The 51,523-nt window shown below is 69.5% G+C and carries 70 protein-coding genes (1 of these 70 cut by a window edge); 22 read left to right on the forward strand and 48 right to left on the reverse strand.

All coding sequences use genetic code 11. The annotated features are described in order from the left end of the window. Positions 1 to 96: 96 nt before the first annotated feature. Genes ACZ3UD_RS32740 through ACZ3UD_RS32755 form a run of 4 tightly spaced genes read right to left on the reverse strand, consistent with a single transcriptional unit; the run spans position 97 to position 3,967 of the window. Positions 97 to 405 (reverse strand): hypothetical protein, encoded by a 309-nt coding sequence (locus ACZ3UD_RS32740; RefSeq protein ID WP_465595967.1) that lies wholly within the window; start codon positions 403 to 405, stop codon positions 97 to 99. Positions 406 to 428: 23 nt separating this feature from the next. Beyond that, positions 429 to 1,631 carry a nucleoside phosphorylase-I family protein gene (locus ACZ3UD_RS32745; RefSeq protein WP_465595970.1) on the reverse strand — a complete coding sequence of 401 codons (1,203 nt, stop codon included), beginning with the start codon at positions 1,629 to 1,631 and terminating at the stop codon, positions 429 to 431. Further along, the gene (locus tag ACZ3UD_RS32750; RefSeq protein ID WP_465595973.1) at positions 1,628 to 2,710 is read right to left on the reverse strand and encodes a hypothetical protein; all 1,083 of its coding nucleotides are present in this window, start codon (positions 2,708 to 2,710) and stop codon (positions 1,628 to 1,630) included. Before ACZ3UD_RS32750 ends, ACZ3UD_RS32745 begins: the two co-directional genes overlap by 4 nt. 9 nt (positions 2,711 to 2,719) lie before the next feature. Beyond that, positions 2,720 to 3,967, reverse strand: a complete 1,248-nt coding sequence (locus tag ACZ3UD_RS32755; protein ID WP_465595976.1) for a phage tail family protein — start codon at positions 3,965 to 3,967, stop codon at positions 2,720 to 2,722. A gap of 304 nt (positions 3,968 to 4,271) precedes the next feature. Here ACZ3UD_RS32755 and ACZ3UD_RS32760 point away from each other — a divergent pair, with 304 nt between their 5' ends. Continuing rightward, positions 4,272 to 4,697, forward strand: coding sequence for a hypothetical protein (locus ACZ3UD_RS32760; RefSeq protein WP_465595979.1), 426 nt, complete (start codon positions 4,272 to 4,274; stop codon positions 4,695 to 4,697). A 36-nt stretch (positions 4,698 to 4,733) separates the two neighbouring features. Here the strand turns inward: ACZ3UD_RS32760 and ACZ3UD_RS32765 are convergent, their stop codons facing one another. The 36 genes from ACZ3UD_RS32765 to ACZ3UD_RS32940 all read right to left on the reverse strand — a co-directional run bounded on the left by ACZ3UD_RS32765 (position 4,734) and on the right by ACZ3UD_RS32940 (position 30,771). Further along, positions 4,734 to 8,861 carry a hypothetical protein gene (locus ACZ3UD_RS32765; RefSeq protein ID WP_465595982.1) on the reverse strand — a complete coding sequence of 1,376 codons (4,128 nt, stop codon included), beginning with the start codon at positions 8,859 to 8,861 and terminating at the stop codon, positions 4,734 to 4,736. A gap of 3 nt (positions 8,862 to 8,864) precedes the next feature. Beyond that, positions 8,865 to 9,182 carry a hypothetical protein gene (locus ACZ3UD_RS32770; RefSeq protein WP_465595985.1) on the reverse strand — a complete coding sequence of 106 codons (318 nt, stop codon included), beginning with the start codon at positions 9,180 to 9,182 and terminating at the stop codon, positions 8,865 to 8,867. Next, positions 9,182 to 9,571 carry a hypothetical protein gene (locus ACZ3UD_RS32775; protein WP_465595988.1) on the reverse strand — a complete coding sequence of 130 codons (390 nt, stop codon included), beginning with the start codon at positions 9,569 to 9,571 and terminating at the stop codon, positions 9,182 to 9,184. The genes ACZ3UD_RS32770 and ACZ3UD_RS32775 overlap by 1 nt, the downstream gene beginning before the upstream one ends. Before the next feature lie 39 nt (positions 9,572 to 9,610). After that, complete coding sequence (locus tag ACZ3UD_RS32780) at positions 9,611 to 10,195, reverse strand: hypothetical protein (RefSeq protein ID WP_465595991.1); 585 nt, start codon at positions 10,193 to 10,195, stop codon at positions 9,611 to 9,613. A gap of 88 nt (positions 10,196 to 10,283) precedes the next feature. Continuing rightward, positions 10,284 to 10,997: a hypothetical protein gene (locus ACZ3UD_RS32785; protein WP_465595994.1), complete on the reverse strand. Its 714-nt coding sequence runs from the start codon at positions 10,995 to 10,997 to the stop codon at positions 10,284 to 10,286. Then, positions 10,994 to 11,161: a hypothetical protein gene (locus ACZ3UD_RS32790; RefSeq protein ID WP_465595997.1), complete on the reverse strand. Its 168-nt coding sequence runs from the start codon at positions 11,159 to 11,161 to the stop codon at positions 10,994 to 10,996. Before ACZ3UD_RS32790 ends, ACZ3UD_RS32785 begins: the two co-directional genes overlap by 4 nt. A gap of 11 nt (positions 11,162 to 11,172) precedes the next feature. Beyond that, complete coding sequence (locus ACZ3UD_RS32795) at positions 11,173 to 11,673, reverse strand: hypothetical protein (protein ID WP_465596000.1); 501 nt, start codon at positions 11,671 to 11,673, stop codon at positions 11,173 to 11,175. Positions 11,674 to 11,685: 12 nt separating this feature from the next. Continuing rightward, the gene (locus tag ACZ3UD_RS32800) at positions 11,686 to 12,063 is read right to left on the reverse strand and encodes an HK97 gp10 family phage protein (protein ID WP_465596003.1); all 378 of its coding nucleotides are present in this window, start codon (positions 12,061 to 12,063) and stop codon (positions 11,686 to 11,688) included. Positions 12,064 to 12,073: 10 nt separating this feature from the next. Next, entirely contained in the window at positions 12,074 to 12,394 is a 321-nt protein-coding gene (locus ACZ3UD_RS32805) for a hypothetical protein (protein ID WP_465596006.1), read from the reverse strand. Positions 12,395 to 12,480: 86 nt separating this feature from the next. Continuing rightward, a complete protein-coding gene (locus tag ACZ3UD_RS32810) occupies positions 12,481 to 13,410 on the reverse strand; it encodes a hypothetical protein (protein ID WP_465596009.1) in 930 nt (309 codons plus the stop codon). A 54-nt stretch (positions 13,411 to 13,464) separates the two neighbouring features. Then, positions 13,465 to 13,824, reverse strand: coding sequence for a hypothetical protein (locus ACZ3UD_RS32815; RefSeq protein ID WP_465596012.1), 360 nt, complete (start codon positions 13,822 to 13,824; stop codon positions 13,465 to 13,467). A gap of 230 nt (positions 13,825 to 14,054) precedes the next feature. Then, entirely contained in the window at positions 14,055 to 14,312 is a 258-nt protein-coding gene (locus ACZ3UD_RS32820) for a hypothetical protein (RefSeq protein ID WP_465596015.1), read from the reverse strand. Between the two features lie 97 nt (positions 14,313 to 14,409). Continuing rightward, positions 14,410 to 15,909: a hypothetical protein gene (locus tag ACZ3UD_RS32825; protein WP_465596018.1), complete on the reverse strand. Its 1,500-nt coding sequence runs from the start codon at positions 15,907 to 15,909 to the stop codon at positions 14,410 to 14,412. Positions 15,910 to 15,991: 82 nt separating this feature from the next. After that, the gene (locus ACZ3UD_RS32830; RefSeq protein ID WP_465596021.1) at positions 15,992 to 17,608 is read right to left on the reverse strand and encodes a hypothetical protein; all 1,617 of its coding nucleotides are present in this window, start codon (positions 17,606 to 17,608) and stop codon (positions 15,992 to 15,994) included. Then, positions 17,608 to 17,982: an XkdF-like putative serine protease domain-containing protein gene (locus ACZ3UD_RS32835; protein WP_465596024.1), complete on the reverse strand. Its 375-nt coding sequence runs from the start codon at positions 17,980 to 17,982 to the stop codon at positions 17,608 to 17,610. The genes ACZ3UD_RS32830 and ACZ3UD_RS32835 overlap by 1 nt, the downstream gene beginning before the upstream one ends. A gap of 9 nt (positions 17,983 to 17,991) precedes the next feature. Further along, the gene (locus ACZ3UD_RS32840; protein WP_465596027.1) at positions 17,992 to 18,396 is read right to left on the reverse strand and encodes a phage minor head protein; all 405 of its coding nucleotides are present in this window, start codon (positions 18,394 to 18,396) and stop codon (positions 17,992 to 17,994) included. A 311-nt stretch (positions 18,397 to 18,707) separates the two neighbouring features. Beyond that, positions 18,708 to 21,047, reverse strand: coding sequence for a phage portal protein (locus tag ACZ3UD_RS32845; RefSeq protein ID WP_465596030.1), 2,340 nt, complete (start codon positions 21,045 to 21,047; stop codon positions 18,708 to 18,710). 18 nt (positions 21,048 to 21,065) lie between these two features. Further along, a complete protein-coding gene (locus tag ACZ3UD_RS32850) occupies positions 21,066 to 22,664 on the reverse strand; it encodes a hypothetical protein (RefSeq protein WP_465596033.1) in 1,599 nt (532 codons plus the stop codon). 18 nt (positions 22,665 to 22,682) lie between these two features. Beyond that, a complete protein-coding gene (locus tag ACZ3UD_RS32855; protein WP_465596036.1) occupies positions 22,683 to 23,252 on the reverse strand; it encodes a hypothetical protein in 570 nt (189 codons plus the stop codon). Between the two features lie 2 nt (positions 23,253 to 23,254). Continuing rightward, entirely contained in the window at positions 23,255 to 23,560 is a 306-nt protein-coding gene (locus tag ACZ3UD_RS32860; protein ID WP_465596038.1) for a hypothetical protein, read from the reverse strand. A gap of 32 nt (positions 23,561 to 23,592) precedes the next feature. Beyond that, the gene (locus ACZ3UD_RS32865) at positions 23,593 to 23,799 is read right to left on the reverse strand and encodes a hypothetical protein (RefSeq protein ID WP_465596041.1); all 207 of its coding nucleotides are present in this window, start codon (positions 23,797 to 23,799) and stop codon (positions 23,593 to 23,595) included. Continuing rightward, the gene (locus ACZ3UD_RS32870) at positions 23,796 to 23,981 is read right to left on the reverse strand and encodes a hypothetical protein (RefSeq protein WP_465596044.1); all 186 of its coding nucleotides are present in this window, start codon (positions 23,979 to 23,981) and stop codon (positions 23,796 to 23,798) included. The genes ACZ3UD_RS32865 and ACZ3UD_RS32870 overlap by 4 nt, the downstream gene beginning before the upstream one ends. Positions 23,982 to 24,123: 142 nt before the next feature. Then, positions 24,124 to 24,336, reverse strand: a complete 213-nt coding sequence (locus ACZ3UD_RS32875) for a MerR family transcriptional regulator (protein ID WP_465596047.1) — start codon at positions 24,334 to 24,336, stop codon at positions 24,124 to 24,126. Between the two features lie 106 nt (positions 24,337 to 24,442). Beyond that, positions 24,443 to 25,147 (reverse strand): hypothetical protein, encoded by a 705-nt coding sequence (locus ACZ3UD_RS32880; RefSeq protein WP_465596050.1) that lies wholly within the window; start codon positions 25,145 to 25,147, stop codon positions 24,443 to 24,445. 92 nt (positions 25,148 to 25,239) lie between these two features. After that, complete coding sequence (locus ACZ3UD_RS32885; RefSeq protein ID WP_465596053.1) at positions 25,240 to 26,019, reverse strand: GIY-YIG nuclease family protein; 780 nt, start codon at positions 26,017 to 26,019, stop codon at positions 25,240 to 25,242. Between the two features lie 56 nt (positions 26,020 to 26,075). Beyond that, positions 26,076 to 26,225 carry a hypothetical protein gene (locus ACZ3UD_RS32890; RefSeq protein ID WP_465596056.1) on the reverse strand — a complete coding sequence of 50 codons (150 nt, stop codon included), beginning with the start codon at positions 26,223 to 26,225 and terminating at the stop codon, positions 26,076 to 26,078. A gap of 88 nt (positions 26,226 to 26,313) precedes the next feature. Next, the gene (locus ACZ3UD_RS32895; RefSeq protein WP_465596059.1) at positions 26,314 to 26,481 is read right to left on the reverse strand and encodes a hypothetical protein; all 168 of its coding nucleotides are present in this window, start codon (positions 26,479 to 26,481) and stop codon (positions 26,314 to 26,316) included. Then, positions 26,481 to 26,657 carry a hypothetical protein gene (locus tag ACZ3UD_RS32900; RefSeq protein WP_465596062.1) on the reverse strand — a complete coding sequence of 59 codons (177 nt, stop codon included), beginning with the start codon at positions 26,655 to 26,657 and terminating at the stop codon, positions 26,481 to 26,483. The genes ACZ3UD_RS32895 and ACZ3UD_RS32900 overlap by 1 nt, the downstream gene beginning before the upstream one ends. A gap of 144 nt (positions 26,658 to 26,801) precedes the next feature. Continuing rightward, complete coding sequence (locus ACZ3UD_RS32905; RefSeq protein WP_465596065.1) at positions 26,802 to 27,533, reverse strand: hypothetical protein; 732 nt, start codon at positions 27,531 to 27,533, stop codon at positions 26,802 to 26,804. Beyond that, entirely contained in the window at positions 27,533 to 27,955 is a 423-nt protein-coding gene (locus tag ACZ3UD_RS32910; protein ID WP_465596068.1) for a hypothetical protein, read from the reverse strand. Before ACZ3UD_RS32910 ends, ACZ3UD_RS32905 begins: the two co-directional genes overlap by 1 nt. Positions 27,956 to 27,975: 20 nt before the next feature. Continuing rightward, positions 27,976 to 28,710 (reverse strand): hypothetical protein, encoded by a 735-nt coding sequence (locus ACZ3UD_RS32915; RefSeq protein ID WP_465596071.1) that lies wholly within the window; start codon positions 28,708 to 28,710, stop codon positions 27,976 to 27,978. Between the two features lie 135 nt (positions 28,711 to 28,845). Further along, complete coding sequence (locus ACZ3UD_RS32920; RefSeq protein ID WP_465596074.1) at positions 28,846 to 29,037, reverse strand: hypothetical protein; 192 nt, start codon at positions 29,035 to 29,037, stop codon at positions 28,846 to 28,848. Positions 29,038 to 29,121: 84 nt separating this feature from the next. Beyond that, positions 29,122 to 30,201, reverse strand: a complete 1,080-nt coding sequence (locus tag ACZ3UD_RS32925) for a hypothetical protein (RefSeq protein ID WP_465596077.1) — start codon at positions 30,199 to 30,201, stop codon at positions 29,122 to 29,124. A gap of 80 nt (positions 30,202 to 30,281) precedes the next feature. Continuing rightward, on the reverse strand, positions 30,282 to 30,446 hold the full coding sequence (locus tag ACZ3UD_RS32930) for a hypothetical protein (RefSeq protein ID WP_465596080.1): 165 nt from the start codon (positions 30,444 to 30,446) through the stop codon (positions 30,282 to 30,284). Further along, on the reverse strand, positions 30,443 to 30,622 hold the full coding sequence (locus tag ACZ3UD_RS32935; RefSeq protein ID WP_465596083.1) for a hypothetical protein: 180 nt from the start codon (positions 30,620 to 30,622) through the stop codon (positions 30,443 to 30,445). The genes ACZ3UD_RS32930 and ACZ3UD_RS32935 overlap by 4 nt, the downstream gene beginning before the upstream one ends. Next, a complete protein-coding gene (locus ACZ3UD_RS32940) occupies positions 30,619 to 30,771 on the reverse strand; it encodes a hypothetical protein (RefSeq protein ID WP_465596086.1) in 153 nt (50 codons plus the stop codon). The genes ACZ3UD_RS32935 and ACZ3UD_RS32940 overlap by 4 nt, the downstream gene beginning before the upstream one ends. A gap of 168 nt (positions 30,772 to 30,939) precedes the next feature. On the opposite strand from ACZ3UD_RS32940, the gene ACZ3UD_RS32945 reads away from it, so the two are divergent. Next, complete coding sequence (locus tag ACZ3UD_RS32945) at positions 30,940 to 31,245, forward strand: helix-turn-helix domain-containing protein (protein ID WP_465596089.1); 306 nt, start codon at positions 30,940 to 30,942, stop codon at positions 31,243 to 31,245. A gap of 451 nt (positions 31,246 to 31,696) precedes the next feature. After that, positions 31,697 to 31,843 (forward strand): hypothetical protein, encoded by a 147-nt coding sequence (locus tag ACZ3UD_RS32950; protein ID WP_465596092.1) that lies wholly within the window; start codon positions 31,697 to 31,699, stop codon positions 31,841 to 31,843. A gap of 57 nt (positions 31,844 to 31,900) precedes the next feature. Here ACZ3UD_RS32950 and ACZ3UD_RS32955 read toward each other — a convergent pair whose 3' ends face one another. The 3 genes from ACZ3UD_RS32955 to ACZ3UD_RS32965 form a co-directional block, all read right to left on the reverse strand. Continuing rightward, positions 31,901 to 32,146 (reverse strand): hypothetical protein, encoded by a 246-nt coding sequence (locus tag ACZ3UD_RS32955; RefSeq protein ID WP_465596095.1) that lies wholly within the window; start codon positions 32,144 to 32,146, stop codon positions 31,901 to 31,903. A 127-nt stretch (positions 32,147 to 32,273) separates the two neighbouring features. After that, on the reverse strand, positions 32,274 to 32,558 hold the full coding sequence (locus tag ACZ3UD_RS32960) for a hypothetical protein (RefSeq protein WP_465596098.1): 285 nt from the start codon (positions 32,556 to 32,558) through the stop codon (positions 32,274 to 32,276). Between the two features lie 395 nt (positions 32,559 to 32,953). Continuing rightward, positions 32,954 to 33,583, reverse strand: coding sequence for a hypothetical protein (locus tag ACZ3UD_RS32965; protein ID WP_465596101.1), 630 nt, complete (start codon positions 33,581 to 33,583; stop codon positions 32,954 to 32,956). A gap of 131 nt (positions 33,584 to 33,714) precedes the next feature. On the opposite strand from ACZ3UD_RS32965, the gene ACZ3UD_RS32970 reads away from it, so the two are divergent. The 13 genes from ACZ3UD_RS32970 (at position 33,715) to ACZ3UD_RS33030 (ending at position 41,292) form a co-directional block, all read left to right on the forward strand. Then, on the forward strand, positions 33,715 to 33,954 hold the full coding sequence (locus ACZ3UD_RS32970) for a helix-turn-helix domain-containing protein (protein ID WP_465596104.1): 240 nt from the start codon (positions 33,715 to 33,717) through the stop codon (positions 33,952 to 33,954). A gap of 102 nt (positions 33,955 to 34,056) precedes the next feature. Next, entirely contained in the window at positions 34,057 to 34,269 is a 213-nt protein-coding gene (locus tag ACZ3UD_RS32975) for a hypothetical protein (protein ID WP_465596107.1), read from the forward strand. Continuing rightward, complete coding sequence (locus ACZ3UD_RS32980; RefSeq protein WP_465596111.1) at positions 34,266 to 34,466, forward strand: hypothetical protein; 201 nt, start codon at positions 34,266 to 34,268, stop codon at positions 34,464 to 34,466. Before ACZ3UD_RS32975 ends, ACZ3UD_RS32980 begins: the two co-directional genes overlap by 4 nt. Next, positions 34,466 to 34,645 carry a hypothetical protein gene (locus tag ACZ3UD_RS32985; RefSeq protein ID WP_465596114.1) on the forward strand — a complete coding sequence of 60 codons (180 nt, stop codon included), beginning with the start codon at positions 34,466 to 34,468 and terminating at the stop codon, positions 34,643 to 34,645. The genes ACZ3UD_RS32980 and ACZ3UD_RS32985 overlap by 1 nt, the downstream gene beginning before the upstream one ends. A gap of 446 nt (positions 34,646 to 35,091) precedes the next feature. After that, positions 35,092 to 36,036, forward strand: coding sequence for a hypothetical protein (locus tag ACZ3UD_RS32990; protein WP_465596117.1), 945 nt, complete (start codon positions 35,092 to 35,094; stop codon positions 36,034 to 36,036). Positions 36,037 to 36,058: 22 nt separating this feature from the next. Further along, entirely contained in the window at positions 36,059 to 37,441 is a 1,383-nt protein-coding gene (gene dnaB, locus ACZ3UD_RS32995; protein WP_465596255.1) for a replicative DNA helicase, read from the forward strand. Between the two features lie 120 nt (positions 37,442 to 37,561). Continuing rightward, the gene (locus ACZ3UD_RS33000) at positions 37,562 to 37,960 is read left to right on the forward strand and encodes a DUF4326 domain-containing protein (RefSeq protein WP_465596119.1); all 399 of its coding nucleotides are present in this window, start codon (positions 37,562 to 37,564) and stop codon (positions 37,958 to 37,960) included. Positions 37,961 to 37,963: 3 nt separating this feature from the next. Next, positions 37,964 to 38,131, forward strand: coding sequence for a hypothetical protein (locus ACZ3UD_RS33005; RefSeq protein WP_465596122.1), 168 nt, complete (start codon positions 37,964 to 37,966; stop codon positions 38,129 to 38,131). Then, entirely contained in the window at positions 38,128 to 38,622 is a 495-nt protein-coding gene (locus ACZ3UD_RS33010) for a hypothetical protein (RefSeq protein WP_465596124.1), read from the forward strand. The genes ACZ3UD_RS33005 and ACZ3UD_RS33010 overlap by 4 nt, the downstream gene beginning before the upstream one ends. Positions 38,623 to 38,626: 4 nt before the next feature. After that, positions 38,627 to 38,884, forward strand: coding sequence for a hypothetical protein (locus ACZ3UD_RS33015; protein WP_465596127.1), 258 nt, complete (start codon positions 38,627 to 38,629; stop codon positions 38,882 to 38,884). 3 nt (positions 38,885 to 38,887) lie between these two features. After that, positions 38,888 to 39,010: a hypothetical protein gene (locus tag ACZ3UD_RS33020; protein ID WP_465596132.1), complete on the forward strand. Its 123-nt coding sequence runs from the start codon at positions 38,888 to 38,890 to the stop codon at positions 39,008 to 39,010. Continuing rightward, positions 39,007 to 39,897, forward strand: a complete 891-nt coding sequence (locus ACZ3UD_RS33025) for a hypothetical protein (protein ID WP_465596137.1) — start codon at positions 39,007 to 39,009, stop codon at positions 39,895 to 39,897. Before ACZ3UD_RS33020 ends, ACZ3UD_RS33025 begins: the two co-directional genes overlap by 4 nt. 204 nt (positions 39,898 to 40,101) lie before the next feature. Next, entirely contained in the window at positions 40,102 to 41,292 is a 1,191-nt protein-coding gene (locus ACZ3UD_RS33030; protein WP_465596140.1) for a UDP-N-acetylglucosamine--N-acetylmuramyl-(pentapeptide) pyrophosphoryl-undecaprenol N-acetylglucosamine transferase, read from the forward strand. Positions 41,293 to 41,302: 10 nt separating this feature from the next. Here the strand turns inward: ACZ3UD_RS33030 and ACZ3UD_RS33035 are convergent, their stop codons facing one another. From ACZ3UD_RS33035 to rfbB, 3 genes are read right to left on the reverse strand one after another with little or no spacing between them, the layout of a single operon-like run. Further along, positions 41,303 to 42,439 (reverse strand): DegT/DnrJ/EryC1/StrS family aminotransferase, encoded by a 1,137-nt coding sequence (locus ACZ3UD_RS33035; RefSeq protein ID WP_465596143.1) that lies wholly within the window; start codon positions 42,437 to 42,439, stop codon positions 41,303 to 41,305. Then, positions 42,436 to 43,662, reverse strand: coding sequence for an ATP-grasp domain-containing protein (locus tag ACZ3UD_RS33040; RefSeq protein ID WP_465596146.1), 1,227 nt, complete (start codon positions 43,660 to 43,662; stop codon positions 42,436 to 42,438). The genes ACZ3UD_RS33035 and ACZ3UD_RS33040 overlap by 4 nt, the downstream gene beginning before the upstream one ends. A 10-nt stretch (positions 43,663 to 43,672) precedes the next feature. After that, complete coding sequence (rfbB, locus tag ACZ3UD_RS33045; protein WP_465596148.1) at positions 43,673 to 44,677, reverse strand: dTDP-glucose 4,6-dehydratase; 1,005 nt, start codon at positions 44,675 to 44,677, stop codon at positions 43,673 to 43,675. A gap of 528 nt (positions 44,678 to 45,205) precedes the next feature. On the opposite strand from rfbB, the gene ACZ3UD_RS33050 reads away from it, so the two are divergent. The 4 genes from ACZ3UD_RS33050 to ACZ3UD_RS33065 all read left to right on the forward strand — a co-directional run bounded on the left by ACZ3UD_RS33050 (position 45,206) and on the right by ACZ3UD_RS33065 (position 49,020). Next, entirely contained in the window at positions 45,206 to 46,264 is a 1,059-nt protein-coding gene (locus ACZ3UD_RS33050) for a sporulation protein (protein WP_465596151.1), read from the forward strand. A gap of 140 nt (positions 46,265 to 46,404) precedes the next feature. Beyond that, positions 46,405 to 46,584, forward strand: coding sequence for a hypothetical protein (locus ACZ3UD_RS33055; RefSeq protein WP_465596154.1), 180 nt, complete (start codon positions 46,405 to 46,407; stop codon positions 46,582 to 46,584). Positions 46,585 to 47,028: 444 nt separating this feature from the next. After that, entirely contained in the window at positions 47,029 to 48,612 is a 1,584-nt protein-coding gene (locus tag ACZ3UD_RS33060; RefSeq protein WP_465596157.1) for a restriction endonuclease fold toxin-2 domain-containing protein, read from the forward strand. 18 nt (positions 48,613 to 48,630) lie between these two features. Further along, positions 48,631 to 49,020 (forward strand): hypothetical protein, encoded by a 390-nt coding sequence (locus tag ACZ3UD_RS33065; RefSeq protein ID WP_465596160.1) that lies wholly within the window; start codon positions 48,631 to 48,633, stop codon positions 49,018 to 49,020. A gap of 279 nt (positions 49,021 to 49,299) precedes the next feature. Here the strand turns inward: ACZ3UD_RS33065 and ACZ3UD_RS33070 are convergent, their stop codons facing one another. Then, positions 49,300 to 49,857, reverse strand: a complete 558-nt coding sequence (locus tag ACZ3UD_RS33070; RefSeq protein ID WP_465596163.1) for a GIY-YIG nuclease family protein — start codon at positions 49,855 to 49,857, stop codon at positions 49,300 to 49,302. 105 nt (positions 49,858 to 49,962) lie between these two features. On the opposite strand from ACZ3UD_RS33070, the gene ku reads away from it, so the two are divergent. After that, positions 49,963 to 50,862 (forward strand): non-homologous end joining protein Ku, encoded by a 900-nt coding sequence (gene ku, locus ACZ3UD_RS33075; RefSeq protein WP_465596166.1) that lies wholly within the window; start codon positions 49,963 to 49,965, stop codon positions 50,860 to 50,862. Positions 50,863 to 50,870: 8 nt separating this feature from the next. Here ku and ACZ3UD_RS33080 read toward each other — a convergent pair whose 3' ends face one another. Next, the gene (locus ACZ3UD_RS33080; protein ID WP_465596169.1) at positions 50,871 to 51,179 is read right to left on the reverse strand and encodes a DUF6300 family protein; all 309 of its coding nucleotides are present in this window, start codon (positions 51,177 to 51,179) and stop codon (positions 50,871 to 50,873) included. A 117-nt stretch (positions 51,180 to 51,296) separates the two neighbouring features. On the opposite strand from ACZ3UD_RS33080, the gene ACZ3UD_RS33085 reads away from it, so the two are divergent. Beyond that, on the forward strand, positions 51,297 to 51,523 hold the 5' portion of the coding sequence (locus ACZ3UD_RS33085; protein WP_465596172.1) for a hypothetical protein. It continues 115 nt past the right edge of the window; 227 of the gene's 342 nt are visible here — the first part of the coding sequence; the start codon lies at positions 51,297 to 51,299; its stop codon lies off the right edge, out of view.

Here is a 51,523-nt window from a genome sequence, read left to right on the forward strand (position 1 = left end):
CGGGTCAGCGTCCTGTGGGCCCTCCTGCGCGACAACCGGGTCTTCACCCCCGATCCGGCCGCGCAGACGGCTTGACTCAATCATTGAGACTCCCCATCAGGCGAGTTTGCCCAGAATCACGTAGGTCTGCTGCACCCTGACCGGCAGCATCAGCACGCTGTCGCCTGCCGCCGGGGTATACGAGGTGAGGTGCTGGTACGGGCCGGTCAGAGCGGTCGATCCGTTGATGTACGCTTTCGGGTCCCCGCTGCCGGTGTAGCCGGAGTCGATGACCCCGGGCAGGGCCGCGAGGGGGAACCCGGAGTCGATGCCAGAGGTGTGTACTTCGAGGCGGGAGAGTCGGCGCAGGATGTCCTGAAGCGTCGCCGCGAACCGCCCCTCCAGTGGGCTGGGGTATCGGGGCACGGGTGGTTCCCCCTTCGCGGGTGCTATCCGACGGTGACGCCGGAGGTCTGGAGCTGGATGCTCTCGGACTCCTTCGGGCCGGGTGGCCGGCACGACCAGCCGACGACGCGTACCTGCTGGATGAGGCCCGGAGAGCCGTCGGGCTTGGGCGGATGCAGGTCCGAGGTGGCGATCAGGGTGGTGCTGTCGCCGAGGACGATGTCCCTGAGCCGCGGATGGCCGGCGCCGCCGACGGTCACGATCGGCGCGGTCATGGCCTGCGTCTTCAGCTGCACCTCGCCGTCGGCGAAGGCGTCGATCTGGGCCTGGGAGACTACCCACGACCCTTGCCAGGAGACGGTGGACTCCATCAGCGGGTACCCGGCGGCCAGGTCCTTGGTGTCCGCGCCGTGCGGATACACGGACTGCCACTGCAGGGCGGCGCCGTTCGGCGGCGCCGTCGCCCAGACCACGTTCGAGGACTGTGATCCCGTGCGCTGGTAGCCGTAGTCCAGCGCGTTGCCCGGGTAGGTGAGGTTGTATCCGGACGTCGAGACGGGGCGGCCCATCCGCAGGTACGCGAGTCGAAGGAAAATGGCTAGGTTGCCGGAGGAGTCCAGGCCCGGGACGAACGCGTACTCCAAGTTCCCCGACGCACACATGTCCTGCCAGGCGCTGCTGATTTGCGTGAGGTCGGAGTACTGGTAGGACGCGGTCCACGGCACCCCGGCCGAGGCCGCGGCGCCCATGGGCATGACCAGGCGGGACATGCCGCCGTTCGCCGCGACGGCGGCCAGGTACGCCGGGGACCGCGTGGCGGCCGGCGACACGGAGGAGATGAAACCGGACTGCTTGGACAGGCCGTAGGAGACGAGGTCGATGAAGGCCTGGAAGAGGTCCACCTGAGCGTAGATGAGGGTGTCGGTGATCAGACGGTGGGACCACAGGGTGTCGACCGTCTGGGCGGAGATCGGGAGGGTTCCGTGGCGTCCCTGGTCGGGCCAGTCCCACACGATGCCCACCCACACCGGATAGCCGTCCTGCAGCACCCACAGGACGGCGCGGCGGCATTCGAGTGCGGTGACGAACGGGGCGTTGGCTGAGTACAGCTCGTTGAGGGTGAGGGTTCCGTTCAGGGTTCCCGAGCCGTTGAGCTGCATCCCGAACGACTGCACCGTCATGGGCAGGCTGTCGGCGAGGACCCTGCCGGAGATCAGGTCGGTTGCGACGTAGGTGTAGCTGCTCACAGCGCCTCTGGGCCGACGCGCAGGAGGGTCTTGTTGTTGGAGGTGGAGTAGATCGTTGTCGCGTAGCCGCCGCTGTTGGATGCGGTGACCTTGACCGTGTGGGTGCCCGCGGACGGGGTGTCACCGACTCCGGGGCTGGTGAAGTACGACCAGGAGCCGCCGCTCCAGGTTGTGCCGTCGGCGGGCAGCGGGGGCGTCCAGAACCCGTCGACCGCCACCGAGTCGATGTACATGACGAACGCGACTTCGAAGGCGAGTGACGCCGACCCTCGGTTGCACTGCAGGCCGGCCCATTTGAAGTAGATCTCGACGTCGGTGAAGCCGTCGGTGGTGACCGTGGTCGACAGGACCGTCTGCTCGGAGCCGTTCCAACTGAAGCCGGACGTCCGCGTCTGGATCATCGGGGTCCACGGCAGGACATGCAGTCTGGTGTCACTGCTGCCGGGGGCATTGTTGTGATACCAGGCTCCGGTGGTGGGGTCGAAAGCGACCTGTCCCCGGTAGCCGGACACGCTGCCCTTCGGCGCGACGAGGACGCCGCCGGTGGTCGTCGTGTACGTCCGGGTGTCGGAGATCATGGCGTTGGTGACGGAGGTCGCCGCCGCCGGAACCGTCAGCCTGGCCAGCGTGATCGAGTTCGCCGGGGCGGTGGGCGTCGCCGGTGAGGGGGCCGCCACGCCGGTGATGATCTGTATCGCGCCGAACGATGCCGACGTGCCGACGTCGGAAACGAACGCGACCACGATGTCGATGCGGGCGTTGCTCGGGTCCGCGGTCTGTACGGTCAGTGTTGCCTGGGAGGGCAGGGTGCTGGCATAGCCTCCTGCCGTCGGGGTGGCGGTGTTGGGAACCACGTAGGAGCCGGGCTGGACCAGGACGGCCATGCCGGTGCCCGCGGTGACACCGAGGCCGGAGCCGCCGACGACACCACCCAGCACTCTGATGGTGGTGCCGGCGGCGATGCCCTGGTCGTAGAAGTAGGCCGTGACTCCGGAGTTGCGCAGGTCATTGCCGCCGTTGGCGTCGTACGTCGCCCCGGCGAGCCACATCGGCAAGGAGGTGATCACCTGCGTGGCCATGAGGTCTCCTTACACATAGCTGTCGCGCCAGTAATAGGTGGCGGTGGCCCCCGACCCGGCTGTGCCGCCGAACGCGATCTGACTGGTGCCGGGCCCGAGCTGCCACCACGACGACCCGACGTCGGCGGGCCAGAACGTGCCCCCGGTGGAGGGGAAACCGGGCGAGGTGGACGGCGTGGTGGGGTTGACGTATGCCTGGCGGTTGAGAAAGTCGGCGACGAGCACGTCACCGGTGCTGAGGGTCAGGCCGGACCAGGACACGGTCTGGTTGGTGGCCATGTTGGTGAGGGTTGGGCCGGTTATCGGGCCGGCTACGACCGCAACCGGGGGTGACTGAAAGGACCCGCCGTTCAGCGCCACCGCGGCACCCGGCGCGGCGGCCGGCGCCAGGCCGAACGGCACCGTGAAGGGTTCCACCACGGTGCCGCCGCCCCCGGCGGGCGTCAGGCCGATCGTTAGGGACCTCTGTGCCATGGCGTACCGCCGGGGGTCCGGGGCGACCAGTCCGATCGTGAAAGTCACGTCAGCCAGCGTCGGGTACGCTTCCGTGATCTTCCCGGAGCGGCGTACCCACGCGAACTTCGGTACCGGCTCGTCGTAGCGCAGCATCGCCAGGTCACTGACCGGCACCACCTGCTGGAGAAGAGCGCGCGCCTGGTCCCGCAGGGCCTGCGTCGGGGCCGAAGCGGTGACGGTCAGGGTCAGGGTGCGGGCCGCGAAGAACTGTGGGGAGGCCCACGCGCCATGGTCGCCGGCCCTGGCGATGACACCCGCGCCCTGGACGTCGGGGCCGTCCCAGCCCTCCAGCTTCTGCCAGATCCAGGCGATGCCGTTGACGTCTATCTGCCCGAACTCGATGTCCAGACCGCCGTAGATCAGGCCGCCGGTCCAAAAGCCCACGTCGCCGGCCGGCACCGGTGGCTGGAGGCCGCCCATGACGGTGAAGTCCTCGACGCCGAGCCAGGTCGAGACACCGTAGCCGCAGGTCCAGTTGGCCACGTACACGCCCTGGGCCGTGGTGGCGGGTACGTTCCAGACACAGGAGTACTGGCCTGGACCCGTCCGCCAGACCTGGCCGGACGTCACCGTGGAGGCGCCTTGGTAGGTGTACGGCCCGGCGGTGTCCGGCACGAAGCCGACCTGCTGCCCGTAGGTGATGTCGAGTTGGACCGACGTCGGGTCTGCGAGCTTGCCTGTGGTCTCGTCGTAGAAGTTCAGGCTCAGCGTGTACGGCTGCCCTGCGATGGCCTGCGCCACCCTTCATCACCTCCGGCGGTATCGGTCACGGTCCGGCAAAGCTCACGACGGGGTGATCTAGGCGTTGCCACACTGGCCGCACCAAACCGCCACAACCCCTGGGAGGGGTTCCGTGCGTCGCGCTTTCCAGGCATTGGCCGTCGTCCTGTTGACCGCCGCGTGCGCCAGCACCACCACCGCGCACCCGGCAGCCTCACCGCCGGCCGAGGCATCAAGTCCGACCCCGTCGGCGACCACGACTCCGCCAGCGACCACGACTTCAACGCCGAGCTCGACGCCGACTTTGACGCCGAGCCCCACTGCGGTGGCAACCGGACAGCTGGAAGTGGCGATCCCCGCCGCCCGACTTCCCTACAAGCCGGCGCAGGGGGCACCCGAACTCGACGACGTCAAGGTCATGAAGACCGCCGCCGACCCGTGCGGGATCCCAGCCGACGACTCCGGCAACGAGGCCCAACTCCTCGATGCCCACGCCGACGTGAACGTGGTCATCGTGACCTTCGAGTTCACCAACCCCTGCCAGGCGCCGGTCAGCTACTCCTTCCACGTAACCCAGGCAATCGGCAGCGAGACCGGGCAGCCCGGAGGCCCCGGGGTCGATGCGACGACAGCACCCATCCAGCCCGGGAAGTCGATCTCGTTCAACGTCAACGTCAATCCCAGCGCGAAGCTGACCACTGCCCAGCTGCAGCAGCTGTGGGTGGGCGTCACCCGGATCGCCAAGACGTGACGGCAACCCGGGAGCGAGCCCACCCTGACCTCGGCGTCAGGCGCCGCTGAGGGCGAGCGCGAGACGCCGCTGCATCTCCGCCTGCTGCTCCACCGTCGGCAGCTGAGTGCCGTGATAGTGCTGCTCGACCGTGACCTGCCGGCCGGTGGAAGCTCCTCCGGGTCCCTGGGCGGCGAGGTGCCTCGCCAGGGCGACGAACGCCTGCGACTGCTCCGGCGTGAGTACCGCCTCGGGCTTGCCCAAGCCGTTGACCGGCATGGTGCCGGGCATCAGCCACCCGCCCTGGTCGTAGCCCTTGTGTGGCAGGCTGGGGTTGGCTTGCTGGACGCGGCTGATGCTGCCGTAGCGGCCCACGATGTAGCGGATCGCTGCGGCGACGTTCGCGACCGGGTCGTAGATGTCGGTGCTGGTGCCGGGCACGTGGTTCGACAGGAACGTCGACATGATCGTCTGAGCGAGGCCGCGGGACGGGTCCCCGTTCTGGGCGTTGATGTCGGTGTTGTTGATGGCTCTGGGATTCCAGCCGCTCTCGTGGGTGATGAGCGTGTTGAGTCCGGCCCGCCACTCATCCTGCGTGCCCGGCGGGGGCACGCCTGCAGCCTGCAGTGCCGCGTCGATAATGGTCAGGTGGTCGCCGGTGGGGATCGGGCCGCCACCGCCGCCACTGCCTCCTCCCGATGCGGGGTGCGAGCCGAGGATCGCCTGCACCATGGTGTGGATCAGCGACGTCGGAATACCGAGCATCAACTTGGCATAGTTGCCGCTGGCGCCCTGGGTTCCGACGAGCTTGGCCAAGGCGTTGGTCAGGGCGTCGCCGTTACCCGTGGCGAGCGCCGCGGTGATCTTCCCAATGTCGACGGCCTTGTCGATCAGGTCGCCGACGTCGCCGACGAATCCCTTGATGCTGCCGACGATTCCGCCGCCTGAGAAGTGGTTGCCGACGGACTGTCGGCCACCGCCGTAGGTCGCGTTCAAAGCGCGTACCGCGTCCGGACCGATCGCCCGCACAGCCTCCGGCACCAGCACACCCTCGCCGGGCGAGAGCATCGCCGGCACGGTGTCCTGACCGGGGGCGTAGCCCGGGACGATGCCGCCGGTGGCGAAACCCGTGATGATCGGCAGGTCCAGGCTGTGCATGCCGATCGCGCCGGTGACGGCGTTCCAGAGCTTGGCGATGCCGCCGTCGTAGACGGTGTTGACCATGAAACTCACGGGCGCCTTGAAGACGTCCCCGAGAGTGCCCCAGAGCTTCTTGAAGCCGTTGACGAACGCGTCGGCGCCGTCGTGGATGCCGTTCCACAGTGGCTCGAAGACGCCGTGCCACAGCCACGACGCCTTCTGCTCGACCCAGTCGACCGCCTCGCGCCAGTGCGACACGAAGTTGAGGACCGCCGCGACCACCTCGACGATCGCGCCGATCACGGGGCCGGTCAGCTTGGCGGCGAAGTCGACGAGGACTCCGGCGATCCTGAGCACCAGGCTGACGAGCGGCAGCAGCGACTCGATCAGCCTAGCGGTGACTGGCAGCAGTGGCAGGATCGCCTGCAGGGTCTGGAGCAGACCGACCTGCAGGTCTTTCGCCAGGAACTGCGCGAGCTGCAACACGACCGGCAGCAGCGCCTGGAGCAGCGGTGTCAGATCCTGACCGATCTGACCGATGATCTGCCCGATGACCGGCAGCAGCGGGGAGAACGCCTGAACGACGCCAGTGATCGCCTGGGCGATCGGCAGCAGCAGCGGCCCAAGGGCAGCGAAGATCGGGCTCAGCCCCTGACCAAGCGCGCCAGTCAGCGTCGTCACCGCAGGCAGGAGGGCCGCGAGCGCGGGCGCAAGCGCCTGCGCGGCCTGGCCGACGACCGTGCCCAGCAGCGAGCCGATCGGCGCCAAGGCCTGTCCGAGGGTGGACAGTCCGGACGACAGCGACCCAACGAACGGGGACACGGCCCGTACTACTGCCGTGAGGCCACTGGCGATACCGGAAATCGCGCCGCCAAGGCCGTCAGTCGCGCCCTTCTGCGCGCCGAGCTTCGCCAGCGCCCCGACGAGACCGCCGATCGCAGGGATCACGGTCTGCGCCAACTTGAGACCGTTGTTGATCAGCCCCTGGAGGACGTCCTGCCCGGCCGCCGACTGCAGCGCCTTGCCGATGGAGCCAAACACCTGCCCAATGACCGTGCCCATAGCCGACACGCCCGCGGTGAGCGAGGGCATCGACTGGGACAGGCCAGTGACGAACTGCGCGAGCCCCGGGGCGACGGCGTTCTGCGCGGCCTCCTTCATGCGGGTGAACGCGCCGCTCATCCCGAGGATCTGCTCCACCACGGCGCGCATCGCCGGGGTCATCCGCGACAGGTCCTTGGCGAGCTGGTTGGCGGCCTCGTTCTCCGTGGCCTTCATCGCGGCCCACTGGAGCTGCTGCTCCTGGACCACGTTGCTGACGTTGCGCTCTGCCAGGGCGACGCTTCGGGCATCCATCTGCCGCTGGTAGGCGGCTTCCTGCTCGGCCGCCGTCAGCTGCATCTGCGCTTCCCTGATCTGGGAAGCATTGTTGAGCTGCGTGTTCGTCAAGCTCTGCTGCGCGATGGCGTACTGGGCCTGGGCGTCAGTCTGCCCGTACTGGGCCGCGACTACGGCCTGCTTCGCCTTGATGATCTCCTGAGAGCCGTCGATGCCTTCCTGGTTGGCCAAGTTGGCCTTGTACTGGGAGGCGGTCAGCTGGTCCTGGGCGTCCACGAGCCGCTGCTGGGCCTGGGCGACAGCCAGCGCGGCCTGCTGCCGGTCCAGCTGCGTCGAGTACGCGTTCTGATCGGTCAGCTTCTGCTGGTACAGAGCCTGCTGAATGCCGAGCTGGGCTTCCTGCACGCTCAGCTTGCTGTCGGCGAGCTGGTCGTCCAGCTCCCGCAGGTTCTCCCGCGCCCGCTCCCACGCCTGGTTGAGGTTGTACTGCGCCTCGGACAGCGCGTAGTTGGCCTGCTGGACGCCCTGCTCGGCCTGCACCACCGACTGGAGAGCCTGCACCTGCTGGGCGGCGGTGCTGCGCTCCACCGACGCCAGGTTCATCTGGGCCGACTCGATCGACCGGGCTGAGGTGATCGCATCCTGTGCCTGCTGCATGCGGGCGGTGGTGACCTGCTCCTGCGCGCCCTGCCGCTGCACAGAGTTCGAGAACTGGATCGCCGCGGTCTGCTGGGGCAGCATGCCGATGTTCAGGGCTGCCTGGTGGGCGTCTCCCAGAGCCTTGGCGACAGGGCCGAGCGAGAGCGCGCCTGCGCCCGCAAGCAGGCCGCCGCCCGTCGCGGCGCCGCCGATACTGGGCAGGAGGCTGGTGATGCCCCCGACGATCCCCAGCGGCATCTTGTACTCGGACAGGCCTCCGAGGCCGCCTTCACCGCCGGAGCCGCCGACGCGCGGCTTGGCGGACTCCCCGTTCAGCTTCCTGAGTCGGGCCTCAGCCCGGTCGACCTTCGCGTTGAACTCGCCGTCGTCCAGGTTGACCCTGGCCTTGGCCTCCTTGGAGTCGAGCTCGGCCAACTTCGCCAACAGACGGTCCAAGTCCGCCATGGCGCGCGTCAGACCCGCGCCCGCCTGGACACGGATCTGCGCGTCCCGGGTCTGCAGCTCGTCCAGGCGCGCCCGCAGGATCTCCAGCCGGCTCTGCGCTTTCGCAATGTCGGCGGTGACTTTCGGGGTCGCCTCTTTGCTGCTCAGCTCCTCCAGCTTCGCCGTCACCGCGTCGATCTGGGCCTGAGCGGACGCCATCTGCGGGGTGACCGCAGGCCGGGCGATGACCGAGTTCAGCCGGTCGATCTTCGCCTCGATCGCCTCGACCTTGGCCTGCGCGTCGGAGATGTCCGCGCGCACCCGCGGCGACGGGTCGGTAGAAGACAGCGACTCCAGGCGCTCCCGGATCTCCCCGATCTTCGCGCTGGCCTCGCCGTCCTCCAGCCGCACGCTCGGACGGGCCGTGCGGGCGCCGAGCTCATCGACCGTGGCCCGCGCCCGTTCGGCGCCGGCGTCGAGCTCGCCGGTGTCGAGCTGGACCCGGACCCGGGCATGAGCCCCAGCGGTGGCCTCCTCCAGCTTGGCCTGCAGCTCCTCGCGGAACCCGTCGACGTCCGGGGACACCGTCACAAAGGCGCTGGCAATGCGAAAGCCCTCGGGCACGACTCACCCCCCGGGCGATCCGTAGCTGAAGAGACTGGCGAATGCCGGGTCGGCCGCGAGCGCGGTGCGGGTGCCGGGGTTGATCTCCTCGTAGCGGCCCGGCGCCATCCGCGGCGCGCCCGCGGCCCCGACGTCATCCTGCCGGGCGGCAGTGACCCAGGCCCGCATCACGCCCTCATACGCGGGCATCCGCCACGCGAGCCGCAGAAAGGTCGGGCCGTCGAGGACGGTGACGTCGGGAACGCGGTGGAAGACGTTGAAGTCACTGGCCAGGTCATCGAGATGATCCAGCACCCAGCCGACCTGGACCACCCGGTCCACTACGCTTTTGGGAGCTCCAGAGCGCCCATGGTCTGCCGGGTGGCGATGTCAGTGATGTGCTGGAACTGCTCCGGGGTGAGCTGGTCATACTCGCGCAGCGCCCGGTAGCCCTCCTCGCCGAGGAGACTGCCGAGGAGAAAGTCCGCGGCGACGGCGTCCCCCTGGTCCTTGGCGAGGTGCATGTACTGCAGGGCGATGTTCATGCGCGGCCGGGCCGGGATCGTGTACTCGACGTCGTCGATGTAGAACAGCGGCACCCGCTGTTCGTCCACCTGCGGTGTCGTCGTGAGACGCAGCACCTCGATGGCGGGCTCGGCGGGGGCCGACGGCGCGGAGGGCGGGAGCGACCCTCTGGACGGCTTCTTGCTCGCGGTCACCTTAGCGGCCACAGGGTCCTCTCCTCGCAACGGGGAACGTCAGGGACTTGCTCACGCCGTCTGGTCGACGATGTGCACGGGCGGGATGCTGCTGCTCACGTAGTACGCGGAGAACGTGCAGTCATACGCCTGTTGGGTCTTCTTGTCGTAGGCGAGCTGCGCCTTCACCTGCGACAGCACCTTGCGGACGATGACCCGGCGCAGCGCAGGCTGGCCGCTGGAGAGCATCGGCGCCCAGCCGTCGATGATCAGGGCCGCGTAGCTGGGCTGGGTGGACGCCGAGGTGACGGGTATGTCCAGCGTCGAGTAGCCGGAGTTCGTCGCCAGGGTGCCGATGTTGTTCAGCGCCGTCTGCAGGTTGGCGAGCGTCATCTCGGCCAACTTGGCCGTGACCTGCATCTTCATGGCGGTCAGGCGGGCGCCGACGTCCATGGTGATCTGGTCGACCGTCAGCGCGGTGTAGGTGTTGTCGACCTCCCAGGTGACGCCGCCGTCGGTGCCGCCGACATCGGTCCAGGGGGCGCCGGGCGGCGTGGTGGGGCCGTTGGGGGTGACGGCGGAGTCGAGGGGCTCGGTGCTGCCGAAGGCGGCGACGTACAGGCGGGCCGGTCCGAGAACCAGGTTGGCGGCATTCACTGCCAAAGGGATCATCCCCTACGTGATGGGTGCGGGCATGAGAAAGGCCCGCACGAAGCGGGCCGGAAACCGGGCGGTGGAACGTGGATCAGAAGACGCCGGCGTTCTGAACCAGAGCGACACCGGTGACGCTCGCCGGGGTGCCGAAGTCGACGTAGATCAGGCCGCCGGGCTGGTTCTCGTCCGTGGGGAACGGTCCGACGATGCTGGTCGCGTTCGTGGCGAGGGAAGCCGTGATCGGGGAGACCGACTGGCCTTCGATGGTGGTCCCGATGTTGACGATGACGGTGCTGCTGCCCGCGGTGGTGTTGCTGGACTGCGGGGCGAGGCCAGTGTTCGTGGGCGGGGCGGTCAGCGTCAGGTTGGTGCCGATCGCGGTCGGGGACCCGGCGGTCTGCTGGCGGGTGTAGCTGGCACCGCCGGCCTGGGTGATATAGGCGTACCAGCCGGTGGCGTTGCCCGCGGCGGCCGGGGAGGTGACCGTGATGGTGGAGGTCGAACCGGTGGTCGTGACGCTGGCGGAGGCGGAGGCGACGGTCTCGCCGGCCGCGTTGGTGTAGGAGACCTCGACCTGGTAGGTGCCGGCGGCGACGGTGCCGCCGGTAGTGGCGGTGGACACGCTGGGCGCGGCAGGCGCGGTCAGCTGGCCGAGCTGGACGTGCAGCACCTCGCGGCCGGTGTTGGTGAAGGACACCCCGGTGTTGGCGCCGAGCGTCGTGGCGCCCAGCAGCGAGGTGAGGTTGAGCGGCGATGCGGAGCCGGTCTTCGGCTGGGTGGTCGCGGTCAGGCTGAGGCGGGTCATGCGACGACGTCCTTCGGCTTGGGCGCCTGCTTGGCGGGTGCGGGATCGACGTTGGGCTGCGGGATGGGCTCCTCGACCAGGAGGCCCTGCGCACGGAGCACCTGCACCTCGTCGTCAGGGACCTCGACGGGCGCGGGGAAGAAGGTTGTGCGGACCAGAGGCATGACGTCCTCGCTCAGTAGAAACGGTCGTTGACAGTCACCCAGGACAGCGCCAGGTCCGCCTGGTACCGGGCGTAGTCGCCTTGGTCGTCGTAGAGACGGCGAAAGGCGGTGGCCAGGTATGCGCTCTGCACGGCCGCCGTTGGGTAGGCGACCCCATTGGCCGTGATCTGCAGGGGCCGGGCGATGGTTCGCCGGTCCCAGGTTGCCCGGCGGATGGCGCCGGCCAGGGCCGCGGCCTGGTTCCATGGTGGCTTGTTGCTGCCGGGGATGGTGGCCCAGCAGTCGATCTGCATCACCGGCCGGTTGACGGGCAGCTGCGGGTCGGGTCCGCCGCCGACGACGGCGACGGTGACGAACCCTGTGGCGACCCAAGAGGCCACGGACCCATCCGCGTTGACATCAGGCGGCAGGGCCGTGCCGACCATGGCCGGGGTGAATCCGGGAATGGTGGCGATCCACTGCGCGCAGATGAGTTCGTCGGTGCCGTCCAGCGGAAGAGCGGGGGAGGTCACCTTGGGCCCCCGTTATTCGCCGCGCTGCTGGAGCAATGCCGGGCGCAGGAACGGCTGCGGCCGGGTGCCGGGGTGGTGGACTTCCCGGACCGGATGGGCGGCACCTTCCCAGAACAGGGCCTGCTTCCCGTCGGGCCGGATGACGTGCGGCCCGGTGCCGAGCTCGACGTAGGCGGCGTAAGTTCGGCCGTTGGCGCCCCCGGTCGCCGAGACGACCAGGTCCGGGCCCTCCAGATGGTGCTCGATGCTGGCGGCGAGCGCCCCGGTGTCCTCGGGGCAGTAGCGGGCGGCGTCGGCGGCGATGGCGGGGCCGAGCTTCTCGCTGAACAGCCGTGCCACGGCGGCGGCGACCTCGTCCTCCCAAGCACCGTCGGTCTCTACGTGGGTCACAGGCACTTCCTCAGTCGGAGCCGGTGGTGACGCCGGAACGCATGCGCAACGTCAAGGTTTTCGGCGGCGGGTAGTAACCGATGCCGGGCTGCTCCTGAATGTTCTCGATCATGAAGTAGCGGCCGGTGGTCTCATCGCGGATAGTGTCCGTGGTCCGCACGTCGGCCCAGTTCGGCAGGACGCAGGTGATGGAGCGGATGATCTGCTGGCGCTGGGTCGCCGCATCGAACACGACCTGCTCGGTCTCCGCCAGGGCAGCAGGGACGCTGGTGTAGGTGGGCACGCCCACGTCGGTCGCATCGCCGTACGCGTTGACGGTGGTGCCGCGCATGATGGTGATGGTGCGGTTCCAGAAGCGCAGGACTCCGGTCGCTCCAGTCGCTCCGCCACCGCCGAAGCTGGGCCGCCGGCGGGCCATCAGGCGATCCGCCGGTAGTCGTCGAGCAGCATCTCGACCTCTGTGGCCAGCGCCCCGGTCCCGCCAGCCAGTTGCCCGGACAGGGACTGCGTAGCGATGGCGTCGATCCCCTCCAGCGCCTCGACCGTCGCGGCCAGCACTGCGGCGTGGATGACGTTCGCGGGAAGAGCCGACACGACCGCGCCCACCGGATGGGCTTGGGCGAGGGGCTGCGCAAGCTGGACCATGCCGGGCCCCGTCTGCACCGTGGTCGTCGTGTTCGGCAGGATCGTCGGCGTGGTAGCGGCGGCGCTGCTCACAGCGATTGACTCCGTGGCGGCCCCGTCGTAGCAGAACCCGGCCAAACCGTGGGCGCCGCCCCAGCCGGTCACGTCATCCACGCTGATCGTCAGTGCTCCGGCTGCCGCCGGAGCCGTGAGGCTGGCGTGCGGCCACCCTGACGAGTACGACGACTGCACCTGCCAACCGCCGCGGCCCTGGCGCCAGTCGATCCAGCCCTGGGCCACATCGATGACACTGCCGCCGGACGGCCCCGTCGCGGGAGTCGGCCCGGCGAAGGCCACCGGCGTGCGGAGGCGGAACTGGCCTGTGGGAACCGGCGACCAGGCTGCGGGGAACGTGCGCGCTGGCGACACGAGTACCGCCCACACGTCGGACAGGTGCCGATGCCTGGCGATCAGCGTGCCCAGGTGGGTGTGCCGGTCCACGGCGACCCGCTGCCCGCCTGGACCGGTGTTCGTCTCCGTGACGACCACTGATCGCAGTGGCTGGCGGCAGTAGGAGTCCACGACGGAGGTGGCGCTCCAGCACACCTGCTGGAGCTGGGCAACCTGCGACGGCGTGTCCGCGGTCAGCGTCGGGATGACCTTCCAGCTGATCCCGGCCGGCTGCGCCAGCAGCATCCCAGGCGTGATGTAGGGCGTGGCCATTGCAGGGTCACCCCCAGGGTCGGATCGACGCGGCGAAATGGAGGGGCGGTCGCTCTACTCAGCCGAGGGCGATTCGGCCCGGGTGGTAGCGGTCTTGCGGCCACGGGTGGCCTTCGCCGGAGCGGCATCCTCATCGCCACTGGCGCCTTCCTGCCTTGCGACGCTCACGGCCTGCGCGGCCTGCACCAGCTGCTGCACCGCATCGAGCAGCGTTGCCGGGTCTTTGCGGCGCTCCATCTCCTCCACGACGAGGCGCTGCTGACGTTCCACGTCGGTCTCCCATGCCGGGAAGCTCCGCAGTTCCTCGGCCAGTTCCTCGGGCAGGTCGAAGCCGCCGTGGACCGGGTCGGCCTCGATGCGGCCGTGGCGGGGGTCGTCGAGCGCGGTTGCGCCCGTACGCGAGTAGAGGCGCATGCCTGCTCTCCTTGAGGGTGAGGGAACGGGTCCGAGGGCCGGCCCCGAGTAGGTCAGCGGCCGAACAGGCTGAAACTGACGCCGGTGAACGTTGGGCTGCCAGTCCCGGTGATGGTCCACCGGATCCGACCGCTGTAGGTCAGGTTGTAGCCGGTCGAGATGTTGCCTGCGACCGTGCCGGCGAAGTTGAGAACAGCACCGGAGATCGCGGTCGCATTCGAGGTGAGGACCTAGTTCCCGAACGCGTCGCGAACGTCGACGGCCAGGCCGGGGGAGGTGCCGGTCGGAGCATTGGTGACGTTGACGACCAGGAGGCCGTTCGACACTGACGACACGTCGATCAGGCCGCCGGTAGCCCCGTTGACCTGATTGGTGATGTTCGCGGTGACGGTATCCGAGTTGCTGCTCAGCGTGAGCCCGTCGGCGCGGAACAGCTCCTGCGTGGCGGTGAAGTTGGGGTATGGGACACCCGCGCGTGCCGGGGGCATCGGACCTCCTGGTCGTCAAGGGTGGGGCCGGGAGCAGTCGGATCCCGGCCCCTGTGGTCGCTGCTATGCGGCTGGCGGCCACGCGCCACGGCGGGTGTCAGGCCACGTTCTGCAGAGTCGCCATCGCCACGGGCGCTCGGTTGATGAAACTGCCGACAGATCGAATCTCGAACTCGCGCCTCGGGCCGCCACCCTGGGTGTTGGCGATGCGGGAGATGCCGTAGTCGAACTGGGCGGTGTCGCGCAGGGCCCGGTACTCCAGCACGGAGCTGATGTTGGCCTGCGGGAACGGGACGCGGTCGGTGCGGGCGATGATGGTGCCCGGCGGGAGGGAGGTGTGGACCTCGATCGGCACGGTGACGCCGCCCGCGGGGGCGTTGACGATCTCGCCGACCCGGCCGCCGGCGGTGACGGAGACGCGGCCGGAGGCGTCGGTGTTGAGGTAGGTCGTCGCCGACGACGAGCCGAGGATGAGGTTGGCGATTTCCTGCGCTTGGCTCGCGTTGACCATGATCGCGGTCGGGGAGCACTTGACCTGCTGCCACAGCGGCAGGAACAGCAGGTTCTCGATCTCGGTGATCGACCCGCCGGTGAGGGTGAGTGACGCCCCGTTCAGCGAGTTGTTGATCGACGGGTTCGGCGTGCCCGTTCCGGGCTGGGACCACTGGCCGGCGCCGTTGTAGTCGCCTGCGAGGGAGGCGAGGAAGCCGTCGTACTCGGCGGGCGCGGCGGAGCCGTTGTCGGCGGCGGCGTTGTACGTCGGCGAGGCGTTGGCGGTGCCCTGCCAGGAGGTGGACAGGTCGGGGGCCGCGGTGAGCGCGGGCAGCGCCTGGTTGGACGCGATCACCTTGGTCATGGTGACCGTGTTGACCGTGGTGGTCGTGTAGTAGTACCAGGTGGTGCCGTTGCTGGACTGGAACCAGTCGTAGGCGACCGCGCCGCGCACCGATCCGACGGTCGCGGAAACGGTGTTGGTGCTGCCGGCGCCGGTGGCGATGCTCGCAGAGTTGCCCTGGCTGTTGCCGTTGCCGTAGTAGTAGCCGGTTCCGGTACGGGCGGCGACGCCGATGTACACGGTGGTGGTCGCCGCGATGGTGCCGCCGGTGGTCGACGTGGTGAGAGTGGGCGCGGCGGGCCGGGCGAGCGGGAACGACTGGCCGCCCATGAGCTGCCGGTCGTCGCCGATGAGGACCTGGTTGAGGACCTGGAAGGTGGCGATGGCGAACGGGTCGCCGTAGCCGTGCGCCAGATCGTAGGCGTCCTGCGTGACGAGACCGGCGAAGCCGGTCGGCTTGTAGCGGGCCTGGAAATCCTGCTCCTGGAAGGCGACTTCGTTGGCCGCGTAGTCGAAGCCCATGGCCGGGCTCGGCTGGCTGTTGGTGAGGTTCATGATGGCGCGCCACACGGCGTACGGGTTGCCGTTAGGGCTCATCACGCGGGCAACGATGTCGCGGAACGGGGTGACGACCGGGATGAGGGAGACGAGCTCGGACAGGTCGTAGGACCAGATGCCGGTGTTGTTGAGGATGCCGCTGGTCTGCGCCTTGCTGATGGCGGCCAGCGTGTCCTCGGTGACGTTGGCGAGCGGTGCGCTCAAGGGGTGCCTCCTGGGCATGCGAAAGCCCCCGGGGCGCTTGGCGCTCGTCCGGGGGCTGCGGGGTCTGTGGGTGCGGGCGGGGCTACCGCTGGTGGATCGCCTGGAGCGCGGCGATGGCGGCGGTCTGCATGTCGGTGGCGGCCTGGTTCTGCTCGATGGCGGTACCTCGGTAGAGGACGCCCTTGAGCTCGCGGGCCTTGGCGACGTCGACGGCCGCGGGGGCGCCGTGGTCCTGGCCGCGCAGGTGCTCGGCAGGTGGGATCGCTCCGTTGGTGAACACCCTCGGCGCGGCGGGCTGCTCCTCCAGCACCCCGACGCGGCCCTTGAGCGTCTCGACGAGGCCCGCCAGCTCCAGGACGGCATCGCCGGTCTTGGCGATCCGCTCTTCCTGGGCGGCGCTGTGCTTCGTCACGACGTCTTCGACCGCAGCCAGGAGGCTGCTCTTGAACATTTCCGAGAGGGTGGTGCCGTCCTCGACGGTCTTGGTGACTGTCTCGTCGTCGGACGGTGCGTTGGCGGGGGTGCCGGCCTCGGCCGCGGGCTGCGGTTCGAGGTCGGGCGTGTTGTCGTCGGCGGCCGGGGCGACGGTGTCGTCGTTGCCGTCGTCGGTGTCGATGTCGTCGGGTTCGGCCTCGGCGTTGGCGACCGGGGTGACGTCGGCGGGGTCGACGATGCCGATGAGACGGCCCTTTTGGTCGTAGACGACGACCACGGCAGGCTTCTCGCCGTCGGCCTTGGCCAGCTGCTCCTCGACGGTCGCGACGGGAGCCGATTCGGCGGCCTTCTCGACCTGGGCGGTGCCCATCGCGGGCTCCTGGCCGGCCGCCGCAGTGCGGTCCTCGGACGGGGTGGGCGTGGGCATGTTGAGCTCCTCGTGGGCGGTCTTCACGACCGGGGCTTCGGGCAGCGACGCGAGGACCTTCTGCAGGTGCTCGGCAGCGGTGCGGATCGCGGCCTCGTTTGCGGCGGAGAGGACACGGCCAGCCTTCGCGATCTGGCCAAGGGCTTCGACGGTGTCGAGCGCGGTCGGGTCGAAGTCGTCGAGGGCCTTGCCGACTTGGGCCATGGCCTCGCCGCAGAGCTCGGCCTCCGCCTGCTCGCCGACGGCGAAGGACGCGAGGGTGTCGATGACGTAGTCCAGGGCGCACTGCGCGTCCTGCAGGTCCCACGCATCTTCGGCGTCGTCCGGGTCGGTGCTCGCCGCTTCGAGGAGCTCACGCTCGGCCATCACCGACAGCGCGTTCTTCAACCGGACCGCGATCGAAGTCCACTTCTGGGCGGTGGCGGCGTCGATCGCCTCCCACGCCGGAGAGCCAGGGGTGTTGGGGTCGCCGGGCGCGTCGTCATCGGGGGCGGCGAGGACCATCGTGGGATCGAGGCCGTCTTCGCTGTCGTCGAGGTCGGCGCCGATCCCAGCGTCCTTGGCGACATCGCCGCGGTGGCGTGCGCGCTGAGCGGCTTCGTGCATGAGCTTGGCGATGGCCCCGGGGCTGCCGGTCATGGTCACGGTCTCCTCCTGGGGCGTGGGCTCGGGTGCGGACTTGCCGATCAGCTCCCGCACGAAGCCGGGGTCCATCAGACCCCTGTCGGCGTGCTTGGCGATGATGAAGCGGGTGCCGTTGGCGGCCTTGTCCACCAGGTCCACTCGCGGGATATGGGCATCCACGAGCTGGGTGAACTCGTCGTCAGGTCTGGTCATCAGCTACTCCGGTTGGGGATGCGGCGCGCTGACCCCTGCGGCGACCAGCCGGTGACGCGCCCGGATTTGTAGAGCTGCCAGGCGGGCTCGTCGAGGATCGCCCCGACGAGCCAGTCCCCGGCCTTGACGACCAGGCCATCGCCGAGGTCCCAGTCGGGCCCCCGGTAGATGTACGACTCCACGACCGTGGCCGCACCGGTCGTGCCGTCGGCGTGGAACAGTCCGACCTCGGCGCCCGCGGGGAGGTAGCCCCATGCGGCCTTCTCCAGCTCTGCCGGGGTGAAGTAGTCGCGGCCGCCGTCGGCGCCGCGCTGGATGCGGGGGTCCGGGCCTGCCTGGTAGGCGACACCCAGGACATAGCGCTGCTCGGGCACAAGCACCTCCTAAGCGGGGAGGACGGCGCATCGGCACCGGGGGTGGGCGGGCGGTCCGGAGTCCCCGCTGGGGTAGGGGTGGCCGATCGGGACAGAGCCGGCGGCGGCGTTGGTGTCGCACACCGGGCAGACGTGGTCGTCGGGTTCGGTCTGCCACCGGCCGAGCGCGACGCCGGTGCGCCGGTAGCCGTCGGCCGCGCCGGCGGTGACGGCACGGGTGGCTTCGGTGATGGCGCTCGCGTAGGCGCGGTCGGGGTCGGTCATCGCCGCATGCATCGCAGCGCCGGTGGTGCGCGGCGCATGTCCGGCCGCGACGCCCGTGGCGAGGGCCTTGGCCGCATCCTTGATACGGGACGCGACCAGTGCTGCTGCAGCGGTTGCGGCCCCGGCGGTCAGCACCGCGAGGGCCGGCACGGTGCCGTGGTCGTCAATGCGGGTCTGGGCCGCAGCCCGATCGCCGGGCTGCCAGCCGTCGAGGACGGCGGACTCGCCTCCGGTGACTGCTGCTGCGGACGCCGTGCCGACGAGGTAGGCGTCGGTGTAGAGGCCGGTGAGCGCCTCTGCGAGCGCAGGCCCGGCGGTGACGTCCTGTCCGCTGAGCCAGGTGACGGCGGCTGCGGTCAGGGCCTGCTCGTCTGTTCCCTGACCGCCAATGCTCGCGCCGAATGTGCGGGCGAGCCGTGCTGCGGCCGTCGCGGTGAGTGCGGTGCCGAGCGCGGCGGCGATCAGCGGCGCCCAGTGACGGGCGGTGCGCTCATCCTGCTCCCAGCCCGGCCAGCCGTCAGGGCTTTTGGGTCCACATCACCGGCCTTCGCCACGTCCGCCGGGTCGTCCAGGCCGAGTGCGGCTAGAACGTCGGGAAGGCCGGCCAGCAGCTCCGGCCGCACTGCGGGGTTCCCGGCGAGCAGCGCCGGGTCCCACCACGCGATCGCCTCGACGTGATCGCCGTCGGGGTCGTCCGGGTTGTCGACCTGGTCGCGGCCGCCGGCGATCGGAACCATGTCCTCGGAGTCGACGGCCCACACAATGCCCTGGTAGATCCCGTCCGGGCTGGTCCACGAGCCGGTGCACGCTCCCGGAGGAGGGATGCAGCCGGTCTCCTCGGCCCATTCACGCCAGGCACCCTGCAACGGCGTCTCGGCACCTTCGAGGTGGCCGCCAGGGAACTCCCACATGCCGGCCGCAGGGTCATCCGGGTCGAGAGCGCGCTGGATCATCAGGACGCGGCCGGTGTCGGCCGCCTGCACGGCGAGCCCGGCGACGGCGACCTCGCCAGCGGCCTTGCGGACGGCGAGGCGACCGCTCTGGTTGAGCCGCCGCGCGCGGGACGGTGCGGCGTGCTGGAAGGTGAAGTCCCGCCAGCGACCGTCACGTCGCCGGGCACGGGCGAACCGGTGGAAGGCCGCCAGCTCCTGCTTGGCCAGCCCCTCGCGGTCCTCGTCTTCGTCCTCGTCGTCGACGCCCACGAGGTCGTAGCCGGTGATGCCGGTGGCCGAGGTGATGCCGCCGGTCGGCGTTGCCGGCACGGCCGCGGCGTCTTTGGCCACGTCCGAGGCGTGGACGAGCTCGTTGTACTGCGCCTGGTACGCGTCCTCGGCGGCGGCCGACGCTGCCTGGTCGGTGCTGCCGGGAGCCGGCACAGTTCCGGGCGGGGGCACGAACGGCTGGTCCAGGACGGGCTGGTCCTTGGCCGGGCCGTACGTCTCGGGGTCGACCTTGCCGGCGATGCCGTCGATGGCGAGCAGCGGGATCGGGCCGACGCGGGGGGTGCTGAAGAACCGGGGGGTGGGCCGGGTCGGGTCGGCGGGCAGGCCCAGTAGCACCTCGCGGCCTTCGTCGGCGGAGGCCATGCCGGTCTCGATGTAGACCTGCCACGCCTGCGCGAGCTGCAGGCGGTCCTCCTTTTCCTGCCCGGTGTCGAAGCTGAAAGCAATCGGCAGACCGAGGTCGTCCTGCAGGAAGCCGCTGAGGACCGACTGGATGTAGGCGATCAGCGGGAGGTCGCCGACGCGGTGTTGGACGTCTCCTTGTGACTCGGAGGAGGACAGGTTGGCGGTCTCGGTGAACCCGAGGTCCGTGGGGACGACGTGGTAGGCGGCGCAGGTCTTGCGCATCAGGAACAGGGAGAAGGTGTCGGAGAAGTCCTTCTCGTTGCTCCAGGTGATGCCGGAGCCGCCGGGCATCCACTTGATCTGGTGCCGGGCGGCCTGGTCGCCGAGCATCATGGCGTCCCACACGGACTGCCATTCTTCGATCTGGTCGGGGGTCCAGGTCTCCGGTGCGGACGCGAACGCCTCCGGCACGTTGCCCTCGGTGAACCGCGCCAAGAAGTGGGACTGGAACCGCAGGTCGGTGTTGGCATTGAGGAGGACCGTCTCCAGCGGGGCGGTGCCGTACGGGCTGTTGGCGCGCGGCCGGAACGGCTGGTAGATGAGGTCGTTCCTGGTGAGCCAGTTCCAGGGGAGGCCCTGCACGTACTGGACGTAGCCCTCGGCGGGCGGCTCGGGGATGTTGCCCCAGTAGTCGAGCAGCGGGGCGATGGTGGTGCCGTCCACGACCCGAAGGCCGATGGCGTCACCGCGGCGGTTCCGCAGCCGATACAGGGTGCCCGCGTCGTACGCCAGGACGTCGTACAGCCATGTGGCCAACCAGTTCGCGAACGGTGTCTGCCGGTCGGGCTTGGCGAGGACGGCCATTCCCTTGGCGATGGCCGCTTCGGCGTCGCCGTGGAAGCCGCGGGCCGGGGTGAGGGCCCAGTCCAGGGCCCGGATGGAGTCGATCCGGTGCCAGATGCAGGCCTGCGCGACGTCGTAGGCTTCGATCAGCCCGCGCAGGGTGTGGAAGGAGACGCGTTCGTGGAGGCGGGGCCGGGCGGCGATGTTGACGCCGGTTTGGAAGTCCCGGCTGCGGGGCTGCCGCGAGTAGCCGTCGAACGGCATTTGCGGGGTGCCGGGCGAGAACGGTGTCTGGGAGGTCATCTGGGCGGCCTGCTCGGCCGCTTCGATCTGTGCGGGCACCCGATTGCCGGCCGCGAAGGCCTTGGCGATGCGATTCCGGATGCCCACGCCGCCTCCCGTCAGGGGTTATTGGCGCTGTTGGCGGATCGCGGCGTCGCGTGCTCGTTTGCGTGCTGCGGTGGGGTCGTCTGGCTTCGGTGCCGGGTCCGGGGCGTCTTTCGTCTCGGCGTTGGACGGCTGGGCCTGCGCGGCCTTGCGGCGCCCGTAGGCGAGCCACGCGTGCGCATCCAGGCCGTTGCCGTCGAAGAACGCCAGGAGCAGGGCGTCCGCGTTGTCGGGTGAGCGGCCGATCCGCTTCTTCGTGTCGGCTTTCGGCTCCACGACGATTCGGCCGGCGGCGTCGATCGAGTACTTCGGCGCGGTGAGCTGGGAGATGAGCCGTTCCCGGTCATCGGGGTCGAGTTCGGACAGGTCCCAGCCGCGGTCTTCGGACAGTTGCCGTCCGATCTGCCACCAGATCTGGGACCGCAGCCGGGCGAACTTGGCGGGCTCAGTGCTCGCCTCGGAGACATTGACGCCGATGATCTCCGCGTCGTGTTCACCTTGGGCCCGGCGTTCCCGCAGGGTCCCGACGATGCCCCAGCCGATGCCGATCGAGTCGACCTTCACCTTCACGGCTTTCGAATCGCGGATCGCCGCGACGATCGCGTGCACGACCTTGGTGGGGTCCTTTTCGCGGCTGCGCCACTCGCGGCCGACGCGAACACCGCGGCGTTCCCGGATGACGGTTTCATCGCCGCCGGCGCCGAGGTCGACGCCGAGTTCGACCGGCGCGAGGTCCGTGTACCTGAGCGGCTGCTCCGGGGGGAGCGCGCAGGCGCGGATCGCAGAGAGCCGTACGACGCCGTCCTCCGCATCGGACGGGAACTCTCCAAGGACTTTGGAGATGTAGGTGGGGGACTGCTCGCCGAACTCGGCCCGCATGTCCGCTTCGTAGGCACTGGAGACGAGCATCGGCCGCAGCTCGTCCGGCACAGACTCGCTGGTGAAGTTCGGGGTGTCGAACGCCGAGATCCGAATGACGTTCCACCGGTCCGTGTTCGCGCAGACCCGCGCGAACTGGGAGCCGGGATCGTCGGGGTTGCCGATCGCGAGGATCCGGCAGTGCTCGCCGGTAGCGATGGCGTTCGCCGCAGTCCAGAACTGCTTGTTGATGCCGCAGGCCTCGTCGAGGATGACCAGGACGTACTTGGCGTGAATGCCCTGGAACGCGTGCGGGTTGTAGTCGCTCGGTTTGCGCCCGAAGGCGATGAGCCGCTTGCCGAGCTTCCAGTCCGTCTCGTTGATCCGCCCGGGCAGCGGGGTGCCGCGTGCGGCGGCGGTGGAGAACGCCGCGTTGATCTCAGACCACAGAATGGCCTTGACCTGGTCGCCGGTCGGGGCGGTGGTGACCACACGGGCCTCGCCGGCCGGATGGGTGTCGAGCCACCATGCGGTCAGGCGCGAGGCGACGAAGGACTTGCCGACGCCGTGGCAACTCTGGACGGCTGTCAGCCGGTTGTCCCTCACGGAGGAGGCGATCTGGACCTGCTTCGACCAGAGATGCTCGCCGAGCTTCTCCCGCGCCCACAGGGCCGGGTCTGCGGCGTACTGGTCGACCCGCGCATGCTGCGCACCGTGCTCTTCGAGCCTCCGTGCGGCGAGAGCAAGGGGGTCTGCCCGCACCGGCCACCTCCTCGCCGCCTACACGGAGCGCAGGTGCCGCGCCGCGACCTTCTTGGCCTCCGCAGCCTGGACGCCGGTGATGCCGAGGTGGGAAAGAAGGGCGTCGATCGCCCCGAGGACTCGATCGGCTTGGGCCTCAGAGATCGCAGCCAGCCTCGCTTCGATGTCGAGCCGGGCGATGGAGGACAGCACGGTGTTCGCCCGGTCCATAGCCCGTTCGTAGAGCTGAACTTCGGCGCGGAGCTGTTCGGCGCCGGCATGGCCCTCGTAGCGGATCTCGTTGCCGATGCGGTTGACCAGGGTGGCGGTGGCGGTCTGCCATGCGACGACCTGGCCGGCGAGCTGCATGAGGGCCGTGAGCGGGTCGTCGACGGGTTGGACGTCGAGTTCGGCGAGCACGGCTCGGACCTCCCTCTCGGCGATCTCCTGGGCGGCCTTGACCTTTTGACCGGGGGTGTTGCCGCCGTGGAGGCGGCATCTTCCGGTCCCGGGATGGTCGGTGCCCCAGCCGGCGCGCAGGCCGCAGAAGTCGGCGGATTCCTCCTGCCTGGTCTTGGCTCCGCAGACGGGCTTGTTGCCGGCGGCCACGGTCAGGCCTGCGGGGCGGGCTTCTCGACGGCGGCGGATGCGGCCTTGGCATCGGCGACGGCTTCGGCGCCCATGGCCTTGACCTCCTGGGCGACGTCCTCGCTGATGGAGGCGGCGTCGGCCTTGACCTCGGCGACGAGCGGCCCGGCGGTCACGGCGATGTGGCGGGCGTCGGTGGTGACTTCGGTGGCGAGGGCGGTCTCGTCGCCGCGCAGGCGCGCCCAGAGGCTGTGGGCCTCGTCGGCGAGGTGGTGACCCTCGTTCTGGAGCTTGGTGGCGAGGGCGTGGAAGTCGTCGGCGATGGACATGCGGAATCTCCTTGTGGTGAGGGCGGGGCGGGTCAGTAGCCGCTTGGGATGAACTCGGCGGCCACGGGGGCGGTGATGTAGTCGGTGCGACGCGCCCGACAGGTAGGGCCGTCGTGCCACCAGCTCCGTTCGCCGAGCCAGGCGGGGCGTCTACAGCGTGAGCAGGTGCCGGGGATCGGGTCCCACTCGTCCGGGACGGTGAACGGCGCGTCCAGGGCACGCTGCGGGTCGGCCGTCACGAACCAGCCTCCGTCAGGGTGCGTGCGATCGCGATCCACGAGTCCGCGAGCCGCTCCAGACGTTCCATGACTGGCAGGTTGGTCTCCAACTCGGCGCTGCGTAGCAACCTGGCGGCATTGCCGAGTGCCGTCTCGAACGTGACGGGCTGGGCAGTCGGGGCGGGAAGTTCGTCAGCGGCCACGCACACCTCCGGCGGTTGATGGGGCTCGCGGCCTGGCGGGATGGTGGGGCCAGGCCGCGAGCCGGGGCCCGCCGCCCTCAGGGCGGGCCGTCCCCGCCGGCCTGCGGCACTATGCGCGGCACACGGCGGGGAGTTCAGGGGGTCAGGCGGCCTGAGGCCGGGCGGTGCGCATCTCGGCTTCGACCTGCAGTACCTCGGCGGCCCGGTAACGGGGCCTGGTGGCACGGGGGTTCACCGGCCTGAGCTTGCCGCGGTGCGCCCAGATCCGGATCCGCCCTGGAGGGACCCGGGCGGCTTCGGCGGCCTGCTGGGTGGTCCAGGTGAGGCTGCGGAGGTCGGCGTCGAGGTGGATCACGTGGCCTCCTCCGGGAACGACGAAGGCCCCGCGCCGCGTGAAGCGGCCGGGGCCTGGTCGAAGACATGGGGGTACGGGGAAAAGTGTTACATGCATTCCGGATTCGTCAAGCTGCGCGCTGGTTGGGCGTGTCCGCGGCGACCTCGCCAGCCCAGTCCTCGTACTCGGACGGGGTCATCAGCAGCCCGCAGTTCCGGCATTCGACATAGTCGGCGCCGTCAGCGAAAGCCAGGGACCGCCAGGCGCAGCGCTTGCACGGGGCCGCCTTCTGCTCCATGCGGTTGTCGCGGGCGGTGAACCGCTTCGCCGTGCGGTTGAAGGCACGGATCTGGGAGGCGGGATTGCCGCTGCCCTGCTCATGGGTCTCGCCGGCCGCGGGGTGGTGTTCGAGGATCCAGTCGAGATGGACTGTGAGGAAGTCCACGGTGGCCATGATGGTGGCGCCCTCCCGAACGGCGGCCGGGCGCGGGGCGAGGCCGCGCAGTTCGCGAACGTCGTCCTCGATCTCGGTCAAGCCACCGAGGATGTGGTCGACGAGGAGCCGCGACGCCTGGCCGGGCCAGGGCGCGACACCGGCGGGCCGGCTGGTGATGACGTCCGCCGGCCGGGCGGTGCCGTGGACCGCCTCCATCTGTATGGCGGTGAGGAGTTCGGGAAGCTCGATGAGGTCGGCCCGGGTGCGGTCCTGGCAGGTCTGGCAGTGGACGCTCTGACCCCAGGTGGGGGTGTAGTCGTGGGGGAGGCCGGTGTGTTCGGCGTCGCGCCAGGCGCGGTTACACGGTCCGGGGCACGGGGTGGGGGTCGTGTGCATGCTGGTCCTCCCGGGGCGGCGGGGTGATCAACCAAGTGTGGCACCGATCATGACGAAGCCCCACCTACAGCAGGTGCAGGTGGGGCGCCGGTCTACTGCTCGTCGGCCGGCGGCAGGTAGAACCGCTCGACCTTCCCGGCCTTCTCGGACAGGACTCCGTGTTCCCCCCAGGTCTCCAGCGCCCGCCGAATCGTGTCTCGGGAGCCGAACTGCCCGTGATCAACGAGGTCTTGCTTCGTGGCGAAGCCCTGGTCCTCGCAGAGCTGGCAGAACACCTTGTACAGGTTGGGCCATTCGTTCAAGGCGACCGGTTGCCCGTCCGGGTAGTAGGTGAGCGGCCGGGTCGGGACGCTCGGCTGTGGAGCCGGAGGTGCTGGCTCTTCGAGGCGTCTGGCGGGCGTGACTGGAATCGGGGGTGCGGCTGCGGCGATCTTTCGGTGCATGTACGCCGTCATCGCTTCGCCGGGCTCGAACCATTCCGTTGCGCCTACTCGGCACTCGTAGAAGTGTCGGTGGAGTGCACGCTCCAGGTCTCGGCCGCCAGCCAGGACGCAAGCGACGTCTTGAGGCCGAAGGGACAGCGCAGCCACCCGGGATCGAAGCGACGAGGTAAGGCCGATCTTTACTCGCGAGCCGTTGGTGATGAAGTACGTCACCGGGGCATGGCGGCCGTCCATCAGCGTTTCGGGTAGCAGCGACTCGGCCTGCTCGATTAGCTCGGCGGCTTGCGTCTGCGCGCTAGCTTCCTCGGCTGCCGAGAGCAGCAGGTGTCGGGTCGTGTCCTTCATGAGTCTCGGCAGCAACGCGGCCGCGACGACGAGTGAGTGACGCCGACAAAGAAATATTGCCCCGAGATCCTCGCCGATGTCCATGCAGGGTCCTTGCTCGTCGCGGCCTGCGCATCGCATCAGGTTCATGTTCTCCTCGGTCAGGCAGCGTTGGCGTGGCCAGCTATTGCGAACAGCTTCGAGCGGTCTTCGGTGATGCCGACCTCCACTACCCAACCGCGGGCCTTCCACGCCTGGATCGGGTCTGAGATCGACTTGCGGGTGTTCAGTCCCGTCAGCCAGTGGGCCATGATGGGCGTCTCCCTGCTCAGTGATGGGTGGTGGAGGGCCCGGGGCGGCCGGCTTGCTGGCAGGCGTGGCGGCCGCCCCGGGGCGAGGTCAGGCGGCCGGCAAGAGGCCGTACCGCCGGGTGATCTCGCGGCGCGTTTCGTAGATCTGGTCGACGAGACGGCGTCGCTCATCCGCCTCGAAGGCGCACTCGATGAAACGCTGCTGCAGCTCCGTGAGCCTGGCCTCGGCGGCAGCGAGCTGCTGGTCGATGGTCATCACGCGTTCTCCTCGCGCTGGCGGCGCATCTCGGCCTTGATGTCGTCCTCGGTGGCGCCGAGGGCGAGCGCGTCGTCCATGGCGCGGAGCGCGATGTGGGGGTCGGTGAGGCAGGCGGGTCCGCCGTGGGCAATGACCTCGCGGGCCGCATTGGCGATGGCTTCGGTCTTGGTCATGGTTTCTCCGGTGTTGGTAGGTCGTCGGGTAGGGAGGCCCGGTAGGGGGCTGGTAGGGATGCGGTAGGAGGGGCTCTGACCTGCGGTTCCTACCGCCTACTGGCTGGCTCGGGGGTGGGCCGCGGGTGGCTGTGGGGAGCCCGTTCACGCGGCGCTGTGGACGATGGCCGGGACGGGCGCGGGGTCGGCCTCGGGGAGGTCGGTCAGGAGGACGGCTTTCCGGTTGCGGTCCTTGCCGTCGACGGTGAGCTTCTTGCCCTCGACTACGCGGACCCCGAGGGCGGCCAGTTCGTCGCCGAGGTCCGTGACGGTCCAGCCGTCGAACTCGCCCCGCTTCTGGCCCTCGTCGAGGATGGCTTGGAGGTGGGCGGCGGTGCCCTGTTTGGTGAGGCTGGCGGTGTGCCGGATGAGGGCCCACAGCACGTTCTGGGCGGGGGCTTCCTGGATCCATTCGCCGTCGTCCGGGATGGACTCCTCGGCGCCGGCCTTCCGGTCGGTGGTGGCTGTGCCGGGCGTGTTCGCGTTGTCCTGGCCGATGATCAGGGCAGCCAGCACCCAGAGGGTTGCTGCCCCTGCAAGCAGGGCGGCGTGGTGTCCGTGGAGCATTGGCCACACGACGACGGCGGCGACCACGGCGCATCCGGTGGCGACCAGGACGGGGTGGGTGGGCCGCTCACCCTTGAGCGCTTCGAGCGCTGCCGCCCGCTCTTCCGGGTTCTTGATCTCGCGGGCTTTGGCGCGGCGCTCCTTCCATGCCGCTAGGGCTTCGGTGTGGCCTGCCTTGGCGTCGGCGTGCCGGGCCTTGAGCGGGGCCAGCATACGCCGGTTGCCCCGGGCGAACGCGGCCAGCGAGACCCCTTCGAGGTAGCGCTTCATCAGGCACCGAACAGGGACTTGAGCACGGAGCCGATCACGGCGAGGGGCAGCGCCCACAGCCCACCGGCCGCGGCGTACACGCTCGGCAGGGTGGGCCCGAGGATGCTGTCCAGGATCGGCCGGGGCTTGGTGCCGAAGAGGATCAGGGTCAGGATCAGAGCGACCGCGCCCACGCCGACGGAGCCGAACGCGGCGGACTGGGAGGTGAAGGCGTGGGTGATGGCGTCGCCGACCTTGCCGGGCGCACTGAACGCCTGGCCGGCCCCGGCGGCAAAGATCCCGAAAAGGATCATCCACCACGCGGTGTGGCTGTCCTCGTGCTTCTCGGCGAGCTTGCCCTTGCCCCGGTGGCCGATGATCACCCACACCGCGATGGCCAGGCACACGCCGCCGGACCCGAATGCGCCGAACAGCTCGGACATGATGGTGAACTCCCTTGGTGTCAGTGGTGGATGAGGTGGAACACGTGGCCGCTGGCGGCGAGCAGCCGGTCCAGGTGGAGGAGTGAGGCGAGCACAGAGGAGATGGGCACGCGGGCGATCAGCACGCCGCTGATCCGGCGCCAGTTGCGCCAGCCGCGCAGGTCGGTGATGTGGATAGCGTTGTTCCAACCGCCGCGCAGGCGAAGGTCGAGCCAGTACGCGGCGGGCAGCGCGAATAGTCCGGCGACCAGGGGCGGGAGGCTGCTGACCCACTGGACCAGGCCCACGCCGTAGCCGACGCTGGCAGACAGGGCGGTGAGGGTGCACCAGTGGCGGAAGCGGCGGGCGCGCTCGCCGGGGTCGGCCTTCCACAGCCGCGATGCGGCGCGCTGGGCCTTGCGGCGCTGGGCTCGGGCCTCGGCTCGGTGGCGCGCCTTCCGCTGGTCCTCGGTCTCCCCCGCAGCTTTGTACTGTTCCTCGCGTTCGGCGTGTACGCGGGCTTCGCGCTCCTCGGGCGTCTCGCTGATCAGCGTGCCGATGGTGTGGCCCATCCGGTCGGCGAATGCCTGCCAGTCGAATGGAGCGGACGCGTCCTGCGCTGCGTCCTCGGTCTGGACCTTGGTGTCGTCCTTGCGGAGGTCGACGGGCTCGGGCTCGGGAGCGGGCTGGCTCCACGGGCCGCCCTTGCTCCACCACTTGGCGCCGGGAGGGGAGCCGATGGTCGGCGGCTGGGTCGGGGGCGGGGGGACGGTCACCGGTGCCACCCCCGGGCCAGGATGCTGACGCCCCACACGGCCAGCGTGAAGTCGGCCAGCCAGAGCAGGTAGACGATCACTGGTCTCTCCGTTCAGGGAGAAGGGGCCCGGACGGAGCCGAGCCCGGACAGCGGGTCAGGAAGAGCGCCACCAGACGCGCGGGGCGGGGGCCTGGCCGTAGGCGGCGCGGTCGCGGGCCTGCTCGCGGCGGGTGAACGCCTGCTCGCCGTCGCGGGACGCCTTGCGGACTGCCTCGGCGCGGCGTTGCTGGCCGGTCGGGGTGGTGTTGGCGGTCTGGTCGCCGGTGAGCTTGGACCAGAGGCCCATGGCTATCTCCTGGTGTGGAGGGTTGGTTGGTGGCGTTGTGGGCGTGGGCCGGCGTGGCGGGGCCCGTACGCGCGGGGGTGTCCTTCAGGCGTAGCCGCCGTTGCCGTGGCGGCGCTCGTACTCGGCGCGCTGCTGCTCGGTCTGGGCGGTGGCCTCGGCGGCCTTCTTCTTGGCCTTGGAGAGGCGGTGCCGGATGTAGGCGGTGTCGGTGGGGCGGCCGTGCTGGGCGAGGGCGGTGGCGATGGCGTCGGCGGGGGTGTCGAGGCCGCCGAGGTGCCGGGCCATCTCCATGATCGCGGCGGCCTTGTTCAGGCCTTCGAGCTGCGGAGCATTCGGTACCGCATTCGGGCGCATCTGGGCGCCGATGGCGGGCGCGGGCGCTGCCGGGGGCTTGGGGACGCGGTTGAGGGTGATGGTGGGGACGGCGGCTTCGCTGAGGATGAGTGCGACGTCGAGGGTGGAGACGGTGATGCCGTAGGTGGCGAGCATCTCGGCGAGCTCGGCGTGGTTCATGTCGGGGTGGGAGGCGGCGGCGATCTCGACGGCGTCGGCGGGGTCCATCTTGCTGAACTTGTCGCGCAGTAGTGCGCGGTGGTCCTTGCGTTCGACGGCGGATGCGGGCGGATGCGGCACGGATGCGCCGCTGGTCACGTGGGCGACCGCTTGCTTCTTGAGGGCCCGGTAGGCCTTGCCGCCGGCGAGGGCCCAGCCGAGGAAGCCGTAGGCCGGCATGCGCATGGGGGTCTCGCCTCGGGTGCCACGGCAGGCGGCTCGTTCGGCCGCCCAGGAGAGGGCGGAGACGAGGAGGAAGGCGACAGCCGGGGATGCGTACAGGACCTCGGCGGGCCGACCGCCTCCGGTGAAGCGGGCGTGGACGAGGTTGAGGTAGACGGACAGGCCGGCCATGCCGAGGGTGGCGAGGATGGGGGCGGCGGCGGAGCGGTCGTCGCGGACGGCGTCGGTGGCGAGTTTGAGGCAGACGTAGGCGACGCCGTCGTAGACGAGGCCGGCGGCGATGGCGAGGAGGGTGGGGACGTCGTAGTGGCGGGCGACGACGTAGAGGGACCAGGCGGCCATGAGGGCGGCGGCGGTGCGGACGAGGTTCATGGCTGCGGTCCAGCCGATGGGGTCGGCGGTGTCGTCGGGCGGGGTGGCGGTGGTCATGGCTGGGTGCTCCGGGGATTCGGGCGTGGCGGGGTGGCCGGGCCCGTGCTGAGGGCGGGCCCGGCCGGTTCGGGGAGGGGTTACGCGGCGTAGGCGAGCCGCCGGGTGGTGGCCTTGTCGTGCTGCTGCTGGACGTCGTCGAGGCAGTCGAGGCAATACGGGCGGCCGGCGTGTTCGCGGATGTCGCGGTGGGGGACCTCGTCGGGGCAGGTGGTGCAGGGGACGAGGTCGGTGCAGGGGGTCACGCGTCTTCCCCGAAGGCGCGCCACGCCGCGGGCCTCGAAGCCGGGTCGGCCCAGTCGAGGCCGATGCTGGGCGCGCCGATGAATGTGGTGGGTTCGGAGGGCTCGGGCTCGCGGAGATTCGCGGTCTCGGCCTTGAGTTCGGCGGAGAGCTGGGCGAGGTCGACAGGCTCGTTCACCGGGTGCCTCCGCTGGGCTGCGGCGCGCGGGTGGTGGCGGCGGGCTGCCTGTAGTGGCTGGAGCCCGGGTACGAGCTGGTGCTGGTGTCGCGGGCCGGCAGCGGCGGGGTGGTGTCGTTGGGCGGGGTGGTGACACTACGATCGGGCATGGTCCTGTCCTCGTGCTTAGCGGTGGAGGGTGGGACTGGCCCCGGCCATGTGGCGTCGCAAGCGCCGGCCGGGGCCTTTGTGTTGCAAGCACTGATGAGTGCCGCATTGCTCCCACTGTAGGGGTCCCCTACAGTTAAGGCAAGCGGCCGCTACGAGAAGGGGCCGAAATGGGCGACGAGGAGGTGCGGCAGGTGACCAACGCCCTCGATGCGGTCGAGAGAATCGAAGACCTGGAAGAGCGAGTCCGGGCTAAAAGCCAGATCATGGCCGACCAGGTGAAGCGCAACCGGGCATGGGCACAAGAGCGCAAGGAGCTGATCGAGCGTCTGCACGGCGAGGGCCACTCCTATCGGGCCATCGCCGACCGGCTGGGCATCAGGCTGAGCACCGTGCAGGACGTGTTCCGTGGCTATACCGGATCGGGCACGGCTCGGCCAAAGAAGACGACTGCAGAGCCTCCGCAGCCGGCCTGACGCATCGCCACTTATCACGGCCCCGCCCAACTGGGTGGGGCCGTTGTTATGCCGTTGACCTGCGGCGCATTCGCCGCGTATCAGTGCCGCATCCATGCGGCGGATGTAGGCGGAGTGGATGACCGCGCAGGTCCTGAGCGTTGTGGTGGACTTCCCGCCCCAGGAGGCACGTTCATGCGCTCTGCCCGCTTCCAGTGGCTCCTCCTCGATGCCGCCGCCAGTCTGCCTGGCGCCGCGGCGAAGACCTTCGGCGACGCTGGCAGCTGCCGGCCTCCGTACGGTGTCGTCGTCGAGGCCAGCGGCCGGACGACCCGCTGGCAGATCGTCGTGGTGAGCACGCTCGGCGAGCAGTGGGGCGATCGCTCCGACCCGGAGCCGTCCCTGGGGGAGAAGCCGGTCGGGCTTGCGATGCCGGCAGAGGTGAACGACCTGGCCGCGGTCGAGCGCGGACTTGTCGCCGCTCCTACTGGCCGCGGACCCGGGCGAGACCGCCGCGGTCGACGTCTACTCGGCGCGGCCGACCCCGCTGGTTGTCGGCCGCGGCACCACCGTCGACCTGCACGACAAATCCAGGGCGTTCGTCAACCACGTGCGCTGAGAACGCAGCTGCGCCCCACCCGGAGATCCGGAGTGGGGCGCAGCTGTGCGTTCGGGGTCAGCCCATGTGCGTGATGCTCACCAGGGTGATGACGCTGGTCTCCTCGTTGATCAGCAGCACGGCGATCGAACGAGACAAGACCAGCATCCGGGTAACACCGTCGTCGATCCCGTACGGCTGAGTCCCCGCCTTGGGGTCTGGCAGGATGTCGTCCAGGGCCAGCGTCAGCTCGTCGGCGGCCGCCTGGGGCAGACTGGCACGCACTGCACGAACGGTGCGGTCCTGATGGAGGCGGTAGATCATGGTTCGTGATCCTGTCCTACGCTGACGGGGCCCATAGGGGCTCCTCCGGGCCGTTGGGCAGCCCGGTCACGGGGTTGTCGCGGTCAGCCTAGTGAACACCCAGCGTCGATGTGCGGGAAACAGTGAGTCACGCGGCGCTGCGCGCCCGGAGCTTCTCTGCGTCGGCCCTGACCTGCTCCGTTACGTCCTCCCACTCTCCGGGGGTGGGCTCGCCGGAAGCCGCGGCAGCGGCAATTTCGCGCGCACGTTCGACGCCCGCAATCGTGGACTCGGCGATCCCCTGCCACTTCGCGAACACTGGAAGCAGCTGCGCAGCCGGCGCCTTGTTGATCTCCCCGAGGAACCGCTGGGTCAGGTCAGGGGACCCCAGCGCGTCACTGATGCGCTCGATGGTCCACAGCTGGTCGCTCATTACAACTACTCCCGGGGAGTCGGGGTCCTTGGCAGGGTGGCTCGTTCGACTGTGCCAGCGCGGCAGAACGCTGGCGCCAAGCCACCGTAGCGCTTCAGCCGTTCACTTCGTGGCAGGTGCGCGAATCTCGCGACCTCGGCTCACCCCCACGCGTGGACGAGGGAAAACCTGTACGTCACCAAGTCTGAGGTGCCAGCCAGGGCGCAGCGGCGAGCGGTTGACCATCGTCACCCGACTGCCAGGATTGCGCCAGCCTGCGGGTCCGGTGTCCCTCGGTCGCCGCAGCGCCTGGTTGCGCTGGCGCGCCCTCCATACTGCCAAGCACCTACGAAATCTCGTACGTTGGTAGATGGTCGGCAGGCCCGGGACGTCGATCACCTGCTTCGACCCGTCTGCTAGGCCTGCTCGCCTGCTTCGCGCGCCTCCAGCAAGCGCGGCCCCGGCTCTGCGCCCTCACGTCCCGGTGCGGCGGGGCCGAGCCACCCCTCCCGGCGGGCTCGCACTACCCAGCGCGACACGGTCGGTTCTGGCTTGTCGAACCGCTCGGCCAGCCGCTTGATCGCCCCGCGCGGCTTGCCTGACCCAGTCTCCTTGAGGTAGCCCTCGGCGACGTCGCGCAGCAGGGTATCGGTCAGTGGTGCGCGTCCCGGTCGGGCAGTTTCCGGTCGCGACCCGCGGGTGAACTGTGCGGACTCGTAGCCGAGTGAGGGTCTGAGCTCTGGGATCTCCGACGCTTCGAGCCAGGCTTGGACCGCGGATGTGATCGCGCCGAGGGGGATGCTGCGCAGCATCTTGGATGTGATGGTGGCGCCTGGGTTGTCGGGCTGGATTTCAAGATGGGAGACGGCGAGGCCGTTAGGGCCGCGAGTGACTGTTGCGGCCCAGCTCCATCCGTCGCGCTGGTGTTCCTGGACGAGTGCGACGTGGCCGGCTTCAAGCTGCGCGGGGTCGGTGACGCGGACGACCTGGAAGTCTCCGATCGCCTGGTCGCTATTTCCGGTGGGGTGCGCAGCGGTGGGGTTCACCTGGGCAATCTGACACCGGTGCAAGTTTGACGTCAACTGGCGCTGACCTGCGCGGATGACCTCAGGGCATTAATGATGCGGTCGGCGCACGCCATTGACTGTAGTGATGCTGTACGCCTACCATTGCGAATATGGAAACGACAGCCGACCGGCTGCGTGCACGCATGCGCGTCCATGCCGCCCTGCCGCCGCCCGCGCGGCGCGCCGAACTGCGTCGCCGCCACGGACTCTCCCAGCGCGAGCTCGCCGAAGCGGTGGGCGTCACCGAAGCCGCCATCGGCCACTGGGAGCGAGGGATCCGCCAGCCAAAGGGCGACCGCCTTCGCCGCTACATCGAAGCTCTTCAAGTGCTCGAACAGGCTGTGGCCTAACCGAAAACGGCAAAGGGCCCGGTGCGTCAACACCGAGCCCCAAACCTCATCCGCACCCGCACAGGCCTAGGAAACCTGGGTGCAGAAAGGAACGGCACCATCATGGCAGCTCTTCTTGAGAAGTGCACCGGTACCCCGGCCGCGCTCGCCGGCATCCTCCCCGACGACGCGCCGAACCCCGTGCGCTTCCTCCCCATCCACGAGGGCATCTTCGGTGCCTACTCTCCGGCGCAGATCACTCGCGCTGGCGCCTGGGCGATCATGACCGCCCTGTTCGGTCCGCTGTTCGACGTCACCCCGGAGGCGGCCCGATGAGCGCCCTTGTCGCCCGGCCGACCGAGACCGCCGGGATCAACCTCGCGCTGTACCGCCCCACTCCTGCCCGTTCCCGAGCCCAGTTTCTGCGCCTGATCGCCTGGGCGAGGCGTGTCGGTGACGAGCACGGCCGGCGTCTGTTCGAGGCGCGGCTTCGGCGTCCGGTGGGCGGCAACACGGTGGGGGAGTGGGCGTGATGGAGCTCCAGTCTCTTCACAAGGACCAGCCGGGGGCTGTGGCCCGTACCGTCGCGCTTGCTGAGAACGCCCGCACGCTCGGCTTCGTGAACGTCGAGACCCGCTACGAGCCGCAGACCGGCTACCACACCGTGACCGCTCAGCCGCCCTCCGGGCAGGGCCGGGAGGGGGAGCAGTGAAGGATCGTCTCCTCCGTCTCCTCGGCAAGCAGCCCCCGGTAGAGACGCCGCCGGTGCGTTATCTGCCGCTGCTGGAGACCTCGGCGCCGGCTTCGGTCCCTGTGCCGAGGCGGGACAGTGAGCCGCGGCCGCTTGAGTCCTACGAGTTGCGGGTGAGCGCTGCCCGCAGTGGGACTGTGGCTTGCCTGCTGCTTCCGGGACTTTCCGGTGGCGCGACTTGGGCCCTCATCAGCTGATCTACTGCCGCACCTACCGGTGTCCTGCCGGTCACGGCTGGAGCTTCGAGACCGATGGCGGCTGACCTGTAAAGGATCGACCGGATCCTCGGCCTGAACGCCTCTTGGGCCGCCCTGAGTTGGGCGGCCCCACCATCTTCTTTCACCTTCACGTGCAGCTGGAGAAGCCGTGTACCTGCGTACCCCCGTGCCCGCGTTGGCGGTGTCGTGATGGGGATCAAGCTGATCGTGGAGTTCATGGACCACACTCCGGCGGGCCTGACGCCATCAGAGTGGAAGGCCATGATCGTGGTCCTGGAGGATGCGAACGACGGGACCAGGCTCACCTGGTCGGCGATGACGGACCCGCGGATTGTTCGCCGGGTCGGGTTGTCGCCTGAAGGCTGGAAGAACCTGCGGGCTGCTCTGGTGCGTAAGGGTGCGCTGGAGGTGGCGGTTGCGGGACGTCGGGGGATGGCCGCGAAGTACCGGGTTCCGCGCTTCGCACCGTTGGGGCATGGGATTGATGCCGAAACGGACTTGGGGCATGAATCCGATGCCCCAATGGGCCCGTTGGGGCATGAATCCGATGCCGAAACTGCGGCGTTGGGGCATGGAGCCCATGCCGAAAGCGACCCGATAGGGCATGAGTCAGATGCCGCAAAGGGCCAATGGGGCATGGGATTGACCCCCCCTACCCCTCATTACCCCTCAACTACCTCCCCCTCCAGAGCGCCAGCGCCCCGCGAACCCTCCCCGCCCGCCCTCCCTAACCACCCGGAGGAGGAGGATCCGAACCAGAACCTCAACCGCGCCAGACTCCTCCTCGGCCGCCTGCCAGCCCCCTGGGCCCTCGGCCCGCTCGACGCCCGCGGCCTCGCCCCCCGACTCGCCGCCGCTGCGCAGCGCCTCGGCTGGAAGCTCGACGACCAGCTCGTCGCAGAGCTGTGCACCAACCCGGTCGGAGTGACCAACCCTGCCGAAGTCCTTGGCAAGCGCCGCATCCCGAACCTCCGCCCCTACGCCGAGGTTCACGGCCGCCGCGGCAACCTCCCCCCGGCCTGCCAGGAGTGCCTGGACGAGAACCCGCACGCCGCCCACAACCCGCGCTGGCGCACCCGCAACGGCCAGCCGTGCCCCGACTGCCACCCGGCCGCCCGCCCCGCCGCGGCCTGACTTCCTGGAGCCCCTTGTGGCCATGCACCTCGTTCGTCCCGGCCAGCCTGACGAGCTCGACGAGCCTGGATCCGACGTCATCCCGGACGGCGGCCCCGACAACCTGTGGGCCGAGCAGGGCGTCCTCGCCGGGATGCTCTTCGACCGGGATACGGTCGGCGACGTCTGCTCGACACTCAAGCCGCGTGACTACATGCGGCCCGCGCACGAGACGATCCACCTCGCGATCGTGCGCCTGTTCAGCCGCGGCGAGCCCACCGATGTGATCGCCGTCGGCGCGGAACTCACCCGCACCGGCGACCTGCAGCGTGTTGGAGGCGCCCCGTACCTGCACACGCTGGCGCAGGCCGCGACCATGTCCGCGGACCCGGTGTACTGCGCGGGCATCGTCCACGAGCAGGCCGTGCTGCGCCGCCTGGTGGAGGCCGGCATGCGAATCGCGGGGATGGGACGCGCCGCCGAAGGCGACGTCCGGCAGATCGTCGACGCCGCGCAGAAGGTGCTCTTCGCCGTCGCCGACGAGCACGCCGAGGAGGACATGCTCTCGGTCGCCGACACGATGGAGGCGCACCTCGACGAGATCGAGGGCCGGCTTGCGAACAAGGGCAAGCTGGTTGGTGTCCCTACCGGGTTCGCGGATCTGGATCAGCTGACCGGGGGTCTGCGGCCGGGCCAGATGATCGTCGTTGCCGCGCGGCCGGCCATGGGTAAGTCCACGCTGGCGCTGGACATTGCCCGTGCCGCGGCGATCCATCACAGCATTCACACGGTGATTTTCAGTCTGGAGATGAACCGGGGTGAGATCCTCGACCGGCTCCTGTCCGCTGAAGCGCGCGTGCTGCTCAACCGGATCCGTTCCGGTGAGCTCAACGACACCGAGTGGGAGCGGATCGCCCGCCGCATGCCGGCCATCACGGAGGCGCCACTGACGATCGACGCCTCCTCGAACCTGACCGGCATGGACATCCGCACCAAGGCCCGCAGGCTGGCGCAGCGGCAGAGCCTCGGCCTGATCGTCGTCGACTACCTGCAGCTGATGCAGTCCGGCGGCGGGAAGGCCGAGAACCGGCAGCTTGAAGTGTCCGAGATCTCCCGGGGCCTGAAGACGCTGGCGAAGGAGCTGAACGTGCCGGTGATCGCCTTGTCGCAGCTGAATCGTGGCCCGGAGGCGCGCACGGACAAGCGGCCGGTGGTGTCGGACCTGCGTGAGTCGGGGTCGATCGAGCAGGACGCGGACATGGTGCTCCTGCTGCACCGGGAGGACGCGTACGACAAGGAGTCTGAACGCGCAGGCGAGGTCGACGTGATCGTCGGGAAGCACCGAAACGGGCCGACGTGCACGATCACGGTCGCAAACCAGCTCCACTACGCGCACTTCGCCGACATGACCCGCGCCGACGGGTAGCGGCGGACGTCGGTAACTGCCGCCGCATCAAGCAACTTTGATCGCATTTCGTCACGTCAGCGGGCTACCCGCACGCCCGCAACACTGGAACAATTCATCCCATACCAGGAGGTTTCACCCATGGATCTCACCACCCCCACCCGCATCCAACGCCTCCGCACCAAAGGCTGGCGCGCCCCCGAGAACGCCGTGTACGTCGGCCGCGGCAGCGCCTGGGGCAACGCGTGGCGCGTCGGCGCCACCACTGGCTGGACTGTCCTTCCCGGAGGGTGGATCGACCGTCGCCCGCACGGGCCCCTCACCGCCGAGCAGGCCGTCGCCAGCTTCCGCAACTCCCACACCCGCGACATCGAGTTCCTCCAGATCATCCGCGAACAGCTGGCCGGCCGGACCCTGATGTGCTGGTGCCGCGTGGGTGCGGTGTGCCATGGGGACTGGCTGCTGGATGTAGCGAACGGCACGACGCCGCTGGAGAACCTCGTAGACCGCAGAGCCAAGCCCGACTTCCTGGAGGCCTGACTGATGGCGGACTACTACGCCACTGCTGACGTGTGGATCGGCAACCTCGACAGCGAGGATGAGGCCGACCACATCACCGAGATCATCGACACCGCCCTCGGCGCCGCCGGCTACCACGCCACCGTGACCGTCACCGCCCGCCCGTACGACACCAGCGGGAACGACCAGTGACCGGCATTGACGACACCTACGGCACGCCGAGCAGCAGCGCCCGCGCGGTCCTTGAGGCCCAGCTCGAACACCGCGCCAACGCCGCCGAGATGCTCGACGCCTACCGCAAGGAAGTGCTGGCTGAAGTAACGCCCGACGCTGGGCATCTGTTGCTCGCCACCGAGTTCCGGATCCCCTGCCCGGAGCCCGCCGACCCCGGCCGGCCAGATGGTGCCCCGGTGCTGCGCCCCGAGCCGCTGAACGTTCAGAAGATCGCCGGCTACTGGGCGAGCAAGTTCCCGGACGGCTGGATGATCCTCAACCCGAACCTGGAACCAGGCGGGCAGGTGTGGACCGGCGAGCGCTGGGAGTACCGCGGGCAGGTCTTCCCTGGGGTCATGTACCGGTGGACTCGCGACGAGGCCATCACTCTCGCTGGGGAGCTGGCTGTTGAGGAGACCTGGCGTTTCGAACTGCGGCTTGCCCGCATGCGGGCCGGACGAGAGGACTGACCCGATGGCCAAGTCGGAGCGCACCCCGCGCGAGCGGATCGAGCGCGCGTTCCACGTCAGCTTCATGCTCCCGGAGCAGGCCGCCGAGCTCCTCGACGACTACGCCGCCCAGGTCCGTGACGCCGCGCTCGCCGAGGGAGTCGAGCTGATCCGGGCGCTCCCGCCAGCCACCGACACAGGGCTGGATCAGCACTGGTACCGGTTCGGTCAGAACCGCGCTGCGGACGCCCTGCTCGCCGCCCGCGCCCGGAAGGAGGCCTGACCGATGGCTGAGCCTGACCCGGACTACTGGTACTGCACCTGGTGCGGCAACCCCGTCGATGGCCCCAACGGGGTCTGTTGCCCCGAAGGCAGCAACGAACCCGCCTGGCAGGAGGAGACCCCGTGATCATCCACGTCGACCCCGACGCCTGGTACCCGGCACAGCGCGACGCTGGCCACACCAGCGCCGGCAAGCTCGCCCCCGGCCAGATCGTCATCTTCGAACGCGAGCCGTACCGCGTCATCGAGACCCGCACTGTCGACACCGTGAACTGGCCCGCCAAGTACCTCGACAGCTGGACCGAACACGGCTGCCCCGACCCGGAAACCTGGTACCAGCGGCCCGTCGTCCTGGTCCTACGCGACGAACGCGACGACACAGCCAAGACGCTGCACCTGCAGTGCTCGGCGTCCGTCAGCTGGCGAACGTTGCCCGAACACTACGCCGTGTGCCGACGCTGCGGTGAGCTTCCGCCCTGCTCCGAGGTCCACAACGAGAAGATCGCCGAGCGCGCGACCGAACGCTTCGAGCAGCAGATGGCGATCACGCCCGGCTCCTGCCACGGATGCCGGGAGCCCATCACCAGCCGGCAGAAGTACCACCGGTTCGACGGGCCGAACCTGATCCGGCCCGACCTTGGCAACGGCTCCGCGATGTTCCACCTTCGCGGATCGTGCCAGGCCGCGCTGAAGGCGTACGACAGGCAGTGGGCCGCGGCCGAGCCCGGCCGGCGCCGGAGCTTCTACTGCGACGGTCACCTGACGCACCACCACGACGACAGCAAGTCGTGCAGCAACCCCGAGTGCCCCGGCGCCGAGGTCGAGCACAAGTACGTCGAGTGGCACCGCCCCGGCGTGCACGCAAAGTGGATGGGCTGCTGGTGCGTGTCCGGTGACCCCACTGCCCGGTACGAGCGGTGGCTCGCCGACATGCGAGCCGAAAAGAACGCCCAGGGTGCCCCTGTGAGCGCCGAACAGCCCGCGTTGCCACTGGGGGAGGGGGAAGCCCTGTGAGGCCCTTCACACCCCCACCAGAGGGCTTGCGTGGCGTCTGCGAGGAGACCATGTCGAGTCGCACACGTGTACTCGATGGAGTGAAGTTGCTTGGGCCGTGGGCCGGTCCGAGGAACGCAGCAAGTTAATTCCCTGCAGCATCCTGCTATCGTCCGGCCTGTTCCCCCCACCGCCACCCGGCGTCAGCAGATGGGAAGTTCTTCTATGACCAGCGACGCCGTCGACCGTCTCCCCCAACGAGCCTTCCGGCTGATCGTCACGGGCGGAGGCACCGGTGGACACACCTACCCTGCACTGACCGCGGTGCGCACCGCACGAACCAGGCTCGCCGCTGCCGGCCGTGGTCTGGACGTGCTGTGGGTCGGTACTCGGAACAGTCTGGAGTCGCGGGTCGCGGCGAGTGAGGGGATCGAGTTCGCGGCGGTTGCCACGGGAAAGATCCGACGCCACCGAAACCCGATTAAGATGGTCTCTCCGGCGAACGTGCGGGACATGGCGCGCGTGCCGCTCGGCGTCGCCCAGGCCCGCGCAGTGGTCTCCCGGTTCCACCCCGACGTGGTGCTGGCCACGGGCGGATACGTCGCCGTGCCGGTCGGCATTGCCGCTTCACTGTGTCGCCGCCCGCTCGTCGTCCACGAGCAGACGGTGCGCCTGGGCCTGGCCAACCGCACGCTCGCGGGCCGGGCGGCTCGCATCGCGGTGTCGTCCGAGTCCACGCTGGCGCTGCTGCCGGAGACCTCCCGGCGGATCGCAGTCGTCACCGGCAACCCGGTGCGGCCCGAGGTACTGACCGGTGACGCGGACAAGGCGGTCCAGGCGCTCGGGCTGCACGGCTTCCGCCGCGACCTTCCAACTGTGTACGTCACCGGCGGCGCGCAGGGCTCGGAGCAGATCAACGGCCTCGTGGCGGAGGTTCTGCCGTGGTTGCTGACCGGCGCCAACGTGATCCACCAGTGCGGCCCGGCGAACGTCGAGGCGCTGCAGGCTCGCGCTGCGGGCCTTCCCACGGAGCTCGCCGCCCGCTACCTGCTGACCGGGTTCGTCGGGCCCGAGCTGCCCGATGTCTTGGCACTGGCCGATGTGGTGGTCTCCCGCAGCGGGGCGGGGACGATCGCGGAGCTTACCGCGCTGGGCAAAGCCGCGGTCCTGGTCCCCCTTGCCTCGTCGGCCGGCAACGAGCAGGCCCACAACGCCCGGCACCTGGAAGAAGCCGGGGCTGCCGTGGCGCTGCTGGGCGAGGTCACTGCCCAGCAGCTCCAGCAGGCCGTGGAGCCGCTGCTGGGCGACCCCGGCAGGCGTGCCGCGATGGCGCAGCGCTCCCGGGCGCAGGGCCGCCCGGACGCGGCCGAGCGACTGGTGGACGTGCTGCTGTCCACGGCCGCTGGCCACGGCTAGGGCAGGATGTTCACCGGGCACCCCCGGCCGTCCTGACGGCCTGCGCCAGAGCGGCGGTGACCAGGCGGACTTCCTCGGTCGTCATGTGCTGGTGGAACGGCAGCGACAGGATCTCCCCGCCGACCTGCTCGGTGACCGGCAGAGGCCGGTGCCACGGCTTGAAGGCGGCCTGGAGGTGGTTGGGCGGGTAGTGGACGCCCACCGCGATGTTCTGCGCGCGCATCAGCTGGAACACCTCCTCGCGGTTGGCCACCCGGACCACGCATAGGTGCGGGACGCTGCGGGCCACGTTGACGTCCACCAGGCTCACGCCGGACATGCCGTCCAGCGCCGCCTGGTAGGCGCTCCACAGCTCCTGGCGTGTCTTCTCGGTGACGGGGAAGTTGGGGAGCTGGGCCAGTCCGATGGCGGCGTTGATGGCTGACATCTGGTAGCGCAGGCCGAAGCTGTCCACGCGGTAGTTGGTGATGGTGGCGCGTTCGGCCTGGGACTGGACGACGCCGAGCATCCGCAGGGCCCGCAGGGTGTCGGCCTCGGCCGGGCTGCGCGGGATGACCATGCCGCCCTGGCCGCACGTGAGGTTCTTGATCGGGCCGAAGGAGAAGCAGGTGAGCGCTCCGGTCGCGCCGACGCGGGCGTGGTTCAGGTAGGAGCCGAAGGCGTGCGCGGCGTCCTCCACGACCGCGATGCCGTGCTCGTGGAGGGTGTCGTAGGCCGCGCCCAGGTCCACGGCCCGGCCGCCGTACAGCACGGGCAGTACCGCTCGGGTGCGGTCGGTGACGGCGGCCAGCACGGTGTCCGGCTCGACGCACAGGGTGTCCGGGTGGACCTCCACGAAGCGGGGCATCGCGCCGACGGCGAGGACGGCCTGGATGGTGGCGCAGAACGTGAGGGACGGCACGATCACCTCGTCCCCAGGGCCGACCCCTGTGGCCAGCAGTGCGCAGTGCAGGGCGGCGGTGCCGGAGGTGACGGCCACGGCATCCGGCACGCCGAGGAACCGGGCGACTTCCTCCTCGAACTGCTCGGTGACGGCGGTGTGCCCGTACTGGCCGTCAGCCAGCACACGCCCCACGGCGTCCAGTTCCGTCCCGTACAGGTAGGGGCTGGCGTTGCGTGCGGCGTCGGGCCGCGACGGGCTGGTCACGATGCCTCCTGGGTCGGTCGGATGATCGGTCGGAGCAGCGAGATGGCCCTGTCCAGGGCCAGGGATACATCTGCGGGGGACGGTCCGGCGGCGGTGATCATGCCGATCTTGTGGCCGGACTGGTCATGCGGGTGCACCGTGTCTCCAGGCTTGGCGTACAGCTCGACGCCAGTGATGCCGGGGACGGTGCAGGCTTCGGCGACTCCTTCCCACGTGGTCAGATCGCCTTCCACGTCGAGGGGGGAGCCGAGCAGTTCCACCGCCGCGTGTGCGTTGCGCGTCGGCGTCAGGTAGGCGTCGAACGGCTCACCGAGTGCGAGTGCGATGAGCGCGCCCACGACGTTGACGCCCAAGGCGGCCGCGTGCAGGCGCGGGATGCTGTCGCCGCTGAGGCGCGGGTTCGCCTCGATGATGCGCGCCTTGCCGTCCTCGTCAAGGACGAGGTCGAAGTTCGCGGGCCCGTTGACGATGCCCAGCGCACCGCACAGCCGCTCGGCGACGCCTTCAAGGTGCTGGTGCTCCGCTGGGGAGAGCTGCGCCGTGCTGATCCGCCTGACGACGCAGCTGCCGGCCACCAGGACTTGATCCTTGATGCAGGTCATGACCGACTTGCCGTCGCGCAGGAACAGGTCGATGGTCAGCTGCCGCCCCTGGACGAACTCTTCGGCGATCACGGTCCCGGAGGCGGAGTAGGCGCGCGCGTGGGCGATGGCGGCGGGCAGCTCGTCAGGGCGGGTGACGCGGGTGACGCCCTTGCTGCCCGATCCGTCCACCGGCTTGACCATGAGCGGGAAGCGCAACCCGGCCGCCTTCGCGGTGACCTCGCCGGGGTCGCCTGATGCGGCCCACCCGTACCCGGCGATGCCGCAGGACGCAACGACCTGGTGAAAGGCGGCCTTGTCGAGACCCGCCAAGGCCGCCTCGGGGTACACGTACGGCATGCCGTAGCGCAGGCCCAGGACGCGCCAGGTGGGCAGCGCGGCGTCGGTCGCGCCGACCACGATCCCTGCGGGCCGCGTATCGCCCAGCGCGTCGGCGATGGCGTCCGCGTCCCGGGTGGAGACCTGCATGGTCGCGTCGGCGAAGGGGAACGCGGGGGCGTCCGACCGCATATCGACAGCGACGGTCGGGACTCCGCGGCGTCTCGCCTCCTGGTAGAGAGGGATGTGCTCCTCCGATGCGCCGAGCACGAGCAGCGCGTTCAACGGCCAGTTCTCAGGCATGCTGCGCCTCCTACACGGGGTGGTTGATGAGCGCGGGGGTGGTCGTGGCGGCGGGGTTGCGCAGCAGCGGTGCCCACCGGTCGGGGTTGCGCCGGTACCAGTCCGCGGTCTTCGCCAGCCCGTCCGCGAGGTCCCGCGCCGGCCGGTAGCCGAGGGCGGCGGTCTTCGACCAGTCCATGGCGTAGCGGAGGTCGTTGGAGGCCCGGTCCGGGATGTAGCGCACGCAGTCCCAGCCGACGTCGAACATCCGCAGCAGGAGGCCGGTCAGCTCCTTGCTGGTCAGGTCGGTGCCGCCGCCGATGTTGTAGACCTCGCCCGGGGTGCCGGTGCGCAGCACCAGTTCGATGCCCTGGCAGTTGTCCTCAACGTGGAGCCAGTTGCGCACGTGCTGGCCGCGCCCGTGAAGGGTCAGCCTGTGGCCCTTCAGCAGACGGGTGATGAACAGCGGGATGATCTTCTCGGGGTGCTGGCGCGGCCCGTAGTTGTTGGAGGAGCGGGTGACGCACACGGGCACGCCGAACGTCTGGAAGTAGGACAGAGCCACGAGGTCGCTGGCGGCCTTCGACGCGGCGTAGGGCACGCTGGGCCGGATCGGGTCCGTCTCGGTGGCCTGGCCGGTCACCAGCGGCCCGTACACCTCGTCGGTGGACACGTGGACGAAGCGGCCGACGCCAGCCTTCCTGGCGGCCTCCAACAGGGTGTAGGTGCCCAGGACGTTGGTGCCCAGGAAGTTCCCGGTGTCGTAGAACGAGCGGTCCACGTGCGACTCGGCAGCGAAGTGCACGATCGCGGTGTGCTCCTGGGCGAGCCGGTCGACCAGCTGGGCGTCGCAGATGTTGCCGTGGACGAACGTCAGCTTGGGCGACAGCATCGCCTCGCCCAGGTTCTCGACGCTCCCGGCGTACGTGAGAGCGTCGAGCACGGTCACCTTGCTCACGTCGTCGGCGCACAGCAGGCGCCTCGCGAAGTGCGAGCCGATGAAGCCCGCACCTCCAGTGATCAGCACTCTTTCCATGGCTGGGACCTGTCCTCTCGACCTCGTGCAGGGAGGACAAGCAAACGCCTTGGCGCCTGGCCGGGGCAGGGCTCACGAACGGGGCTCACAATCGCGAAACCCGGTCCATACCCGATGAGTTGGGGCTACGCTCGGCCTCCCGGGAGAGCGGCCGCGGGGACGAGCGCCGCCCCGGAATCCACAGGTTCCGATCTGGACTTCCAAGGGGTCACCATGGCGCCACGCCGGGAGCCGAATCACCACCTTGCTCGGCTCATCGAGGAGAGCGGGGCGAGCGACGCCGCCCTCGCGCACCGCGTGAACGAACTTGCCGAACGCCGAGGCGTCAACCGCGCGTACACCCATACCTCGATCAGGAACTGGACGGACCGCGCCATGGTCCCGAAGGCGCCCGCACCGGCGCTTTTGGCCATTGCGCTCACCGAACGGCTCGGCCGAACGGTGTCACTCGATGAGATGGGGATGGCCGGCGCGCCCCCGATCACCGTCGAAACCGGCTTGAATTTCCACAGAGACCCCGATCAGGCCGTGCAACTCGCGGTCGAGTATTGGAGCACAGTGGACCGCCGGAGCTTCGTCAAGGCCAGCCCCTTCGCCCTCACCGCCTACACCACCCCGGTCACCCGCTGGCTGGCCGTCCCCACCGACCCACCACTCGCCCGCGTCGCCGGACGCCGCGTCGGCCGCGCAGACCTCGACGAACTCTGGAGCGCCGCCGAAGACGCCCGCCGCTGGGACTCCAAGTTCGGCGGAGGCAACTGGCGGGCCTCCATGGTCACCGACTGCCTCAGCCAGCGCGCCGCCCCGCTGCTGCGCGGCACCTTCACCGACAAGATCGGCACCGAGCTGTTCGCCGCCACCGCTGAACTCGCCCGCGTCGCCGCCTGGGCAGACGTCGACATGGGCCACCACGCCAGCGCCCAGTCCCACTTCGTCCAGGCCCTACGCCTCGCCCGCGCCTCCGGCGACCCCGCCGTAGGTTCCTACGTACTCGCGACCATGAGCCTGCACACCTTCCTGCGCGGCTTCACGAGCGAAGCAGTCGACATGGCCGAAGGGGCGTACGAGCGCGCCAAACACGACGCCCCCGCGAGGGTGCTCGCCTTCGCCAAACTCGCCGAGGCCCGCGCCCACGGCCGTGCCGGCGACGCACCCGCCGCAGCCGCAGCCCTCATCCGCTGCGAGCAGCTGGTCGACGCCGCCGACACCGATCCGCGCGACCCCGACTGGCTCGCCTACCTCACCCGGGCCCGCGTCGCCGCCGACGCCGCAGAGATCTACCGCGACCTCAGCCGCCCCGACGACGTGCTGCGCTGGGACCAGCAGGCCGCCGCCATGCCGGAAGGCGTCTACAGCCGCGCCGTCGGCATCCGCCAGACCGTCATCGCCACCGCCCACCTCCAACAGCGAAACCTCGAACCCAGCCTCGAAGCCGGCGAACGCGCCCTGATGATCCTCAGCAGCGTCCACTCCACCCGCAGCCGCAGCTACCTGCGCACCCTCACCACCGCACTCGACGCCTGGCGCACCGAATCTGAGGTCGCCGACTTTCTCCATCGAGCCGGACGCGTCCTCGCCGCTGGCTGAAGCTCGGGGACCCGCCAACCAGTGGGCGCGGCTGCGCAGCCAGAACGGCCTCCGCTGGCCCATCGGACACCCGAATCGAATCCGCCGTGTCGGACCGGGATGACACACTGATTCCATCCCCAACCTCGGAGGAGCCCGCCATGGACGAGACCCCACTGCCCACCGTCGTGAGCTGGACCCGCCGTCCCGCCAACCCTCACCCTCAGCTCAACGTGCAGCAGCAGGCCGCCGCAGCGTGGGAGGTGGCGGACCGGCTCGGCTACGAGGTCGTCGAGATCGATGGCGTGTCGCTGGAGACGGACGATCTCCCGCCCCGCTGAAGCGCCGGAGACAACAGCGCCCCACCCCGGGTAATCCGGAGTGGGGCGTTGCCGTGGGAGGACTGCCCCGGAGCCTACGCCCGGGCCACTGCCCGGACAAGACGTGCGCCGCATGAATTCGCAGATCAGGGCCGAACATGGCTGCGCCCTGCCGCACTTGGGAAGCAGCAGGGCGCAGCAGCACCGACGGTCAGGCGCGACCGCCGACAGGGCCCGGGCGGGGTTGGGTGCCCGGGTGCCACCCCTCGTGGCCGGGAACGCTACGCCTGCGGAACGGTAGAGTCCAGATGTCGGGCGAGACTATCCGAGCTCGAAGTACCAGGCCGATAGCCTGGATCGTGATCAACTCATAGGGTGTCGACACACAGAGATCAGCCCACACCCTTCGCATTGGGCTGTCGTGGCTCCACGCTAAACTCCGGTTGACTGGGGGAGGCGAAGCCAATGGCAGATACGGCAACAGGGACCGGATTCGAAGTTGACCCGAGCGTCGTGTTCCAGGCGTCACTTCAGTTCCTCGACACGAAGGATTTCGTCTACAACATCGCCGACGGCATCGTCGGAGACCTGGCCTCCACCGCCGGAATGGCCGGAGACGACTCCGTCGCCCACTCCTTCGCGGCCAAGTACGAGCCGGCAGCGAAGACCGTGGTCCAGGCCATCGGCAAAGCCGGGCAGGGCATGGCCACCGTCTCTAGCCGCCTGCTGACCATGGCCTCCAACTACCTCGCCGTCCAGGACAGTGTGGCAGCCGCTTTCACTGGAAAGATCAACACATCGTCAGGGCTCGCCAAGGGTGCGCAGCAGTGCGACCCGAACCAGGCACACAACAGCCTGCCGATGGTCACAGGATCCAAAGAGGTCCACGAAATCCCGATCATCGGGAAGTTCTGGCCGCAAGGTGACCCCAAGAGGCTGCGTAGCGCCGCTCACGTCTGGGAACACTGCGCCTCCTTGATCGACCAAGCGCAACGCAACGCCGGCCTTCATTCCGCCGAGGTGATCGCCAAGTGCTCGGGCGACGCAGTCGAAGGTTTCAAGACCTACGCGGCCACCGTGTTCAACGCCTGTCCGGCTGGCGGCACGACCGCGTCGTCGAAGCTCTCCCTCATGGAGAACATCTCGGCCGCCTGCCGAGAACTACAGGCCATCTGCAACGACTACGCGAAGGCAATCGACGACTGCCAGAACAAGCTCATCGAACTCGGCGTGACAGCCGGCGTGGTGACCACAGCCGGTGTCCTGCTGACGGTCTTCACCTTCGGTGGCTCCGATGCCGCGGCCGCCGCCGCCGACGCCGCCCTGGCCGCCGATGCGGCGGTCGCGGCGGAGGCTCTGGCCACAGCTGAGGCGGAGATGGCGGCCGCTGCAGCAGTCGCGGAGGCGGAAGCCATCGTGTCGTCCCTCGCCTCGCGACTCGTCGTCCTCGCCGGCACGGCCACGGCAGCAACCGCGGTGGCCGGAGTCGATGCAGCGAACGCTGCAACGCCGCCGAACCCACAGAACCCGGCTGGGCAGAGCCCCTTTGCCAACCCTGCCGTCGGCCCAATCCCGCCTCCGCCGGAACCGCGCCCGTACCCGCTCTACGACGGGGCGCAGCAGATGGCAGCCACGGCCTGGATCCAGAGCATGGACCAGCGGCCCCCGAACTACGGGAAGCCGGAGGACCGTGAGTACCAAGTGCGCATGGCAGGCCAGCCGGAACGGCTGGTCTACGGTGCGAACGGCGAGAAGGTATGGGCGGACGGCTTCCGGCCCGCCGATGGCGCGCTGATCGACGCGAAGAACGTACGCAAGAAGGGCTGCAGCCCCCGGTCCCTCCAAGGGCTGCAGGAGGGAAAGTTCAACACCCAATTCGTACTGGGCGACGACGAGTCCGAGCTCTCCCGCTACCAAGCCGCGATCGACAACCCGGCCAACCACGCCCAGTACCTGGAGATCGACACCCCCGACGAAGCGACCGTCGGATACTGGCAGTACCTGCTCGCCAAACACCACGTGAAGAGCAACGTCCGCTACGTCCCCTGACCATGGCAAGGAACCCCGTTGGACACCATCTACGTCGGCGCCGCACCCGGCACTACCTGGCCGCTCACCCCGGAAGAAGCCGAGGGACACCTCCGCGGCCGGTTCCCTGGCATGGAGTCCTGGCTTAAGCACGCCCCGGTGAGCGACAAGGACTACATCGACTTCGACGTCGAAGTCGCAGGCATGGAGCGGCAATGCAGCTACTTCGAGGGTGGCCAGCTGATTCTGCGCGATGGTGACCCGGAGGTGTGGGCTGAAACCATTGCGTGGTTCCTCGGCCTCCTGCCGCCGGATGCGCGGACGGTGGTGACGGTGGCGTCGAATCCGGACAACGTCCGGGTGGTGCCGCCTGGGTCTGGCATGCGGGATGTCGAGGACCTGCTTCAGGCGCTGTTCGACTTGGACTAGGAGCTCTCCAGGCGGCGAGGCGAGCCAAGAAAACGACGTCGCCCCACTCCGGATCAATCGGAGTGGGGCGTTGCCGTGGGAGGACTGCCTCGGAGCGTACGCCTGGCCGGCTGGACAAGGCATTGTGCCACTGAACCTGCAGGTCAGGCCGCACGGCTGCGCCCTGCCGCACTTGGGAAGCGGCAGGGCGCAGCGTGGCCAGGCGGTCGCAAAGGCCGCCCTCGGGGCCCGGAGCCCACAAGCCGGGCGTCCGGGTTGACCCCCTCGTGGCGAGGAACGCTACGCGCCCGGAACGGGGGAGTCCAGATGTCGCGCAGCGAAATCCCTGGCCGCCCGCTCCTCCACCTGCAGCTGACAGTCCCGCCACGCCGCGAACCACCGCCGCCACTCCCGATACTGCGCGTTTCGGTTGAACCACACGCCCTCCTCCGGCAATGGCGGACAGCCCTGGGGCAGTGGCGCGGCCCACTCCCGGTTCGCGGCCGGCCGTTCCGCCCGAATCACTCGGCGTTCCACGCGGATCGCGTCGTTGCCGCCACAGCCCAGCCACTCGATCGTCGTTCGGGAAGGATCCACGTCCTGCCACCACGGTGTCGACCTGCGATGCTCCTTGAAGCGCCGCGCGGGCTCGGTACTGAGCCCGACATACAGCAGCAGACCGTTCTGCTCGTACAGCCGGTACAGGCCGGTGGGGCCGTTCCAGAACACCTCGTTGCGGGCGGCGACCCGCACATCCCAGCAAGGGCGGCATCGAGCGCCCGGCCAGCGGCCGGGCCACTGCTGGCCGCAGTCACGGCACGGACCGGGGCCACCGCTGCCGATATCGGCGGAGTTCATGGACGCACCATCCCACCGGCCACTGACAGTCGACTGGGATGCGATCACCGTCCGACGTCGATGGACTGGGATAGAGACCGATGGGGGGTACACCTGGAGCGCGCCGTGCCCGCTGTGATCGCCAAGAAAATCCTCACATTCTCCCTGGTCAGCGTGCCCGTCGGCATCGTCACGGCCACCTCCGAGCACAAGGTCCCCCTCCACCAGGTCCACGCCCGGGACGGATCACGGGTCCGGTACCGCAAGTACTGCGAGCAGGAAGGCGTCGAAATCCCGGAACACGAAATCGAACGCGGCTACGAGCTCCCCGACGGCCGCACCCTCGTCCTCACCCGCGAAGACCTCGAATCTCTCCCCATGCCCGACACCAACGAGATCCGCGTCCTCGGCTTCCTCCCCGCCGAACGCGTCGACCCCCTGCACTACAACCGCGCCTACTACCTCACCACCACCACACCAGGCGCGGCCCGCCCCTATGCGCTGCTCCGTGAAGCCCTCGCGCAGAGCGGCCAGGTCGCCATCGCCCGCACCGCGATCCGCACCCGCGACAGCCTCGTCGCGATCGGCACCCGCGGCGACGTGCTGACCATGGTCACCCTCCTGTGGCCGGATGAAGTGAAGAACCCGGCCGGCCTCGCCCCCGAGACGGCCGAGCTGCGCCCGGAGGAGATCACGCTCGCCAGGCAGCTCATGGACGCGTACAGCGAGGGCTTCGACCCGGACGCGGAGCAGGACGAGTACACGGTGGCGCTGACCCGGGTGGTGGAGGCGAAGGCGGCGGGTCTGCCGGCCCCGCATGCCCCCGATGCGAGGGTGCTGGAGTCGGCCCAGGCGCTCGACCTGACTGCGCTGCTGCAGGAGGCGCTGGACCGGGCCGTCCGAGAGCATCCGAAGACTGCGGCCGGCCGACCCGCGAAGAAGGCAGCGCCCTCCAAGCGATCCGCCAGCGGGCGAGAGCGTGCGGGCGGCAAAGGGTCAGGCAGAGGCAGCCAGCTGGAGTCGTAGCGGGCCAGCTACGGCGGGCCGTCGACGGCCGGGTCTGTGCCGTTCTTCGGGGCCGCCGGTTGCCATCCCTGTGCGGCCAGGCCCTCGCGCATCCACGCCATCACGAACTCGCGGAACAGATCCACGGGGCGTTGGCCTTCCGGGAGGCCGAGGATTGCGACAAGTCGGCCGCCAGTGGTCGGCCCGGTGTCACAGTGGCGGCACAGGGAAAGGTCAACGCCGTCTCCGAGGGGGACGCGGGCGATGAGCATGACGGGGCGGTCACAGCGGGGACAGGGCGGCATGTCGTCGCAGCGGATCACTTCGACACGGTTCATGCGGACTCCTCCCTGGTGGGGGTGGCCAGGATCTGCCCGCGATCATCCGGAGTCAAGGGTTCCGGCAGAGGGGCCCGACCCCACTGCTCGAACAAATATTCGACTAGCCTGGGATGCATGAGCACGACCCTTCACCCCACCTGGTGCGACCCTGCGCACTGCACCGTCCCCGACGAGCAGCCCAGTCTCGGAGCGCGCGGCGGCGCCCACCGCTCGAAGGCGGTCCCGCTGAACTTGGAGACCGAGGCCCGCGGCGAACAGGGCTGGGTTTACGCCGGCCTCTCCCAGTCTGCGAAGCCCCGCGCCGGCGTCTTCCTCAAGTGGATCATCAACGGGGAGATCGT

Source organism: Kitasatospora sp. NPDC023118, assembly GCF_055560875.1.

Excerpts from the sequence above, each read along its gene's own strand:
- ACZ3UD_RS33070 (WP_465596163.1), bottom strand. The coding sequence starts at position 49,857 with ATGAACTCCGCCGATATCGGCAGCGGTGGCCCCGGTCCGTGCCGTGAC.
- ACZ3UD_RS32980 (WP_465596111.1), top strand. The coding sequence starts at position 34,266 with ATGAGCGCCCTTGTCGCCCGGCCGACCGAGACCGCCGGGATCAACCTC.
- ACZ3UD_RS32890 (WP_465596056.1), bottom strand. The coding sequence starts at position 26,225 with ATGGCCCACTGGCTGACGGGACTGAACACCCGCAAGTCGATCTCAGAC.
- ACZ3UD_RS33060 (WP_465596157.1), top strand. The coding sequence starts at position 47,029 with ATGGCAGATACGGCAACAGGGACCGGATTCGAAGTTGACCCGAGCGTC.
- ACZ3UD_RS32885 (WP_465596053.1), bottom strand. The coding sequence starts at position 26,019 with ATGGACATCGGCGAGGATCTCGGGGCAATATTTCTTTGTCGGCGTCAC.
- ACZ3UD_RS33030 (WP_465596140.1), top strand. The coding sequence starts at position 40,102 with ATGACCAGCGACGCCGTCGACCGTCTCCCCCAACGAGCCTTCCGGCTG.
- ACZ3UD_RS32910 (WP_465596068.1), bottom strand. The coding sequence starts at position 27,955 with ATGTCCGAGCTGTTCGGCGCATTCGGGTCCGGCGGCGTGTGCCTGGCC.
- ACZ3UD_RS32940 (WP_465596086.1), bottom strand. The coding sequence starts at position 30,771 with ATGCCCGATCGTAGTGTCACCACCCCGCCCAACGACACCACCCCGCCG.
- ACZ3UD_RS33040 (WP_465596146.1), bottom strand. The coding sequence starts at position 43,662 with ATGCCTGAGAACTGGCCGTTGAACGCGCTGCTCGTGCTCGGCGCATCG.
- ACZ3UD_RS32790 (WP_465595997.1), bottom strand. The coding sequence starts at position 11,161 with ATGCCTCTGGTCCGCACAACCTTCTTCCCCGCGCCCGTCGAGGTCCCT.
- ACZ3UD_RS32990 (WP_465596117.1), top strand. The coding sequence starts at position 35,092 with ATGGGGATCAAGCTGATCGTGGAGTTCATGGACCACACTCCGGCGGGC.
- ACZ3UD_RS33020 (WP_465596132.1), top strand. The coding sequence starts at position 38,888 with ATGGCTGAGCCTGACCCGGACTACTGGTACTGCACCTGGTGCGGCAAC.
- ACZ3UD_RS32975 (WP_465596107.1), top strand. The coding sequence starts at position 34,057 with ATGGCAGCTCTTCTTGAGAAGTGCACCGGTACCCCGGCCGCGCTCGCC.
- ACZ3UD_RS32960 (WP_465596098.1), bottom strand. The coding sequence starts at position 32,558 with ATGAGCGACCAGCTGTGGACCATCGAGCGCATCAGTGACGCGCTGGGG.
- ACZ3UD_RS33055 (WP_465596154.1), top strand. The coding sequence starts at position 46,405 with ATGGACGAGACCCCACTGCCCACCGTCGTGAGCTGGACCCGCCGTCCC.
- ACZ3UD_RS32920 (WP_465596074.1), bottom strand. The coding sequence starts at position 29,037 with ATGGGCCTCTGGTCCAAGCTCACCGGCGACCAGACCGCCAACACCACC.
- ACZ3UD_RS32905 (WP_465596065.1), bottom strand. The coding sequence starts at position 27,533 with ATGAAGCGCTACCTCGAAGGGGTCTCGCTGGCCGCGTTCGCCCGGGGC.
- ACZ3UD_RS32750 (WP_465595973.1), bottom strand. The coding sequence starts at position 2,710 with ATGGCCACGCAGGTGATCACCTCCTTGCCGATGTGGCTCGCCGGGGCG.
- ACZ3UD_RS32955 (WP_465596095.1), bottom strand. The coding sequence starts at position 32,146 with ATGATCTACCGCCTCCATCAGGACCGCACCGTTCGTGCAGTGCGTGCC.
- ACZ3UD_RS33005 (WP_465596122.1), top strand. The coding sequence starts at position 37,964 with ATGGCGGACTACTACGCCACTGCTGACGTGTGGATCGGCAACCTCGAC.
- ACZ3UD_RS32970 (WP_465596104.1), top strand. The coding sequence starts at position 33,715 with ATGGAAACGACAGCCGACCGGCTGCGTGCACGCATGCGCGTCCATGCC.
- ACZ3UD_RS32945 (WP_465596089.1), top strand. The coding sequence starts at position 30,940 with ATGGGCGACGAGGAGGTGCGGCAGGTGACCAACGCCCTCGATGCGGTC.
- rfbB (WP_465596148.1), bottom strand. The coding sequence starts at position 44,677 with ATGGAAAGAGTGCTGATCACTGGAGGTGCGGGCTTCATCGGCTCGCAC.
- ACZ3UD_RS32880 (WP_465596050.1), bottom strand. The coding sequence starts at position 25,147 with ATGCACACGACCCCCACCCCGTGCCCCGGACCGTGTAACCGCGCCTGG.
- ACZ3UD_RS32925 (WP_465596077.1), bottom strand. The coding sequence starts at position 30,201 with ATGACCACCGCCACCCCGCCCGACGACACCGCCGACCCCATCGGCTGG.
- ACZ3UD_RS32810 (WP_465596009.1), bottom strand. The coding sequence starts at position 13,410 with ATGGCCACGCCCTACATCACGCCTGGGATGCTGCTGGCGCAGCCGGCC.
- ACZ3UD_RS33080 (WP_465596169.1), bottom strand. The coding sequence starts at position 51,179 with ATGAACCGTGTCGAAGTGATCCGCTGCGACGACATGCCGCCCTGTCCC.
- dnaB (WP_465596255.1), top strand. The coding sequence starts at position 36,059 with ATGCACCTCGTTCGTCCCGGCCAGCCTGACGAGCTCGACGAGCCTGGA.
- ACZ3UD_RS33000 (WP_465596119.1), top strand. The coding sequence starts at position 37,562 with ATGGATCTCACCACCCCCACCCGCATCCAACGCCTCCGCACCAAAGGC.
- ACZ3UD_RS32815 (WP_465596012.1), bottom strand. The coding sequence starts at position 13,824 with ATGCGCCTCTACTCGCGTACGGGCGCAACCGCGCTCGACGACCCCCGC.
- ACZ3UD_RS32860 (WP_465596038.1), bottom strand. The coding sequence starts at position 23,560 with ATGTCCATCGCCGACGACTTCCACGCCCTCGCCACCAAGCTCCAGAAC.
- ACZ3UD_RS33015 (WP_465596127.1), top strand. The coding sequence starts at position 38,627 with ATGGCCAAGTCGGAGCGCACCCCGCGCGAGCGGATCGAGCGCGCGTTC.
- ACZ3UD_RS32895 (WP_465596059.1), bottom strand. The coding sequence starts at position 26,481 with ATGACCATCGACCAGCAGCTCGCTGCCGCCGAGGCCAGGCTCACGGAG.
- ACZ3UD_RS32785 (WP_465595994.1), bottom strand. The coding sequence starts at position 10,997 with ATGACCCGCCTCAGCCTGACCGCGACCACCCAGCCGAAGACCGGCTCC.
- ACZ3UD_RS32805 (WP_465596006.1), bottom strand. The coding sequence starts at position 12,394 with ATGCGCGGCACCACCGTCAACGCGTACGGCGATGCGACCGACGTGGGC.
- ACZ3UD_RS32820 (WP_465596015.1), bottom strand. The coding sequence starts at position 14,312 with ATGCCCCCGGCACGCGCGGGTGTCCCATACCCCAACTTCACCGCCACG.
- ACZ3UD_RS32985 (WP_465596114.1), top strand. The coding sequence starts at position 34,466 with ATGGAGCTCCAGTCTCTTCACAAGGACCAGCCGGGGGCTGTGGCCCGT.
- ACZ3UD_RS32900 (WP_465596062.1), bottom strand. The coding sequence starts at position 26,657 with ATGACCAAGACCGAAGCCATCGCCAATGCGGCCCGCGAGGTCATTGCC.
- ACZ3UD_RS32830 (WP_465596021.1), bottom strand. The coding sequence starts at position 17,608 with ATGACCAGACCTGACGACGAGTTCACCCAGCTCGTGGATGCCCATATC.